This window comes from Nostoc sp. (assembly GCF_036917095.1).
Lineage (GTDB): Bacteria > Cyanobacteriota > Cyanobacteriia > Cyanobacteriales > Nostocaceae > Nostoc.
The window spans coordinates 1-42341 of record NZ_JBALFH010000013.1; the positions used below are offsets into that span (position 1 = coordinate 1).

Sequence of the window (42341 nt, forward strand, 5' to 3'; positions counted from 1 at the left end):
CCTCCAGTAATAACTCCCGTTGAGCCTCCAGTAATAACTCCGGTAACCCCTCCAGTAATAACTCCCGTTGAGCCTCCAGTAATAACTCCGGTAACCCCTCCAGTAATAACTCCCGTTGAGCCTCCAGTAATAACTCCGGTAACTCCTCCGGTAATAACTCCCGTCGAGCCTCCAGTCGTTCGTCCATCTACCTGAAACTCTCCCAGGCTAGGACTTTTAGACTTGTAGCAATATTTTATAAACTTAGTTTTTCCAACGGTGTAGGTGCATATATTTATACTCAGCACCAGAGGCAGAATTATAATCAGTGTTAACTTTTGTCTCTATTGCTGTCATAGCAAATAGTAAGATTCCCTCTTACGAGAGAACATCTGCTAACGCTAGATTAAATCAAGGATAGGATTTATGCAGGGTTCACCGGATATCCTTTATAGTTCAATCACATTCTCTGTGTAAGTTCCCAGGAACTAACTTGTTGCTAAAGAGATACATAAATTTATGACTTTTGACTACGACCTGTTTGTAATTGGTGCGGGTTCTGGAGGTTTGGCAGCTTCCAAACGAGCGGCTAGCTACGGAGCAAAAGTGGCGATCGCTGAAGATGATTTAGTTGGTGGCACCTGTGTGATTCGCGGTTGCGTTCCCAAAAAACTCATGGTTTATGGCTCTCACTTTCCCGCACTATTCAGTGACGCTTCAGGCTATGGCTGGAAAGTAGGTAATGTGGAGTTTGACTGGGAATATTTCATTACATCTATAGATAAGGAAGTTCGGCGACTGTCGCAACTACATATAAGCTTTTTAGAAAAAGCCGGAGTGGAACTAATTCCTAGTCGCGCCACATTGGTAGATTCCCATACCGTAGAAGTTGATGGACGTAAAGTTACAGCAGACAAAATTTTAATTGCTGTTGGAGGGCGTCCTGTCAAGCCAGATTTACCAGGTATGGAACATGGCATTACCTCTAACGAAATCTTTCATCTAAAAGAACAACCGAAACACATCGTTATTATTGGCGCTGGTTATATTGGCACGGAATTTGCCTGTATTATGCGCGGTTTGGGTTCTGAGGTGACACAAATTACTAGAGGTGAAAAGATTTTAAAGGGATTTGATGAGGATGTCCGCATAGAAATCGAAGAGGGGATGACAAACCACGGAATTCGGCTGATTAAGAATAATGTGGTAAAAACAGTTGAAGGTGTCCCAGAAGGGTTGAAACTGACTTTATCAGGGGACGACCAAGAACCACTAATTGCCGACGTGTTTTTAGTAGCGACTGGTCGGATTCCTAATGTAGATGGACTAGGTTTAGAAAATGCTGGGGTTGATGTTGTCGCTAGTTCTCTCGAAGGGCCTGGATATCCAACCACAAGTGCGATCGCAGTCAATGAATATAGTCAAACTAGTCAAGCAAATATATTTGCCGTTGGCGATGTCACCGATCGAATCAATTTAACTCCCGTAGCCATTGGCGAAGGCCGCGCCTTTGCCGATAGTGAATTCGGGAATAACCGCCGCGAATTCAGTCACCAAACTGTACCCACAGCAATATTTTCTAACCCAGAAGCCGCTACAGTCGGGTGGACGGAAACCGAAGCACGGGAGCAACTTGGTGATGCTGTAACAATCTATCGCACTCGCTTCCGCCCCATGTACCATAGTTTAACTGGTAAGCAAGAGAAAATAATGATGAAGTTGGTGGTTGATAGCAACACCGACAAAGTGTTGGGCGCTCACATGGTGGGTGGAAATGCAGCTGAAATCATTCAAGGTGTGGCGATCGCTGTCAAGATGGGCGCAACTAAAAAAGACTTTGACGCCACCGTGGGTATCCATCCCTCAGCCGCAGAGGAATTTGTCACAATGCGGTAATAAAACTTAGGAGTAAGGAGTTGTGAGTTATGAATTATAAGTGAGCCACAAAAAATGATAAATAAAGATTTATCAACACTCAATAATTCTTAACTCCTAACTATTTACAGCCTTGCACTACATATATCTTCACGGCTTTGCTTCCAGCCCTGATTCTGCCAAAGCGCGGTATATAGGCGATCGCTTTGCCCAAATTCAGACAAAGCTAAAAATTCCCGACTTAAATGCTGGTGATTTTTCAAAGTTGACAATCACTCGTCAGCTAACTCAAGTTGCCGCAGAATTTCCTGCTTATCCTATCCCCGTAACGCTCATTGGCTCAAGCTTGGGCGGTTTGACTGCTGCCCACTTGGGACAGCAAAATTTACAAGTGCAATGCTTAGTTTTGCTAGCACCAGCTTTTGGGTTTTTATCCCATTGGTTGCCCAAGCTAGGCGATGAGCAAATACAGCTTTGGCAACAGGAAAAATCTCTGACGATTTACCACTATGGGGAGCGGCGATCGCTTCCTTTAAGTTACGATTTCGTTACAGATGCTGCCCAATACCAAGAAAAGCTTTTGCAACGTCCTATCCCCACGCTGATTTTGCATGGTAAAAAGGATGAAGTCATTCCTATCGAAGCCAGTCGTGACTTTGCAGAATCGCGCCCTTGGGTGGAGTTAATCGAACTCGACAGTGACCACGCCTTAGGTAATGTTATGGAAGAAATTTGGCAGGCAATTCGCCTCTTTTGCCAATTACCTTGAAGCTGTAAAATATTAGACTCTCACATAACTAATGTTATTAGTCATTTGTCCTTTGTTAGTTACCAATGACTAATGACTAATGACCAATGACCAATGACTAAAACTATGCTTCCCTTCATCCGGTCAGATTTAGCACAATTCACCGCGTACAAACCTCACCCCAGTAGCGATACAGCCGCATCTGTCCCCATACAGTTCGATCGGCTCGATACCAATGAAAGTCCCTACGATTTACCACCTGAGTTAAAAGAGAAACTGGCCTGGACGTATCAGCAAGTAATTGAAACAAATCGTTATCCTGATGGCGGACATGAAACACTTAAGGATGCGATCGCTGAGTATGTCAATCAGTCAGCAACCCTATCATCATCCTTGTTGACTGCTGCCAATATTTCTGTTGGCAATGGTTCAGATGAGTTGATCCGCTCTTTATTAATCGCCACCTGTCTAGGAGGAGAAGGTTCAATTCTCGTTGCCAATCCCACTTTCTCTATGTACGGAATTTTGGCACAAACTTTAGGCATTCCTGTAGTGGCGGTGGGTAGAAATGAAACAAATTTTGAAATTGACTTAAAAGCTGCACAGTCCGCCATCGAAAATACTCAAAATCCCCCCATTCGTGTAGTTTTCGTAGTGCATCCCAATTCGCCCACCGCCAATAGCTTAACTGCGGCAGAGTTGGCATGGTTAAGAAGTTTGAGCGAGCATATTTTGGTAGTAATTGATGAAGCTTACTTTGAATTCAGTCAAACTACCCTAGTAGGTGAATTAGAACAACGTCCCAATTGGGTAATATTACGCACTTTTTCTAAAGCCTTCCGATTGGCAGCTCTCCGTGTTGGCTATTGCGTTGCTCATCCCGAAGCGATCGCCATCTTAGAAAAAGTTCGCTTACCCTACAATCTCCCTAGCTTCTCCATTGCAGCAGCATTAGTTGCTTTACAAAATCGCACACTCTTGCTAGAGTCAATTGCCCAAACCCTGAGCGAACGAGCCAAACTCATCGAAATTTTATCCGAGCAACCAGAACTACAAATTACCGCAAGCGCTGCTAACTTTATTTACCTGCGTCTTAAACCAAATGGTTTTAGTTCACAAGATACTGCGTTAAAATCTTTCCACCAGAAACTTAGAACACTCGGCACTCTTGTGCGACACATTAGCGGAGGATTGCGAATTACTGTAGGGACAATAGAGGAAAACGCCCGCACTGTTAATCGAGTAAAAGCTGCTTTAGCAAATTTGGAATTTTAGCAATTCACTCAGTAATTAAATCAGCTATCTACCTCACTGCCCAAACGGCGCACTATCCCCACTGTTTGTGGCAGTACACCTACTAAAAGAGCAAAAGCAATATCCGGCAGAAGAGCCACTATTTCTGGCGGAAAGTATTGTTCAAATTGATCGAGAATTTTTTGAACTCGCTGGCCAGGCGCTGGGTTTTCTGTAATTTGTTTGATCAACCGAATCCACTGTCGCCTAATCAAGTAAGCCTTCTGGCGTTCTTCATTAGATTCAGGAGTTAATAAGGACAGATTACCTATAGGCAATGCCCTTTGGCAATCACAATCGTAATCCCCACCCACAGCAGCCCCAGGTCCAGCAAACTCTGCGTGGTAGCGTTTAAAGAGTATTAATCCATTTCGTCTACGACTATTGACGATGAAAACTTTTCCACTGTGTAAACGTGTAAGGATATCCGAGCTTTCCGATTGCTCAGTTCCATCTGGCATGACAACAGAGTCAAGGAAACTAGTTTCAGGGTAATAAGTTGATAACATAGAGGTCTGATAGCGCCGATGCTGTTCGCTATCCATGTTTTTTAAACTTTCAACGAATTTGGTAGTATTATGCACTTCAAAACAGAACTAGCTGTTATGTCAAATCAGGTTTTTGAATTCTTTTATTATCAAGAGTCTTTTGTCAATTTAACTAAGATAAAAATAAATAGGCATTCTTTACTAATTGAGTGATCACATTTTATGAGATATAGCTAAAATTGTCTTCAAATTCGGAGAAGGTTTTCTTAAAGTTTTTATAAAGATGAATATCTTTATTACAAAGTTATTATGAGGATTGCTGATTTTCTAAAGTAATTGTACAGTTATTTTCAAGATAATTCATTTATTTATATAATAAAAATAGCTTAAATATTATTTTTTAATGGCAAATAAAAGAATAAAATATTTAATCATTATAAGGGAAGTTTTCCAAAGTGATACTTTTATTAATATGATGAATAGGAAGAGCCGTAAAAAATCTAAATAATAAAATTCTGAGGCTAATTCTCGGAAACTTTATGCATCTATCCTAATAGCTAGATTTAGCTAATCTTGGCAGTGTTTTAATTAGATTAGTTTGTGCTTTAATTGTCTATTTTGGTGATATGATAATCCGATTTGATTCCTGAACTTACTTGCGTAGGGAGAACAGGGAACACACATGTAGTGAGTTTATTAAAAAATCAAATACTATTCCTAGAAATTTTTCCCGAAGTAATTACAATATAAAAATTTATAATTGCCAAAATAAAATTCAGATAGTGGAATCAGAATTCAGGTGTTTGTGTAAGAACATCTGGCTTGAGCGTCCTAGTAAAAATGTATTCCAATTCGATTCGACCTTATGCACCCGATATCCCACCTTGAAATAAAGTTGCCTTGCCTGATGATTATTTTCCAAAACGTGGAGATATAAGTCTTGAAATCCCCATTCGCGAGAGACTTTTTCACAGCTACTCAGCAACCCTGAAGCCACACCATGTCTACGGTATTTTGGGTGAACGGCTAAATTAGACAAGTAAGGAAAACCCATACCAACCTGGCTCCACGAATCACTGTAACGTACACCCAGTTCCACACTTCCCACTAAGTTATCAGTCGTACCAGTAGTAGTTTCAAAGGCGACTAAACAAATATGACGCGGTGGAGGTGATGCCATGCGATGCCTTAAGTCTTCGTAAATACCCAAACGTAGCAATGGAAATGCCCATCCCCACATACCCTTTTGCGAGTGAAAGCTTTCAGCAATAATTTGAGCAACACCGATCAAATCAGCAGGTGTAGCTGTACGAATTTGAAATTGGCAGCAAGCTGGATCGATTGGCTCTTGCTGGTATGGATGAAAAAACCGATATTTCAAGGCTAGTTTAGTATTGATTTTATTCAACGAAAATTTTCTCAAATATCCTCAGACACCATTTAAACTGAATAAAAACTTCATATATGCCCAAGAGATTAAACTGACCCAAGATTGCTAATGTGCTTTTGGTTGTAGAGGATACAAAGTTTTACACTTTAGTTTGGGGCTTTGTAGCCTGCATTTTTGAAAGAGTCTTAGAAGTTACAGCTTCATAAATCTACAATCTTAAGTTCAGTAGGTTCTGGCGCATCCCTTGCTTTAGGTAGGAAGGATATTAGTCTGTTTCTCACAAAAACATCTGTAAAGTCGTACAGGTTTAAGTGAATGGGTAGATAAATAGCATAACCTGTCCGTAGGCATAACCGACAAAATTGTTAAGTAAGTACACTAGCGACAAACTCAGGTTGCGAACCACCTTTGGTTACAGTACTGAATTTGTTTATGCAATTGCTGCCTACACTAACAGAATTTTGCTACTAGGTCATAGGAACAGGCTTTACAGATACTGGGGAAGAATCTGCAAGGTTCGTAATTTCTAACTTATTAACCCCTACCACTTGTCTTAATGACAGTTCTGATTGCTAAATTAGAAAGAGGTATTTGTCTAATAGTATACTTTGACTTTAAATCTTATTGTTTTAATATTGCTGACTCTACCATGACTACCATAAATAAAATTTACCTGCAAGTGTTAGTACAACTGCTGCGGAGGGAAAACTTAATATGCAGCTTCATCTGGATTTTTCAGCTAGCTATGAGCGCTGTATGTATTATCAGGCATTGCTCACAGATCGTGAAGGAAAATTTGGCAAGCAAGCATCGACTCTGTAACACTAAAACTGACTATGAAAGCAATTACACTGCACCAAAGCAAACGGTAATCGGCACAAGCCATTGAGACGAATTACTGTGAGTAAACGCTCCTACACTCAGCAGTCATGTAGCCAAACAGCCTTATTGGTCGAAATGCTCTGCTCTCACCTGACTCAGAAAAATCCTTACCTGATCAGATTATTCTTTATCCGACTGCCGTTGCAGCAGGAAAGCGGTGCATGAAATCCCAAGCAAACAGTAAGCCTAAAATTTTGGTTGTCGATGATGAACCAGACAACCTTGACTTGCTTTACCGCACTTTCTATCGCGACTATAAGGTGCTAAGGGCAAACTCTGGCCCTGCGGCCCTCGATCTGCTGGCTCAAGAGGGAGAGATCGCGGTGATCATCTCCGATCAGCGGATGCCGATGATGAGCGGTACAGAATTTTTGAGCCTGACAGCAACTCAATATCCAGATATTATCCGGATTATTTTAACTGGCTACACCGATGTCGAAGACTTGGTGGAAGCAATTAATGCTGGTAAGGTATTCAAATATGTCACTAAACCGTGGGAAGCTGAGGAACTCAAAGCAGTGGTACGCCAAGCTTTGGATACCCATAATGTCCTCAAAGCCCGTACCCGCGAACTTACCCGCACACTCCGACAAGAATCGCTGCTGAATACCGTCACAAATACGATTCGCAGTGCTTTAGACTATCGCCAAATTTTGCAGGCAATTGTAGATACAGTGGGTCATATGTTGGAGGTGGATGTCTGTCTGTTGCGTCCCTTCCAAGATGAGCAGCTAGCGGATAAAGGATTCATTTATCAGAAGCCTCTTTCTGAAGAAGCTCTTGAGCAGGGGAGCACAGGGGAAGTTGCAGTAAATTCCCCTCTTTCTCCAAAGGGGGATCTGAGTCCAACCATCCCCAGCCCTCTGCCTCTTTTGGCTCAGACGGTGTGGGAAACCCGCGAAGTCCAGGTAATTCACGATGTGATAGATGATGAGCGCATTCACGGTAATACTCCTGAACTGCGCCAGCGTGAGGCAGCTTTTGCTGCCGCTAACATTTGCTCTAGTTTAGTTGTGCCATTGATCTGCCAACAAGAACTGATGGCAGTGCTGGCACTGCATCAGTGTTCTCTGCCTCGCTTCTGGGAGGAGGATGAGGTGCAGCTAGTGTTGATGGTAGCGGATCAGGCAGCTTTAGCTTTGGCTCAAGCTTATGCTTACGAACAAGTACGTGCCCTTGCCAAACGAGAAGCGCTAATTAATACGATTACTAGCGCGATTCGCTCTAGCTTAGACCCCCAAGATATTTTTGCGGCTATTACCCAGCAATTAGGACAAGCCTTACAGGTTGATGGCTGTATCCTGTCTTTGTGGACAGAGGAGGATGAGTTTGTCGAGTGTGTGGGCTTGTATGATAGTTTTCAACATTCGGAAAATTTACGTAGGCACAGCCCAACCCAGGCATCGCCAGCCCTAGACAATAATTCAAGTAGCAAGAATCACCTATTACCACCGAGATTGCCTTATTCTGAAGCATCTATACAGGAGAATCCAATCCTTCAACAAATGCTACAGACACATGAACCCGTGGTAATTGGTAATGTGAGCCATTCTCCTTCAGATGTGCAGGGTTTTGACTTGCCTTTAAAAATGCCAGCGCGATCGCTAATGTTTGTACCATTATTAGCTGATGGTAAATGTATCGGTAGTATTACGTTACATGAAGGTAAAAAAGTACGCCAATGGCTGTCATCTGATATCGATTTGGCGAAAGCAGTAGCAGCTCAAGCAGCGATCGCTGTCCAGCAGTCACACTTGTATCATAAAACTCGCCAACAAGCTGAACGCTTACTGGAATTAGACAAACAAAAAACCGAATTTTTCCAAAATATTTCCCATGAGTTTCGCACACCTATCACCTTGATTCAAGGGCCTTTAGAGTCGGCGGTAGCGGCTGGCGAAGGATTATCATATTCCCAAAGTGCGATCGCCCTGCGTAACTCCCGCCGTCTGCTGCGACTGGTAAATCAACTCCTGGATTTACAACGCCTGAATGCGGGGAGAATGCAGCCTAGCTTCCATCCCTGCGATTTAGTAGAATTTGTCAGCCAAATAGTAGAATCTTTTCGTCCCTACTGTGAGAAAAAGAGACTGCATCTCGTCACCCAGTTAGAGGAATGTTCTACGGTGTACTTGGACATGGAAAAATTTGACAAGGTGGTTTATAACCTCCTGTCAAATGCCATGAAGTTTACTCCCGAAGGTGGCACGATCGGTGTCAGACTAAAATCTGAGCGCGATCGTTGCATCTTGCAAGTCCAAGATACTGGAATTGGTATTGTTAAAGAACAAATTCCCCACCTATTTGAGCGCTTCCGCCAAGCTGAAGGTTCAGCAAACCGCTCATATGAAGGTAGTGGCTTGGGTTTAGCTTTAGTTAAAGAATTGGTCGAATTACATGGTGGTCAAGTCACTGTGGAATCGGTTTACGGACAAGGCACTACCTTTAGTTTATGGCTTGTGACTGGAAATGCTCATTTACCCGCACAGCAAGTACTAGAAACGCCTACCGAACTGAACACGAGCCGCGCTAGCGTAGAATTGGCTGATTTAGAACTGGTAGAGTCAACAACAGACAATATTGAAGATATTACAATAAAATCTCCCCCCAGTATTGATACTCAAGACTCAGCACTTAAGACTCAGCACTCAATTTTAGTTGTAGATGACAACCCGGATTTGCGAACCTATGTATCTGAGATTTTTCGCCGCAATGGCTATCGCGTACAGACGGCTCGTAACGGTTCTGAAGGGCACAGTAGAGCTAAGGAAATTATACCCAGCTTGATTGTGACTGACTTAATGATGCCCTTGGTGAGCGGACTTGAGATGATTCAAATGATCCGTAATGAGGAGAAGTTAAAAGGAATACCAATCATTCTGCTGACAGCAAAAGTTGACGAGGAAACCCGCATCGAAGGTACAGAACATGGTGCGGATGCTTATTTAGCAAAACCATTCAACGATCGGGAACTTTTGGCGGAAGTTCGGAATCTTTTAGCATTGAAAGAAAATGAACGACGAATTGTGGAGTTAAATACTTATCTAACAGAATCGGTGCTAAAGCGCTTTTTACCAGCTGTATTGGTGCAAAAAGCCGCAACCGGAGATTTAACGTTAGATTTGCGCCCAGAACCACGCTTAATCACAGTTTTGTTTAGTGACATCGTGGGTTTTACACAGTTATCAAATACTCTCAGATCCCGACGAGTCGCAGAATTGCTAAATGAATATTTAGAAGCCATGACCAAGGTTGTATTTGGCAATGGTGGCACTGTAGATAAATTTATGGGAGATGCTATCTTAGCTTTATATGGAGCGCCAGAAGAATTAACCCCTAATGAACAAGTGCGTCGTGCCATTAATACAGCAAGAGCAATGCACCGCTCGCTGGCTGAGTTGAACCAGCGCTGGCGAGAGCAAGGTGTATTCGATGGTGACAGGCTTACTAGCGTACAGTTTCGGTGCGGTATCCACCAAGGTACTGCTGTTGTGGGAATGTTTGGTGGCGCTGAACGTGCCGATTATACTGCTATTGGCCCAAGTGTGAATATTGCTGCAAGGTTGCAAGCTGCTGCTGTTCCCGGTACGATCCTGGTTTCTGCTGCTGTGGCAGATTATTTGCAGGAAGAAGAAATTACTAAAGGTAGTCCGCTAGAACTTAAAGGAGTAGATGAAACAGTTTTGACTTTCGCTGTGACACCAGAGGTAATGGTTAATCGCTAAAATTTAGACTGGTATTTTAAAGCATTATCAATGAGTAAGAGTGCCTAATCATATCCAGTTTCTATAATATGACACCATCGGTTGCAGACAAAACTCCAATTCCAGCCAAGGTCTGGAGACGACATACCGATCCACCAGGTTTGTGGATTTCTGTCGTTATAGGTTCAGTCTCTCTGCACTTGCTGGCGTTCTGGCTGATGCGCTCATCTAATGCATTTAGTCTGTGGTTTCCCCAGCAAAGTCAATCTGCTGTTCCTATTGAATTGATAGACATTACTCCTAAAACAAAATCAATAACCAAATCAAAATCAACAGCCAAAACTGTTTCACCAAAGCCGCTATCCTCAACTCAAAAGTCTGTACCAGCACGTTCATCACAAACTGCACAAACTACGCCCAGAAATCAAGATTTGGGCGCAATCAATTCTGCGGATAATCTCCAGCAAAAGAGCCGAATTTACGCTTCTCAACCTAATCGCAAACCCTTTAGGCAACAGAGAGTTCCTACGCCGACGCCAACGCCTACATCTACACCGAAACCTACGCCGACGCCAACGCCTACATCTACACCGAAACCTACGCCGACGCCAACACCTACATCTACACCGAAACCTAGAGCCACACCTACAGTTCCAGTCGGGAATCTACCTTGGAACCGCCGTCAAGAAATCAAACTGGGAGAGGGAAAGCCACTACCAACAGGTATTCCATCAAATCCACCAATTCCGACTAAAGAAACTCCAGCAACTCCAACTAGAGAAACTTCACCAACTTCGACTCAGGGAGCATCACCAACTCCAACTAGAGAAACTTCACCAACTTCGACTCAGGGAGCATCACCAACTCCGACTCAAGGAGCATCACCAACTCCGACTAGAGAAACTTCACCAACTCCGACTCAAGGAGCATCACCAACTTCGACTCAGGGAGGATCGGTAGCAATAGTAGCTCCTTTGCTTAGGGATGAAGTGAGTAAGTTGATACAAACAGGAAGATTACGACAAGATGCTTTACCCGACGTTATCGCTTTATACAAAGGAAGCAACACAAAACAATTAGATTCAAGCTTTCTTGTCCACGATTCTGGACTTGAGCCAGCACATCTCTTGGCTAGCTTGATAATTGATAACAATGGCAACTTTCAACAGGCTGTAGTTCTAGAAATAGAACCAGCAAGACTGCAAAGTGAAAAAAGTACATACGAGCAAGTCCTCAGCGAAGTTTTCAAAACAGAAAACTTTCTTGCTGCTCACAACAACGATGGCACAAAACCAGGTTTGAGCAATCTGTATGTACGAATCAAAATCCAATCTGCCAATTCAAAATAAATACTTGAATTTTTGCAAAAGCTGTGTTATGTTTATAGGGTTGGAAATTCGCGGGCGTAGTTTAGTGGTAAAACTATAGCCTTCCAAGCTATTAATGCGGGTTCGATTCCCGCCGCCCGCTTAGAAGGAAAAACCTAAAATACCGTATTGCAAGAAGCAATTCTGGGTTTGTTAAAATAAGCAGTTAAAAGTTAAGTATTAAATCTTGGAATGCCTACTTATGTAGCGATCGCAAGACCACAAGTACGGAATAAATATCGAGGAGAGCCAACACTAGCACTACGCTATGTGTCGCTCTGTTGTACAGTGTGTCCAGTTAATGCAATTCTGATGTTAAACAGCTTAATTATTGCTTTTCTTGACCCAGACAGGCATTATCGATCAAAGCGATGCCTGCGGCGGGCTACACCTACGCTAAGGTTAGCGAACAAATAAAAAAACTAGAGGAATATCGCACAGCTTCAATTTCCGAGTATCCCTCATTGTTTTTACATCAATCAACAAGGTAAAATATTTATCCAAATCTGCCGCTAACGTAATCTCGGGTGTCTTGCTGCTTAGGATTGTTGAAAATTACTTCTGTTGCGTCGTACTCTACCATGTAGCCGTTACGACCACCTGTCTCTGTAGTCCGAACATTAAAAAAGGCTGTCTTATCAGAAACCCGCGCTGCTTGCTGCATGTTATGGGTAACGATAACGATGGTATATTGCTCTTTAAGTTGGTGAATTAGTTCTTCAACCCGCAAGGTGGAAATAGGGTCGAGGGCGGAACAAGGTTCATCCATCAATATAACTTCAGGTTGTACTGCGATCGCTCGAGCAATACATAACCGCTGTTGTTGTCCACCAGATAAAGACGAGCCACTTTGTCGCAATTTATCTTTGACTTCATCCCACAAAGCCGCTTGGCGCAAACTCCGTTCCACCAATTCATCCATATTACCTTTGTAACCGTTGATTTTGGCTCCAAAAGCAATGTTGTCATAAATTGATTTTGGAAATGGGTTTGGTCTTTGAAACACCATCCCAATCCGACGACGGACTTCTACAGGATCGATGTCAGATGCATACAAGTTTTTATCGTAAAAAAGTATTTTACCTTCTGCCCGAAATGACTCAATCAGATCGTTGAGGCGGTTATAGCATCGCAACAACGTACTTTTACCACAGCCAGAAGGGCCGATAAAGGCTGTAACCTGATTTTTCGGTATATCTAGCCAAATATTCTGTAAGGCTAAAAACTTGCCGTAGTAAACGTTGAGATTTTCGGTGTGTAAAACTGTTTCAGTACCATTCACTGTGCTAATATTAGTAGCCATAAATTAAGTTTAGTGTTCGTTTAAGCGATTGGGATCTGCACTGTGGATGTTTGTTTACTAAGCTTTTTGACGAGTTGCCCAGCGAGCGATGATACTTGTGATTAAAACCATTAATACCAAAATCAAAGATGCTGCCCAAGCTAGTGATTGCCAATTTTTAAATGGAGAGATGGCATATTTGTAAACCAAAACAGCAAGGGAAGCTGTTGGTTGGAATAAGCTATCGGGCCAAAAGTTGGAAAACAGAGCAGTAAATAGTAAAGGTGCGGTTTCTCCAGAGGCTCTAGCGATCGCTAGCGTTGCTCCAGTTACAATTGCTGGTAAAGCTGCTGGTAAGACTACTTGACTCACTGTTTGAAAGTTAGTCGCTCCCAACCCTACAGATGCTTGTCGCAAATCTTGCGATACTAACTGCAAAGCTTCATCAGTCGTTCGCAGAATAATTGGCAACATCAAAATTGCCAGTGCAAACCCTCCAGCTAGAGCTGAATACGATCCTAAGTTCAACTTTACCATTGTTAAAACTACAATCCCATAAGCAAATACCCCAGCAATAATTGAGGGGACTCCACTCAGGACGTTAGCTGCAAAACGCACCCATCTAGCCACTTTCGCCGAACTAAATTCTGTGATGTAAATCGCCCCTAAAACTCCAAAGGGGATACTAATCAAGGCAGCAATTCCTACCATCAGCAGCGTGCCTAAAATGGCATTACCAAAGCCTCCTCCTTTTTGGAGAGCTTTGGGTGGCAATTCCACAAACACGGCCAAATTCAGACTGCTAAAGCCTTTAATAATCACATAAGAAAGTACTGCTAGCAAAGGAACAAGTGCCAATACTCCGCAGGTAAAAGCGATTACGGTCATCACTGTATTAAACAGTGTTCTTTGAGACGTGGCGGAGCGAGTTAAACTGCGCTCTGGAAAATTAGAAGTCATAATTTAACCCAAAACTAAGCTATATTCGCTTGACTCTCAGAACGATCAACTCTGCCAGAATATTGACCACTAGTGTCAAGAAAAATAGAATTAAAGCCGCATACATTAAAGCCGAAACTTGCAAACCACTAGCTTCTGAGAATTGATTTGCCAGTAGAGAAGAAATCGTATTGGCTGGTGCAAAAAGAGAGAGACTGATGTTGTTGGAGTTGCCAATTAACATCGTTACAGCCATTGTTTCTCCCATTGCGCGGCCAAGTCCCAACATCACAGCACTAACTATCCCCGAAAAGGCTGCTGGGATAAGAACTTGTAAAATCGTTTCCCAGCGGGTTGCTCCCAGCCCTATAGAGGCTTGGCGCAAGCTGGGGGGTACAGAAATCAAGGCATCGCGGGATAAAGCTGTGATGATAGGCAAAGTCATAATCGCTAATATGACTCCTGCTGGCAACATTCCTGGCCCTGTAGGAGAAGTGCTAAAAAATGGCAGCCAGCCAAAGTAACCATTGATCCATTTTCCCAGGCTGGTTAATATTGGCACCAAAACGAAAATACCCCACACGCCATAGACAACGCTGGGAATAGCTGCGAGTAGTTCTACCGCAAAAACCAGTACCAGTTTCACTTTTGCAGGTAAAAAATCCTCGCTCAATACAATCGCAGTACCAACACCAATTGGGACTGCTATCAGCAGACCAATAAAAGAACTCACGAGAGTTCCATAAATTTGAGGTAGCACCCCATAGGTATCATTAACCGGATTCCAAGTAGTATTGACTAAAAAGCCAGCACCAAACTTTTGGATAGCAGGCCAAGAGGCAATTGCAACTTGCGACCCGATCCATAATAAAGTCCCAGCAACCCCAAAAGCAAAAATTTTAGTCAGCCAAATAAAACCCAAATCTAAGGATTTTTCTGCGCTAGAGCGATTTTTCATCGCTGATGACAGATTTTGAGAATTTGTAGTCATGAATACCGACTTTCAGAGTTAAATCAGAGAAAAATGTGGGAGGCAAACAGATTTAGTAAAATTGTCGCCTCATCATCTATTTAAACTAAATACAATAGTAACTCCGTATTCAAAGTTACTACTTGACATCTGTGTGTAATTGCTTACTTGCTAGCGCTACTACCACTGGCGACAGAAATTTTATACTCTGGACTAATTTGGTCAGCCGCCGCAGCTACCTTTGTAATGACGTTGGCAGGTAGAGGAACATACCCTAATGCACTAGCCTGTTTCTGACCATCAGTTAAAGCGTATTCGATCGCAGCTTCAATCGCCTTGGCTTTTGCCGCATTGGGATATTTCTTGTAAGCCAAAATCCAGGTGTAAGTGACGATGGGATAGGAATCAGCTCCTTCGGGATCGGAAATGAAAGAGCGGAGATTTGCGGGTAGAGGTACTGATTCGAGAGTTTTAGAGGCTGACTCTTCACTAGCTACAACAAACTTACTGCTTTTGTTTTCCAAAGCAGCAAACTTGAGACTATTTTGTTTGGCATAGCCATACTCGACATAGCCAATGGAACCTTGAGTTTGTTGGATTTGGGCAGTAACACCCTCGTTACCTTTAGCACCTACTCCCTTAGGCCAGTTGACGGTTTTGCCTTCACCAACTTTACTCTTCCACTCAGGGCTGATAGCGCTGAGGTGTTTTGTAAACACACCCGTAGTTCCGCTACCATCAGAACGATAAACAACCGTTATTGCTTCTTTAGGAAGCTTTACACCTGGGTTAGCCTTGGCAATTTGGGCATCATCCCAAGATGTGATTTTGCCTAGTAGAATATCAGCGTAAACGGCTCGTGGGAGCTTGAGTTCTGGAACATCAGGCAAGTTGTAAGCCAACACGATGCTACCAGCAGTCACAGGCAGTAAAATAACACCCCTATCTGCTGGTACTTTTTGGATTTCTTCATCCTTCATAGCAACATCACTGGCACCAAAGTCTACAGTGCCTTTGATAAATTGCTCAACTCCAGAACCGCTACCAACAGATGCATAGTCAACTTGCAAATTTGGATATTTTTTGTTTAAATCTGTGAACCAGGTATCATACAGTGGAGCTGGAAAAGACGCACCAGCGCCGCTTAACTTTACGGTTCCGCCAAGGTCTAATTTAGCTGGGCTAGAGGCAGTAGTATCTGTAGCAGTGCCAGAAGACGTATCCTTGGTGGCTGTATCTTGGCTTTGCTGTCCGCCACAAGCTGCTAGGCTGATTGTCAGTGCTAACACTGAAATTGAACCTGTGAGGCGATGAGTTTTTATTGCACTAAGACGTGAGAGCATCGCTATCAATTTTTTAGTAACTTTTCAGGTGAGCGTTTCTAAGATACTTCTAAAGGACAACAATAAAGATTAACAATAGGTTAATAAAGTAAAAAAGATGCTTGTTTTTTTGATGAAGAGCAAACCCTTATTTCGGGTTTTGCTTGATATATTTTATACTTTTGCTTTAGTTTTAAGATGCAAATAGCACTATACTACGTTGTTTGTACTTATTTACAAAACTTTATTGATAGTGTAATTCCCTTGGTCAATTCATGAAAAAAGGATGTAAATATAAGCACTTTATAGCCAATGAATTTAGGCAATGCTTTGAAATATTAGTACAAATACTAAGCTCAATGATGTTGATTTTACTATATTTTAGGTCAAATACTAGAATCCAGAACGCCCTTCAGTCAATCAAATCAGACAATAGACACCTCAGTGGCAATTTGCAAAACTGAAAAATTATATAACGAAAAGGCAAAAGAAAATATGCTAGTTCTTAAGATATCAGCACATTCATTTCAATAATGAATATACTGTTTGCTGTTGGTTTTCCCTTTTGCTTTTCTTTAGTTGCCTGATAAATGTTTGCTGCTTCCAATCAATTACTATGGTCTATGATTGGCTTACTCCTGACAATGGGTGGCACCTTCTTAGAAGCTTATGGCATCACCTTACCTTGGACTTGGAGTAAGCACGGAATTCAGACTTTTTCTTTAGGTGTCACTTTTCAAATTGGCGCAGTATTGTTGGTGGGTTGTTTAGGGGGCAAAAATGCCGGTGCGCTCTCGCAAATTGCCTATTTAGTGATGGGGTTAACCTTATTACCTGTATTTGCCGATGGCGGCGGCATTGGTTATGTTAAGCTATCTCAGTTTGGATATCTACTAGGCTTTATTCCTGGAGCTTGGATTTGTGGGTTGTTCGCTTTTAAAGCTAGACCTCGACTAGAAACTCTCGCCTTTAGTTGTATCTGTGGCTTGTTAACTCTCCACCTATGCGGCATTACTTATTTGATTATTAGCTATATTTTTCACTGGAAAGGTACAGAAAATCTACCCTTGATGCAAGCAATCCTCAGATATTCCTGGTTTGCACTACCAGGGCAACTAACTGTGCTCTGTGCCGTTACTGTAATAGCATATGTATTGCGTCACTTAATGTTTTATTAGTTCATTGTCTTTCGTCCTTTGTCATTTGTCAAAAGCTCATGACCAATGACCAATGACCAATGACCAATGACCAACGACCAATGACTAATTCGCCATGCGTTTAAAAAATCGCCTTTTCTGGATTTCTGCCTTCATAGCTTTTTTCTTAGACCAAATAACAAAATACTGGGTGGTGCAAACCTTTAGCTTGGGGCAGACACTACCACTCTTACCTGGAATATTTCACTTTACCTACGTCACTAACACTGGTGCCGCTTTTAGTCTGTTAAGTGGGAAAGTAGAGTGGTTGCGCTGGCTATCTTTAGGAGTGAGTTTAGTATTAGTAGCATTAGCCTTGTTGGGGCCAACGTTAAATTTGTGGGATCAGTTGGGCTATGGCTTGATTTTAGGTGGAGCTATGGGCAACGGGATCGATCGCTTTGTTTTAGGCTACGTCGTTGATTTTCTTGATTTTCGCCTGATTAACTTTGCTGTATTTAATGTGGCAGATTCATTTATTAGTATCGGTATTGTTTGCCTGTTAATTGCTTCCTTGCAAAAAACACCGACTTCAACTGGCAGATCGCATTAAACTATTAAGCCTGGGATGATTAATCCCAGGCTATTGATTACTCCAACCCTTGCTCAGTCCTATATAGGAAGACTCGATCTATAGGTTTCAGCAGTTTTGGTTTGTCATCTTAAACTAGTTGCATAACTAGTGCAAGAGGTCAAGATGCACTAGCGATCGCTGATAGCAAACTAGTATTCAGATTATGCCTCAGCTTTTAATTTAATTACCTGTGGTAGGAGTTTTTGGCGTACTTGGAGTACTTGGAGTACTACCTGGTTCGGTAGTGCTGCCAGGAGTGCCAGACTCAGGTGAAGTTGAGCTACCTGGTTCGGTAGTGCTGCCAGGAGTGCCAGAATCGGGTGAAGTTGAGCTACCTGGTCCTGGAGTTAGGTTGCTAGGTGCGCCAGGTGCGCCAGGTTCGGATGGGGTAATGGTTCCTGGTCCTGGAGTTAAGTTGCTAGGTGCGCCAGGTGCACCAGGTTCAGATGGGGTAATGGTTCCTGGTCCTGGAGTTAAATTGCTAGGAGCGCCAGGTGCGCCAGGTTCGGATGGGGTAACGGTTCCTGGTGCTGGGGTGCCTTCGGGAGTGCCAGATCCAGGTGTTGTTGTGCTATCTGGTGCAGTTATACTATCTGGTGTTGTTGTGCCAGGTGTTGTCGTGCTATCTGGTGTTGTTGTGCTGGGCGTGGTTTCTGCTGGTACCGTGGTGCCACCAGGAGCGCTAGGTGTGGCAGCTGTGCCGCCGGGACAGCGGGAGTTTAGCGGAAAATACTCGCACAGAATTTTCATCCCTTCTGGCGACATCTTGATTTCCGTTGGTGCACTAGTGGAGTCGCTACTGGATTGGGCTATGGGGGATTTACTGGATTCGGCTACAGCAATGTTAGCACTGAGCGCCAAAGATAGAGCTGTACCAATCATGGTCAGAGATTTTCCCATCATTCTGAAATTAACCTCAACGGAACACTCGCCCCATTAAAACAGACAATAAGATTTAGAAAATCTTCCTAAATGAAGATATTTAGGTTTATTTCAGAATGTGTGGATATGTAAATTGGTAAAAATTAAATCTGTTCTTTATTCACTACTAGTGCTTAAAACTACAAATTTAAAATTCATGTTTGTAGTTATTGAACTAATAACAGTAGATATAATAAGCCTTTTAGAATGGAAAAAAATTTGTACCTCAGAATATAAGTGACTAAATTAACAAAATGATTCTAGTTGTAAGCCAGGATAAAGTATAAATTAGTCCAAAAAGTTCAGTATAGTTAATTTATGCTTTGGCTTATGAGTAAAATGATGAAAGACTAACATCTAAAATTGTAATTCGCCCGATTCTTCACTAAAAAGTGTGATGTGAATAGCCGATGAGTTCTCCCCAACCCCCTCACAAGCCACAAACGTTACTAGGTCAACTGACTCAAGCGGTACATACTATTCAAGCTAGGGTCGATTTTTCTAAATTGGCGCTCAAGCCTAATGCCAAGGTACCAGAACTCTGGGTGCAGGATGCGGGGGCGGATAAAGCAGAGGTATATCCACTGTTGGGCGATCGCTATATTCTAGGTCGTAGCTCCAAATCCAGCGATATCGTCATCCGTAACCCTGTTGTCAGCCAAATTCACCTGTCGCTATCCCGGAATTCTACTCAACGCACACCAGTTTTCGTCATCAAAGACGAAAATTCCACTAATGGCATTTATCGTGGCAAGCGTCGGGTTAGTTCCCTGGAACTGCGTCACGGCGATATTCTGACTCTGGGGCCCCCAGAACTCGCCGCTTCTGTACGGTTGCAATACGTCGATCCACCAGCCTGGTATGTTAAAGCTGCAAGTTGGACAGCTTATGGTGTCGGTGGTGCCAGTGCCCTGTTCGCGTTAGTGATTGGTGTCGAATGGTTAAAATTTTCAGTTAAACCTCTACCTACAGCTACACGCGCCCCAGTAGTTGTTTACGCCCGTGATGGAGCCACCCCGCTGAGAGAGCCTCGGACTACCTCTCATGTAGACATGAAGCGTTTAGAGGAATTTGGGCCTTATTTGCCTGCTGCTGTAGTGGCTTCAGAGGATAGTCGTTATTACTGGCACTTTGGGGTCGATCCTCTGGGAATTTTACGAGCGGTGTTAATCAATAGCCGCAGCGGAGATGTGCAACAAGGAGCCAGTACTGTTACCCAGCAAGTTGCCCGCAGTTTGTTCCGCGAGTATGTAGGCAGACAGGATACTCTTGGACGCAAATTGCGGGAGGCAGTTGTCGCCCTGAAGCTGGAAACTTTCTACAGCAAAGACGATATTTTGCTGATGTATTTAAATCGGGTTTTTTTGGGGGGAGATACCTCTGGCTTTGAGGATGCAGCCCGATATTACTTTGAGAAGTCGGCTAAGGAATTAACTTTAGCAGAAGCAGCAACGTTGGTAGGAATTTTACCTGCTCCCAACGCTTTTGATTTCTGTGGGGATGGGCCAAATAAGCTAGAAGCAGCTGAATACCGGAATCGCGTTATTAAGCGGTTGCTGGAGATGGGCAAAATTAAAGCAGAGGATGCGAACCGAGCTAGACGCTCCACTGTCCAAATTAGTCCTAAAGTCTGCGAACAGCAAGCTAAAACGATCGCACCTTATTTTTACAGTTATGTCTTCTCTGAACTCGAATCAATTTTAGGGGAGGGAGCTGCAAGAGAGGGAAACTATATCATTGAAACCAAGCTCGATCCAGCCATACAGAGGCAAGCAGAAGCAGCATTAAGTAATTCGGTCAACAACTCTGGTAGAACTTTTAATTTTTCTCAAGGAGCAGTAGTCACTCTTGACTCTAGTACAGGCAGTATCCTGGCAATGGTAGGCGGGACTGATTACAAAAAAAGTCAATTCAATCGTGCTGTTCAAGCCAAAAGACAACCAGGTTCCACCTTCAAAATCTTTGCTTACACTGCCGCCATTCAACAGGGAATTTCGCCATCCAACAGTTATTCCTGCGCCCCATTAACTTGGCAAGGCTTTACTTATAAACCTTGTCGTGCTGGTGCTGACACTAGTTTAGATATTGCCACCGGGCTAGCGCTTTCAGAAAATCCCATCGCCTTGCGAGTTGCTAGACAAGTCGGGCTGGATAAAGTTGTGGCAATGGCGCAGCGTTTGGGGATAAAATCAAACCTCGATCCAGTTCCCGGCTTGGTACTTGGTCAAAGCGTAGTCAATGTTTTGGAAATGACTGGTGCTTTTGGCGCTATTGGCAATCGCGGCGTGTTGAATCCTCCCCATGCCATCAGCCGAATTTTAGACAGTGGTGATTGCAGCGATCGCAATGATATCAAAACCTGTCGTGTAATCTACTCCTTCGACCAAGATCCAGGTGCCAACAAACGAGTACTGACAAATGATGTCGCCGATGAAATGACTAGTTTGATGCGCGGTGTAATCGCAAGAGGTACTGGTCGTAGTGCTGCCATTGGGCTGGGAGAAGCGGGTAAAACTGGCACGACTGATAAAAACGTTGACTTATGGTTCATAGGTTTTATCCCCGGTCGGCGGCTTGTAACTGGTGTTTGGCTAGGAAACGACAATAATTCCCCTACATCTGGTAGCAGCGCTCAAGCAGCTCAGTTGTGGGGAAATTATATGAGACGGGTTACAAGGTAATTGGGAATTGGGCATTGGGCATTGGGAATTATCGATCGATACACCATCGATGGACTTTTGTGAGAAGACCTGATTTTGAGGACTTAGAAGTTTATCAACTTGCCCAAAAGCTAGCTAATGAAATTTGGCGTATTGTAAAGGAATGGGACAATTTCACTAAAGATAAGACCTCTTGCATAAATCAAAAATAAAGAACCCCACCCCGCATTTGCTGACGTAAACGCTCCCCTCCCCTTACCCTACGGTGTACATACAAGTCTTGCCGCAGCCATATTTTTATTAATAAATCTCGCACTGCGTTTCTATCCCGCCTCGGAATGAATTCCGAGTCTCATAGCTAAAGTCCACGCAAGCGTGGACTAAATAATCGATTCAGTCCACGCTTGCGTGGACTTGGGCTATCAGCCCAGAACTTCAGTTCTGGGCGGGATATCGGTGAGTGTGACAGTTTCACTCCGACAAAAATGTGGGTAGAGAACGACTTGTGTGTACACCGTAGGTGGGGTGTTAGGGACTTTTGCAACAGGTCTATACACTAGGCAAGCAAATTGTTCGGTCTGCTGATGGTACTTGTGTAAACATTGCAGAAGGTAGAGGTAGGTACAACGACCAAGACAATCGACGTTTTGTCAAGATTGCAAGAGGCTCTTTGTATGAAACTATCAGCTGGTTGAGGTTAGCCTACGCCAGACAGTTATTGACAAATGAACAGGTAAGCAGATTTAAACCAATTCTTGATGAACTATTACCCAAGCTTAATGCTTATCTAAAATCTATAGGGAATAGGGAATAGGGAATAGAGAATTAATTCTCTTCCCATTACCCCATGCCCAATTACTGATATCCCTGCCAAGGAGTGACTTCAAGTTTGCCGTTAGGCTTGAATATCACTTGGAAGTGGGCGAGAGGTTCTTTATCGTTGGGAGCTGCTACATTGGAACCGTAGATATCGTTGAACATCTTGGGAAGGGGTGTTTCCCGAAAATAGTCAAAGGCAACTTGGTTGAGTGGTTCATAGTCAGCAATTACACCATCTTTGTTAACCGCTACCCGGTATTTCAAATCTCGCGTAAAGGTGTGGGTACCAGTCCAGGTTTGGCGAACTGTACTATAAAGCTTTTGGTTTAAACCTTTGACTATATTAGAGTCAGTAATTTTTGCACCGACTACTTGTGGTGTCGTAGCATATCCCCGCCAAGGGCTAACTTCTAGTACACCTTTTGTAGTAAACACTACTCGAAATTGAGCGATCGGTTCATTGGAAATGGGAGCGCGGTTAGCAGGATTGTAAAGTAGGTTAGGCAGAGGAGTTTGCCCCACTCCTAAATTCGCTTCTTTATTCACCGCTTTATAACCAACGATCGCTCCATCCGCAGCTACACCCAAACGATAGATCAAATCCTGTTGCAATCCTGAGCGATTAGCCCAAGCTGGATGAACTTGGTTATAAACTTGACGATTTAATGCACGTAACTGGGATGGATCGGTAATTTCTGGAACTGTATTTAAAAGTGCTTCTAAATCTTTAACTACTGGCTTTGTATTAGCTGTGGGCGTTGGTGTGGGGGTTGCAGCAGCGATGGGAGTTGCAGCAGCTGATGCTGGAGGAGCGATATTGTTTGTTGTAGAGCTAGTTTGCTCATCTGTTTTAGGCTGCGGTGGACGCATTTGGGGAGGTGGAATCAAGTTAAAGGCGATCGCTGCTACTGCTAAACTTGACACACCTACAGCAGCAGGAACAGCCTGCCTGATTACAGCCTGACTAGCACCGCCATAGCGTCTGGTAACTGGTTGTAGTTCTAAGGAAAGTTCTGGTAAAGTTTGGGTATCAGCAAAAAACTGATCCACTGCTTCCACTAAATCAAACAACTGCACCGTATTCAAATCTATTTCAATAGGCGGACGTTTAGAATTGTTAGAGCGATCGAACCCCTCTGGAGTCCCCTCTGAATGGATAATTAACCTGTGTCGGTTGCTATCAACCTTCTGAAACTCTACTAGCTCCGATTCTTGGTTGTGTGCTTGCGGATTGGGTACAGTACTTAAAAATTCTTGGGCATAGCCACTAACAGCCCTCACCAAACTTTCAAAAAATTCCCGCCCACCCGTTAGGGGTTGATTATAACCAGATAAATAGCATTCTGCATTTACCAATATTGATAATTCTGGGCGCATTTCCTGAAAATGTGCCGCCCTAGTAACATCACTTAGACCTTCTAAAAGCAGTGTACAATTAGGTAGACTGTACTTACGTTGAATATTCATTCCACTTCACCGTCAAAAAGACTAATCCAGAATCGCTGCATTCCAGCTGTACCAGTACAAAATAGTAATTGTCCTAACAAATTTATCGCTAGCTCATCTAATTTTTCATCAGAAGTTAATGCTAGTACACCAGAACGTCGAGCATTCATCCGGCTCTTAAAATGCGCTCTAAACCGCTCTAGATAATTAGATAGACGCAAATTCTGTTCTAATGGAATCTGCTTTTCTTCCATTTGTTGACATATCATTAGTAACTGACGGATGACAACAGTTAAACGTCGTGCTATATAGCAAGCAATAACCACCAGAGCTTTTGCTTCCATAATAGTTAAGGGACGGCGCATGTGCGCTCTTCGTAGCGGGTTAGAGCTACGCATTCGCCATAAATTCACTCTGTCTTTAACAATTCCTTTTAAATCCAACTCTTGAGCAAAAGCCAGGATTGCTTCCGAACCACCAAGCTCTAAAGCTTCAATTGCTAATAAAATCAGGTCAATTTGCAACCGGGTTCTTCGAGGACACGTCTTGGAAGCGATCGCAGGATCTGGTAAAGTGTCCAGAATCATCGGCACTGACTCTTGGGTTGGACTGTTGAACGGCGTTAAACTTGCTGAGACATTCATTCTATAAATACCTTGTGCGGTTCCAACAGACTAGATAAAACAAATTTAAGATCGGTAGCCAAGACTTGAGCATTAGACTTGTAGCAGAGCATGACTACCTGATATATACATTACTTAACTCTTTATACTCAAAGTTTTCCCTATATTGAAATCAAAGTTTTAAAACATAAGTTAATTCACCTGATTTATTAGTGCAATACCTTTTCTAGCTTGGTTTAGATTCTAATTATCGTCAATGAAGAGCGAAGCTTCAGCCTCGACCCCCAGCGTATGACATTATAGTGTACGATTTTTCAGGTATCTGAAATTGGGGAATGAAGACTGGGGGCTGGGATAGCTATGAATTTAAATTAATAACTCCTCACTCTTCACTCTTCACTTTCCCTAATCTTTACTCCTTATTTTCTGTTTTATGGATTTGAAGTCTCTCGTTCGTGACATCCCAGATTTCCCCAAACCCGGAATTTTATTTCGGGATATAACTACCCTGCTGCGCGATCCAGAGGGACTGCGCTATACTATTGACTTTTTAACACAAAAATGCAACGAAGCTGGGATAACGATAGATTATGTCATCGGTATAGAGTCGAGGGGATTCATTTTTGGTTCACCTCTGGCTTATAAATTAGGAGTTGGTTTTATTCCCGTCCGTAAAAAAGGTAAGTTACCGGCTGCCGTTCACTCAATTGAATATGAACTAGAGTATGGTATTGACTGCCTAGAAGTGCATCAAGACGCTTTACAGCAAGGTAGCCGAGTCTTGATTGTGGACGATTTGATTGCCACAGGTGGAACTGCCAGTGCAACAGCAAAGTTAGTTCAGAAGATTGGCTGCAAACTAGTAGGGTTTGGGTTTATTATCGAGCTACGGGATTTAGAAGGGCGTAAATATCTCCCAGACGTACCGATTATCTCTCTAATTGAATATTAGTTATTTGTCATTAGTCATTAGCCATTGGTCATTAGCAAAGGACAAATGATTAATGACCAATGACAGATGACAAAGGATAAAGGGCAAAGGATAAATGACATCTACGAGAATTTCCTTGGAGACAGGTCGGGATTGGCTAATCAGGCTAGTCACGAGCGAAACTTTTGTTTATGTGGCAAAACGGATATTGCAGGCACTACTAACTTTATTATTGGCGTCAGCGTTGTCGTTTTTCATTATTCAACTCGCTCCGGGTGATTATGTAGATACGCTGCGGCAAAACCCAAAGATATCGCCAGAAAGAATTGAGGAAATCAAGCGGCAGTTTGGTCTGGATAAGTCTTGGCCAGAGCAATTTTGGCTGTGGCTGTGGCGAATCTTGACAAAGGGGGATTTTGGCACGAGTTTTATTTATCAACGTTCAGTAGCGTCGCTGTTGTGGGAACGGGTACCAGCGACTTTGCTATTAGCGATCGCATCTTTAATTGTCACATGGGCGATTGCCATCCCTCTAGGGATCTTTGCTGCCGTTAACCAAAATAAGCTAGCAGACCGGATTTTACAGGTAATTAGCTACGCTGGCCAAGGCTTTCCCAGTTTCATCACCGCCCTAGCGCTGCTGGTTTTAGCCCAAATCACCTCGCCTTTATTCCCAGTGGGTAGTATGACTAGCATTGATCACTCGGAACTGTCGTGGTTTGGCAAAATCTTAGATATCGGCTGGCACATGATTTTACCCACGATCGCCCTCTCAATTACTAGTTTTGCTGGTTTACAACGCATCACTCGCGGCGAATTATTGGATGTTCTGCGTCAAGATTATATCCAAACGGCTCGTGCCAAAGGACTGCCAGAAAACCGTGTGATCTACGTTCATGCTCTCCGCAATGCGATAAATCCCTTGATTACCTTATTGGGTTTTGAATTAGCTGGTTTATTAAACGGTGCCTTCATTGCGGAATTCTTCTTCAACTGGCCCGGTTTAGGGAGGTTGACTCTACAGGCTTTACAAGCTCAAGATTTATATTTATTAATGGCAAGCTTGGTAATGGGCGCAGTCTTGCTGATTGCTGGTAACTTAATCGCCGATTTAATGTTAAAAGCCGCCGATCCACGCATTCGTCTAGAAAATCTCAATTAGTCATTAGTCATTAGTCATTAGTCATTAGTCATTTGTCATTGGTTATTAATTCTTCTCCCCTTGCTCCCCCTGCCTCCCCTGCTCCCCCACCCTCCCCATCTTCATCTCCATGCTGTCCGAAGTCTATTACTTGGTGCGCTCAAAAACTGACGGGAATTATCTCATCGCTCGTCCTGACGCCGAAACATCAGGTTATTTATTGCTGTTTCAGGAGAACTTTGATGCCCTTAGCTATCTCAACACCCACGCAGCAGAAGTGGCAAATCGCTTTACTGTGGAATCTATTGCGCGTACACAGTTAGGAAACTTGCTCAAACGCTGGGGTTTTAGCGGTGTGGGTATTGTGACTGACCCGTTATTGCCCAAAGTTGAGTTTTTGCAGCATAGTTAAATTTATGGATTAGCGTAGACGCAAGGCGAATTGTCGTCAGACAAACTTTAAGTCGGCGTTAGTCCAGCGCACTCTCTCAGATATTGGCTGGTTCATAAACCAATACAGTTCAGTTAAGAAAAATTGTAGGTTGGGTTAAGCAAAGCGCAACCCAACAGAGCTACAGAAATGTTGAATTACCCTGCGGGAAGCCCCAACTCTTGGAGACGCTTCGCGAACGGCTCTACGTTCCTCAAACGCCACTTGCTAAGTAAGCGGGAACGCTAAAAGCGAACAAGTTGGGAAACCGCAAGAACGCAGTGGCTCCCCAACCTACACAGTTTAAGGTTTTTGGCGCTAACTGAACTGTATTGGTTCGCAAACTATCTTTGTTAAAGAATTTTCCTATTTATAGTCTGAGTAAAAATGGGACGTTAAGAAGGAGTTAGGAGTTATTATTCACTCCTTCCTCCTCCTCATCTCTCTAATGGCCCCAGCGTCTACACCACTACCTTTTCTAAACTCAACTTAGAACGCTTCACTTGATCGGGAATCGCTACAGGATAATCTCCAGTAAAGCAGGCAGAGCAGAAACTATTGGTGTCTTCTCGTGTCGCTTCTAGCATTCCCTCCCAACTGAGATAGGCGAGACTGTCTACTTCCAGTTGCTTGGCAATTTCCGCTACTGACTTGGTAGCAGCAATTAACTGATCCTGAGAATCGGTATCGATGCCATAGAAGCAGGGATGAGTTACAGGCGGAGAAGAAATTCGCATATGTACTTCTACTGCACCTGCATCACGCAAGGTTTTGACTAGTTTACGGCTGGTAGTACCCCGCACAATCGAGTCATCAACGATGATTACTCGTTTACCCGCCAGCACATCTTTGAGGGGGTTGAGTTTCATGCGGATACCTGACTCACGCATGGTTTGGGTTGGTTGAATAAAGGTTCGTCCAACATAGCGATTTTTAATCAGTCCTTCAGCGTAAGCTACACCAGAAGCTTGAGAAAATCCGATCGCAGCAGGGATACCAGAATCAGGAACACCAAAAACAATATCGGCATCTACAGAAGATTCTTTAGCTAGTTGGTGTCCTAACCGCATCCGGTAGCTATACAAACTCTCGTTGTGCATGATGCTATCAGGGCGGGCAAAGTAAATCATCTCAAAGATACACAATTTCCGCTGAGGCTGTTGGCTCCAATGATAGGAAGCTAAACCTTCTTCAGTAATCCAAACTAATTCGCCTGGTTCTACATCTCGTAGGTATTCGGCTCCAATAATGTCTAAACCACAAGTCTCGGAAGCCAAAACGTAACGGACTGGATTACCAGCCAAAATGCCAATTACTAAAGGGCGAATACCATTGGTGTCACGGACACCCATAACGCCGTTAGGAGTGCCAATAACTAAACTAAAGGCTCCTTGACAACGGTGAAATGCCTGAATAGCACCTTCTAGCCAATCTGCGCCAGCGTTGATGGCTTCTGCGATCGCAAATACGATCATTTCTGAGTCTGTTGTCGTAACTAAGTTATATTTTTTCTCAAGCAACTCTTGACGTAATTGCACTGTATTGACTAAATTGCCATTATGTGCAAGGGCTAATGGACCTAAACGGGTTTCCAGCACTGCGGGTTGGGCATTAACTTTGCGACTAGAACCTGTGGTGGAATAACGAGTGTGACCAACAGCAAGGCTACCAGGCAACTGATCCAAGATGGATTCATTAAAGACTTGAGACACCAAGCCCATATCTTTGTGGAGGTGTACTTGTGTACCCTCAAAGGTGGCAATACCAGCTGATTCTTGACCCCGATGCTGGAGGGCATACAATCCAAAGTAGGTCAGTTTAGCAACGTTTTCTCCTGGTGCGTAGATGCCAAAAACACCACAAGCTTCTTCTGGCTTGTCAGGCTGATTTTCATGACTATTGATTGGGTTGTCGATCTGGTCGGGGTATTCATCCGAAGTGACAGAATGAATCGAAATCATGCTAGCTTTGCTCCTGGTGGGGGGGGGTCAAGTCACTGGGATTATGTAGATGGTTGAGGAGTTCTTAATAAATCTTTAACCATCCATTAAAACAGTACCGTAATTACGATCGGGGATGTTAATAGTTCTGAGTAATTAGTGCTGAGTTTTCAGGGAAGCCTGAATACCCAAGACCGATCGCTCAGGACTTAGGTAGTGGTATGGATGGCGAGACGCCTAGCGATCGCGTGGGAATAGCGATCGTTCATATCTTCGATCCTAACTTTGATTAAGGCTTGGTTATCAGTGGTGAAAACCCCCAAACCCGTCTCGAAATTATTAACCGTACCCAGTTTTTGCCACTTTTGACCCAGATGTTCCTGTAAGTATGATTCCCAAATTTCTTGCTGTGCTGATGCTACAGAAACTAAAATCCTGGCACCGCCTTCGGCAAACAGCACCTCATCCAGGCGAGGTAGTGTCTGGGTTGGTGCTATTTCTAAATTGATTTCGGCACCAAGGTTGCCAGCAATACAACATTCTGCTATGGCGATCGCCACTCCCCCCTCAGCAGAATCATGGGCTGAACGTACCCAACCATTACGAATTCCTTCACGACAAACTTTCTGGACGCGGCGTTCCAAGTCAAAATCTACTCGTGGCGGTTTTCCGGCAACAGTACCGTGGATAGTGGCTAAATATTCCGATGCTCCCAAACTGATTTGGGATGCTAGAGGCAATCCCAGAAGATAAATCACATCGCCGGATGCTTGCCAACCTTGACCACAAATTTTGGTGATATCGGGAATCAAGCCCACCATACCTACTACTGGGGTGGGATAAATAGGTTGTGGGATACCCTCAGTATCAAGAGTTTCATTGTATAAAGAAACGTTTCCGCCCGTGACGGGTGTTGCCAATTCTCGACAAGCTTCTGCCAAACCGCGACAAGCTTCTGCCAATTGCCAGTAACCAATGGGTTTTTCTGGAGAGCCAAAATTCAGGTTATCCGTCACTGCCAGAGGTTCTGCGCCCACACAGCTAAGATTACGTGCAGCTTCTGCCACCACTGCCTTAGCTCCCTCGTAGGGGTCAAGATAAACATAACGAGGATTGCAATCTACCGTTGCCGCCACTCCTAATTTTAGATTGGGGATTTTAGATTTTAGATTGGGGATTTCTTCAAGCGGACGTAACCGCACCACAGCCGCATCTGCACCACCTGGCAGTAATACTGTATTATTTTGTACTTGATGGTCATACTGACGATATACCCAGTTTTTAGAAGCGATCGTGGGTGTATCGAGCAAAGTTAACAAAATATCATTCCAACTTTGCACGCCTCCTGCGAGTTCTATTCCAGCAGTTGTGCAAGCAGGTAAGGAATCAGGTGTCCATTCCCAAGCTTGACGTGCATATTCTGGCGGTTCTGTCAATAATTCCCGCTCGTATAGTGGGGTATTCTCCGCCAAAGCCTCAGCGGGAATTTCTGCTGCAACTTCACCCTGAAAGAGAATCCGCACGATGGGTTCAGCGATGACAGTACCAGCGACAACAGCTTGAAGTCCCCAACGGTGGAAAATATCGATTAACTCCTGCTCGCGCCCCTTGTGGGCAACAAACAGCATTCGTTCTTGAGATTCCGAAAGTAGATATTCATAAGGAACCATCCCCCTTTCTCTTGCGGGAATCTTATCTAAATCTAGTTCGATTCCCACACCGCCTTTTGCCGCCATCTCAGAGGTAGAACAGGTGATACCAGCTGCTCCCATATCCTGGGCGGCGACAACTGCACCTGTCTTAAACGCCTCCAGACAAGCTTCAATTAACGACTTTTCTAAAAAGGGGTCGCCCACTTGTACAGCAGGGCGATCGTCTATTGACCGATCGCTCAATTCTGCACTAGCAAAACTTGCGCCTCCCATGCCATCGCGCCCGGTAGTAGAACCAACATAAAGCACGGGGTTGCCTAAGCCAGATGCTCCAGATTTGACGATTTCTGGTGTTTCCATCAACCCTAGTGCCATAACGTTCACCAGAGGATTACCAGAGTAAGCAGAGTCAAAGTAAACTTCGCCGCCAACGGTGGGTACTCCCACACAATTACCATAATGGGCAATTCCCGCCACTACGCCTTGGAACAGCCTTTGAGTTTTAGCATCTTCTAGGGAACCGAAGCGCAGGGAATTTAATAGAGCAATGGGACGCGCACCCATTGTAAAAATATCTCTGAGAATACCCCCTACTCCCGTTGCTGCACCTTGAAATGGTTCTACAGCTGATGGGTGGTTGTGGGATTCAATCTTAAAAGCTAGTTGGAGTCCGTCACCCAAATCTACAACACCAGCATTTTCACCAGGCCCCACGAGGATACGGGGCCCCTCAGTGGGAAATTGTTTGAGTAGAGGTCGAGAATTTTTGTAACAGCAATGCTCTGACCACATCACGCCAAACATTCCCAGTTCAGCTTTGTTTGGATGACGTCCTAACCGACGGACAATTTCTGCGTATTCTTCTGGTTTAAGACCTTCAGCAGCGATTTCTTGCGGGGAAAAGAAAGCAGGAGATGTGGCGGTCATGGAAATAATGCACCAATTGTACAGAGAATTATTCTACCGATTTACTTGCCCTGTAGGTGCAGTTATAGGATGGTTCATGGCTAGATGCTAAAGATTAACTAAATAAATAGAATAAATAGATTTACTCAATAACTATTTCTAATACGTCTAAAAGATAAATTGTATTAAATCCTGAAATAGTGGTAATTGTACTGAGTATAAAGTAATAAAAATTTTATTTTGTTGTAAGGGGCATAGATAATTTGCAGGTTATGGAAATAGCTATCAGCCTGTCAGACGAGCCATTATTCTGAACGCAGAAAAAATTCATAGGATGCGATCGCAAGCAAGTTTTAATCCCCTGGAATCTGAATTAATTCGTTGAAACTTCATTGGACTGAAGTGACTCCTACAACAGCGGACTCAATCACTGAATGGCTTTTGGAGAAAGGATTCCGGGAATCTTTTGATAAACGCTTATCCGAATGAGCAGACCGACCGTACTAACCTAATGTAGAGGATTTTGATCGTGCCTAGACTTACCGTTCCACCCAATTTCATCGGCACCCCTGGTTCCGATAGTTTAGTTGGGAAAGAGTTAAATGCATCTGTGGCAATTGGTATTGATATTTTAACTGGAGGTTTTATTGATACACACTCAGGGAATGACACCATTGAAGGCACGGGCGCTGGCAGCATCGGCGACGATGGTGACGATGGTGGTACTGGAACAGGGATCAGCAACAGTGGCAGTCTGAATACAAGGGACAGAAACGACACGATTATCGGCATCGGTACTGGGGGCAATGGGGGTAGCGTCGGAAGTGAGATCCCTGGCGACGGTGGAACTGGGACAGGCATTAGTAACAGTGGCAGTCTGAATGCAGGGAATGGAAAAGACGCGATCAACGGTACTGGTACTGGTGGCACTGGGGGTAGCAGTGGAGGTGGAAGTAGTGATAACGACACGATCCAGATCGGTGGAGATGGGACAGGCATTAGTAACAGTGGCAGTTTGAATGCAGGGGATGGAAAAGACACAATCGTCGGTACAGGGAAGGGCGGCAACGGTGGCAATATCTACAGTGGTGGCGGTGATGGTGGTACAGGGACAGGCATCGCTAACAGTGGCAGTTTAAATGCAGGGGATGGAAAAGACACAATCGTCGGTACAGGGAAGGGCGGCAACGGCGGCTATGGCCATGACAGCGCCGGTGATGGTGGTACTGGGACAGGTATCGCCAACAGTGGCAGTCTAAATGCCGGGGACGGAAAAGACACTATTACTGGTACAGGGAAGGGCGGCAACGGTGGCAGCTCCTCCTCGGGCGGGGGCGGCGGAAATGGGACAGGCATCGACAACAGTTACTGTCTGAATACAGGGGACGGAGAAGGCAATATCATTGGCATTGGTACTGGTGGCAACAGCGGCAATGGCGACGTTAGCAACGGTGGGAATGGGACAGGTATCGCCAACAGTTGCAGTCTGAATGCAGGGGACGGAAAAGACACTATTACCGGTACAGGGAAGGGCGGCAACGGTGGCAGCGCCGCCTTAAGCGGCAATGGCGGTACTGGGACTGGCATCAGCAACAATGACAAACTGAATACCAAAGATGGGGAAGACACTATCACTGGCAGCGGTACTGGTGGCATCGGCGGCGAGAGCTTCTTTAGAAGCAGCGATGGCGGGAATGGGACAGGCATCGCCAATAGTGGCAGTCTGAATGCAGGGGATGGAAAAGACAGAATCGTCGGTACTGGTACTGGTGGCAAGGGCGGGGCTAACAGCGATAGCTCCGGTTTCGATGGCGGCAACGGTGGTATTGGAATCGGCATCAGCAACAGTAACAAACTGGATACCGCAAACGGAGAAGACACCATTTTTGGCATCGGTACTGGCGGCAATGGCGGCATTGGTCTCGACGGCATCGGCGATGTCGGTGCTGGAATCGGCATCCAAAACATTAAGGACGCCACCATCACTACAGGATTGGGCAAAGACACAATTACAGGTTATGGGAACAGTTCGGGAACAAACGCCACCGCCTATGGCATCTTCAACGACGGAATTATTGATAGCGATAAAGACTGTGACATCCTTACCGGACAGGCTACGGCAACAATTGGTGGTACTGCCTATGGCATTTATGGACAAGGAATCATTAAGACTGGCGATGGCAATGACGAAATTATCGCCACCAGCACCTTAGATGGAGTTCAACAGAAAGTCTCTATCGGTGGTGGGATCGACATTGCTCTGGGCACTGGGGATGACTACTTGAAAGGATTTGGGGAAGCGACTGTTGATGGCGGGGACAATTTTGACACCCTCGATCTCAGAGCTTTCAATCGCTCTGAACTCATCGTATCTGGTATTATTTCTGGCAATACCCTTAACTCTGCCAACATCACTTTCAATAACAATGGAAACTCCATTAGCTTTTCTACGACTGGCTTTGAAAAATTTATCTTTGCAGATAGCTCTTTCTCTTACAGCACTTTGGTAAATGGGGCATAGTTTGTTAATTCCTCTATCTCGTGTTTTTACCCCTGAGTGTCTAATTGGTGTTGTTTGCTCTTAAGCTGAAAAAGGATCTACTAGTACATATACTCTTAGCTACTAACTTGCATAGATTTACTGAAACTCAGAAATTATTCGGGTATATGCAGTTTAGATGTAACTATCGTGTGACGAGAATCACACCTATCTATGATTAGGATCGTCTCCCTGCGATCGCCAGCTAGGCATAATTAATGACAACTGAACTCTAGCCGAGTCATTAATAGGGAACACACTTAATTGCCGACAGCCTTAATCAAGGACTGTCGGTTTTTTATGTCCGTATGTCCTTCATCTTTTGAGAAATGCCCCATCCCCGAATAAAATTTCCCCACAATTGGTTGGTAACTTGACAGAGATTATGCCAGAGCCACTACCAATTGTGGGGAAGGTTACAATCAAATTGGGTATCTTATGCCTATCGAGCGCTAATATATTGCACTCACTCTAGTAGACCCGAAGTATACTCGTAGAACCAGCACACACTTTGTATTAAGACATCGCTTGAATGATGTAATCAAAGTAGGGTGCTGCTTCGGCAGCGTCTTCTGCACTCAGTAAGCTAAGAGAGGCTGTTTTGAGGGAAGCGATCGCTTCCACCATTCCAGGCACGGGAACGCCCAATGAGTTGTACATTTCCCGCACACCAATCAAACCAATTTTTTCAATTGGCTCTTTGTCGCCGGCAAGCACACCATAAGTAATTAGACGTAAGTACCAGCCAAAATCACGGATACATAGAGAGCGTTGGCGTTCTCCGTAAGCATTACCTCCGGGGGAGATAAAGTCAGGACGCTTCTGCCAAAGTTGTTTGGTTGCTTCTTGAACTATCTTTTTTTCGTTTTCGGCTAAGGTAGCCGCAATCCGCGTCCGTTGTACGCCGGTTTCCAAAAAGTCTTTGATGTTTTTAAGTTCGCCACTGCTGGGATAACGCAGTTCGTCGTCGGCTTTGAGAATAACTTGGCTAATTACAGTCATGATTATTGAAATCACCTGAAATATTATCTGTTAGTTTAGCGAGTTGGAGGTACACAAGTGAAGGGATAGGAGCTACTTATGTATTGAATTTATCTATTTGGGGAGTGGGGAGCAGGGGGAGCAGGGGGAGCAGGGGGAGCAGGGGAAGCAGGGGAAGTAGGGGAAGTAGGGAGGAGAAAGAATAACTAATGCCCAATACCTAATGCCCCATGCCCAATCAAAAATGACTAATGCCCAATCAAAAATGACTAATGACTAATGACTAATGACTAATGACTAATGACTAAAATGATTTGGCAACAGGGTGAATTAATTGAAGTGACAATCGCTAACCTGAGTGATACAGGCGATGGTGTGGGACGCGCTGATGAGCGTGTAGTGTTTGTCCCAGATACCGTACCAGGCGATCGCGCCATTGTCCGCTTGGTTCATGTTAAACCAAAATACGCCCACGGGAAGCTCCAGGAGCTATTGGAACCATCTCCTCACCGAATCCGACCTAGTTGTATTGTGGCGGATAAGTGCGGTGGTTGCCAGTGGCAGCATGTTAATTATGATTACCAGCTAGTAGCCAAACAAAATCAAGTAATTCAAGCTTTGGAGCGCATTGGCGGTTTTGTCCAACCACCAGTAGATCCGGTACTCGCCGCCGCTTCTGCTTTAGGCTACCGTAATAAATCTACATATCCTTTAGGCATATCCACAACAGGACAGGTACAAGCTGGTTATTACCAAAAAGGTAGTCACCAATTAATTAATTTAAATCAATGTCCAGTCCAAGATTCACGATTAAATCCCTTGCTTGCGGAAGTTAAGCAGGATATTCAACAACAAGGTTGGCAAATCTATGACGAACAGCGCCATCTTGGACAAATTCGCCATCTTGGTTTACGCATTGGCCGACACACAGGGGAAATGTTGCTGACTTTGGTGGTAAAGGACTGGAATTTATCAGGAATTGAAACCCAAGCCCAGAAATGGTTAAAGCGCTATCCGCAGTTAGTGGGAGTGTCGCTCAACCGCAATAGCGATCGCACAAATGCTATCTTTGGATCGGAAACCCGTTGCATCGCTGGAGTCCCTCACCTGCGTGAAAATTTTGCTGGACTGGAATTTCAAGTGCGCCCAGATACATTTTTCCAAGTGTATACAGAAACAGCAGAAGCACTATTGCAGGTAATTCAATCAGAACTCAATCTTCAAGGGCATGAGTTGCTAGTTGATGCCTACTGTGGTATTGGGACTTTAACTTTACCCCTCGCCAAAAAAGTACGGATTGCTACAGGATTAGAAGTGCAACCAGCAGCAGTGGAACAAGCTATTTTGAATGCCCACCGCAACGGAATTGAGAATGTGACTTTCCTTGTCGGGGCAGTAGAGAAATTGCTTCCCAAAATGGGCACAATACCAGAAGTAGTAATACTCGATCCACCACGTAAGGGGTGCGATCGGGCTGTCATCGAAACTTTACGGCAATTGAAACCATCTCGGATAGTTTACGTCAGCTGTAAAGTAGCCACCCTTGCCCGCGACCTGAAATTACTTTGTCAAGATGGGCAATATACTCTCGCACGGGTACAACCTGCTGATTTTTTCCCTCAAACGGCTCATGTTGAAGCTGCCGCCTTTCTTGTGCTATCACATTTGGATAAGGATAGTAATTCCTTTACAAAAACTGAAATTTGAAATTTTTAGTCTAGTGCATACTAAAGATGCTAAAATTGAATTAAGGCAAAAATAGAAATTCATTTTGTTTAAATAAATTCAAGTTGCATAGCCTCTTAAAAATATGAATTGGATTGTGTAAATTCAAATCGGCGATTAACTAGAGTATGCCAATACTCTGTCAAATTACTAGCATCTTTTTCAGTTGCTAAATTCATTATCAAAACTACTCCAGCCGTTATATATCCAAACAATCCCAACTCATACTATAAAGCCAATGCTCCCTAGCATTTTCAAAATTTAGTTTTAAAGACGCAAGTTTGAAGGCAGCATGACCACCTCAAGTTTTATCAGGGTGCCTGTAATAGCAAACTGATGTCTAGCTAACTGAAAGCTATGGGGTTTCTCTTGTGATTACTATTTCACTCCGTCCAGTTGGACGTTATTGGGGCACTATTAGTTTTGCCTCAACCCTCTACCTTTGTCCCATATTAGACTTATTGTTGGCAGAAATTCCAGCAATATTACAAGCAGAACTGCGGCTAGGACTTCAAGAAGCTCTAGTCAACGCAGCTAAACATGGTAATAATCTCGATCCGAGTAAAACAGTCGTAGTTCGTTTTTCCGTAATAGATAATCAATATTGGTGGATAATATCAGACCAGGGTAGTGGCTTTACTCCTTCATCTATTAGTGATGAAGAACCAACAGACTATCTTCCACCAGATGAGTCAGAAAATGGTCGTGGTTTATGCCTTCTACATCAAATTTTTGATCGGGTGGAGTGGAACCGCAAAGGCACAGAATTGAGGCTTTGTAAACAAATGGAAAATCGTCCCCGTTTATCTCTGCGACGATAAGAGGCGAGTGGGGAATGGTAAGGGGGAGTAGGAAAAGTTATTAGTTGATTGTTTTTGACTAACTATTCTCTACTCCCTATTCCCTATTTCTTATTTTCCATGACTTGGACAGGGAGGGGCAGAAATAGAGCGATCTAACCAACCAATTGCCTGTTCTAATCTCGCTTGGGCTTCTTGTGGCTGATTCTTTAAAAGATACACAATAGCTGCTGCCACTTGTTCATTAGCGCGGGAATTGCGGTTAGACTTGAGGCGATGCCAATCGTTAGGGGAAATGCTCAGTCTTTCCATCAGGGCTTGAGCAAGTTCTAGAGTACTAAGTTCATTCAGTTGACTGGTTTTCGGCAGCTGGGTAGATTGGGACATAACTATTGGCACATTTGCATTTACTTCTAATGTACTACTTGTAAATGAAGCCGCCAAAACAATCACAGCCGTCAGCAGAAAATCCCGAACCAGATTTTGAACAAGAACTAGAGGAAGTAGAGCGATCGCTCCTATTCTTAAAAGAACGTTACGATCAAGTGCAACGCGATCGCCAGCAACAGGCAGAATGGCAACAGCGCCGCGATCGACTAAAGCACAATAAATCTCAGACACCAGAAATCAAAGCAGAGTTACGGCACATTCAACAGCAGTTGGAAAGGCTAGAACTAAACTTAGAAAGCCAGTTATTTTCTTGGCGTAGCCTCAAAAAACCTTTCTGGCAAGTCGTCCGCTTTGGTGGAATGGGCGTTATCATAGGCTGGATATTAAAGTCTTATGCTGGGTAAATATGGTAAATCGACGGATTGCAGAAATATTGCGAAGTGGCCAACCCGATGAGTCCCTCCAAGTGCAAGGCTGGGTGCGGACGAAGCGCGAGTCCAAAGGGTTTGCTTTTATTGAAGTCAATGACGGCTCATCACTAGCTAATTTGCAAGTCGTCATTAATCAGGATTTGCCAGATTACGAAGCTATATTGAAAAAACTGAATACGGGTGCTGCTGTTGAGGCTACAGGGGTACTAGTGGCTTCCCTTGGTAAAGGACAGCGAATTGAATTGAAAGCCGAGTCCGTGAAAGTTTACGGAGAAGCCGATCCCGATACATATCCCCTGCAAAAGAAACGCCATTCCTTTGAGTTTCTGCGAACCATTGGACATTTGCGATCGCGGACTAATTCTTTTGGTGCAGTTTTCCGCGTCAGAAATGCTTGTTCGACAGCAATTCACCAATTTTTTCAACAAAGAGGTTTTTTGTGGGTACACACACCCATCATCACCGCTAGCGACTGCGAAGGCGCGGGTGAACTGTTTAGCGTTACCAGTTTAGATTTAAAGAATATCCCCCGCACAGAAAACCAAGCAGTAGATTACAGCCAAGACTTTTTTGCTAAACCCACATATTTAACAGTTAGCGGCCAGTTGGAAGCAGAAGTTATGGCGATGGCGTTTAGTAACGTCTACACCTTCGGCCCTACCTTCCGTGCCGAAAATTCCAATACTTCCCGCCACCTAGCAGAATTTTGGATGGTTGAGCCAGAAATGGCTTTTTGCGATCTAGAAGGCGATATGGATTTGGCTGAAGCGTTTCTCAAACACATTTTTAAATATGTGTTGGAAACTTGCCCCGAAGATATGGAGTTTTTCAATGAACGCATTGATAAATCTGTGTTGGCAACAGCCGAAAATATTATTAATAATCAGTTTGAACGATTAACTTATACAGAAGCCATCAAACTTTTAGAAAAAGCTGATGTTAAATTTGAATATCCTGTGAGTTGGGGTTTAGATTTACAATCAGAACACGAACGCTATCTGGCTGAACAACAGTTTAAAAAGCCAGTAATTGTCACAGATTACCCAGCGCAAATCAAAGCCTTTTATATGCGCTTGAACGACGATGAAAAAACCGTCCGCGCAATGGATATTCTCGCACCGAAAATTGGCGAAATTGTCGGTGGTTCCCAGCGCGAAGAACGCCTAGAAGTTCTAGAACGCCGTGTGTTAGCGCAAGGATTAAACCCAGAAGACTTGTGGTGGTATCTGGATTTGCGTCGTTATGGTACTGTTCCACACGCTGGTTTTGGGTTGGGTTTTGAACGACTCGTGCAATTTATAACGGGTATGGGAAATATTCGTGATGTGATTCCCTTCCCGCGTACACCGCAAAGTGCTGAGTTTTAGTTTGATTAAATAATTAAGGCGATTTTTAATCGCGTCTACAAAAACCAAGTCCGTCTGCGCTGACTCATAAAAACTTCAAAACCCGCGTTAGCGGGTTTTGCTTGTATAGGCACGTATTTTCTAAAGCGATTAATTAAAATTAAGAATTTTGAATCTCCTCTTGTAAAACTTGAACTTGCTCAATAGATAATTCAGTAACTTGAGCAATTTGTTCTAAACTCATTCCAATTCGCAACAAATTTAAAGCCAACTTTCTTGTTGTTTCTGCTTTACCTTTGGCTTCGCCTTTAGCTTCGCCTTTAGCTTCGCCTTCTTCTAGGATTTCTTGATAAATGACTGATTCGCGCATAATCTCACTCCTGAAAATCTTCTTAATTACATCTTTCTTTAACACCAGACCTGCTAAAATGCCACTGGCAGCAGCTATATTTCTTTGCAGATGGCGATCGCTAATTGCTTCAACTACTTTAGCTACTTGGGTTAATACCATTGTAGGATCGTTTGTTTGACTTAGCACGGCAAAGGGTAATAGCCCTGGAATACTCATAAACCTGTTTGTCGGTTCTTCCCACAGGCGTATTACCTCAAACTGATGGTAATGTTTAATCTAAAACTGTTTTCACGGACTAATTCTGAACTTGTTTTTCTCAAATAGATTACTATTTGGCGCATTTCTTTGTTAGGAAAGCGGCGATAAACCCTAACCCGATAATCTAACATCCGAAAGGGGATATCTTCATCAGGGTCGGTTTGAAATTCGGTATGTAGAACTAAATCATCAGATTGCAATAAAATTAATGAATCGGCGCGAATTGGTTCGCTTGATAATTCAGTAGGGCTAAGTTCTGTTAATTTAACCGGTGAACCTAGTAACCAAGTTGCTAAATCATCTTTGAAGTTTTCGGCAATGAATTTACAGATATTGTCATACATGGCAGCCTTAAAGGAAGGGTATAAGGTATTGTTGATAAAAGTTAAATTTGTTGGTGTTGGGTTGACGCAAGGAAACCCAACCTACTGTTACTACATCACTGTTTTAAACAGCATCAATTACCAAGTAATTCCCGTCTACGTCGCTCCTGTTCCTGCTTCTCAACTCGTTGGACTGCTTCCCTATATTTTTTTACGGCTGAACCAGATTCATTTTTTATTAAAAGCCTTAAATTGTAAGCTTTACTATTATCTGCTAAAATAGATAATATTTCTCTTCTTTTGGCTTGATCAAGTTTAAGAAACCATTTAATAAAAGCTTGTAAAATTTCTAGTTGTGAACCTGATACTTCATCATGAGCAACAACACAAGAAGGACAAACATGAACCTCATATAATCCTAATACTTGGTGACTTCTTGAATCCAGACATCTATCAAAACATCTCAATTCCTGATCATAACCCATAAAATTTTTTGTCAGAGAGCATTGTTGACTAGCAGCATTCTGACTACTAATGCAATCTAGGACAGAAGTTGGAGTTTTTCCTTGCAACCAAAATACTAGAGAACCGACAGCAACAGATCCAAGATATCCAGGCATTATTTGTCCACTTGAACTAAGCCAAGGGAATTTAGATACAACTAAAGAGTAGTGATATCTGTAATTTATACAGTTTCTAATTAATTCAATTTTTTCGTTTTGAATATAATTAATAGTATTTATATCAATACCAATACCCATTTTTTGGTAGTATTTAATAGAAGGCGCCTCTTTCTGACAGCTTTTTGCCACTTGAATCAGTCTGTTCATATTAACCTGTGCATCACTTTTCATAGGTATTAATAATAAAACGGAGCTAATTACTACCAAAGTAATTAAGCTTTTAGCTGTGGATTTTATCATTGATTCCCTTCTCTTATTACTTGTTCTAATTCATCAGGCGCTTTGGGGATGGGATATGTAGATTCCCAAGGTTTAGGGATATTAACCCTATCATTATTTGTATTTAATACATTTTTTAGCTGTTTTATTGGAACTTGTTGTTTAGGTGGTAATTGCCGTTTATTTGAGGTAGTTGGAGTTTTTTTTGGTGGCTGATTAATTTGCAAAGAAGCCTTTTTATCATTTTCAATTTTAATTTTTGCCTGTCTTTGTTTATCGGCTTGTTGCCTTTTTTGGGCTACTAAAGTATCTTGATGTTTATTTTCCCTTATCACAGCTTCTAATTGCTCTATTTCTGTTCTAACAGCAGCTTCTTTTCTAATAACTGCTTGTCTCTCTTGCTCCGCTTTTAAAGCGGCCTGAAGTTTTTGTTTTTCTATCTCCTCTATTTGAGCTTTTTGGATTTCTACATTGTCAGATTTAGGTAAAGCTGAAGGACTTGTTGTAGGTTGAGAGTTAACAGTTAATGGGATTTCAGGAATTTGGGTAACTGGACTAGGAATAGCTATCGGAACATTTTCTACAGGAGAAGCAAAAACCGGATTTTTGGTGTTTGGTTGATTCATAGCCGCAATCACACCAGCAAAACATCCCAGTCCTAAACCGATGAGAACTTGCCAAAGTTTTTGGTTTTTCTGAGTCTGACTAGAAGACACATTGACAGTAAACCAAAAAGTTTTTCTCCAAAGAGCGATCGCTAAAACATTGGTAGTTTATAATACTAGTAAATACGTAATCCTCTAACCAGCAGACAGA

Annotated in this window: 32 protein-coding genes, 1 tRNA gene and 2 pseudogenes; 19 read left to right on the forward strand and 16 right to left on the reverse strand. The window is 43.4% G+C overall.

All coding sequences use genetic code 11. The annotated features are described in order from the left end of the window. Positions 1-187 (reverse strand): hypothetical protein (locus V7L01_RS02740; protein WP_335031702.1); only part of this gene is annotated, 187 nt, incomplete at its 3' end. A 311-nt stretch (positions 188-498) separates the two neighbouring features. Here V7L01_RS02740 and gor point away from each other — a divergent pair. The 3 genes from gor to V7L01_RS02755 all read left to right on the forward strand — a co-directional run bounded on the left by gor (position 499) and on the right by V7L01_RS02755 (position 3877). Further along, complete coding sequence (gor, locus tag V7L01_RS02745; protein WP_335031704.1) at positions 499-1875, forward strand: glutathione-disulfide reductase; 1377 nt, start codon at positions 499-501, stop codon at positions 1873-1875. A 112-nt stretch (positions 1876-1987) separates the two neighbouring features. Beyond that, positions 1988-2623 carry a YqiA/YcfP family alpha/beta fold hydrolase gene (locus tag V7L01_RS02750; RefSeq protein ID WP_335031705.1) on the forward strand — a complete coding sequence of 212 codons (636 nt, stop codon included), beginning with the start codon at positions 1988-1990 and terminating at the stop codon, positions 2621-2623. A gap of 105 nt (positions 2624-2728) precedes the next feature. Then, a complete protein-coding gene (locus V7L01_RS02755) occupies positions 2729-3877 on the forward strand; it encodes a histidinol-phosphate transaminase (protein ID WP_335031758.1) in 1149 nt (382 codons plus the stop codon). Between the two features lie 20 nt (positions 3878-3897). Here the strand turns inward: V7L01_RS02755 and V7L01_RS02760 are convergent, their stop codons facing one another. Both V7L01_RS02760 and V7L01_RS02765 read right to left on the reverse strand, forming a co-directional pair. Then, positions 3898-4440 carry a hypothetical protein gene (locus V7L01_RS02760; protein WP_335031707.1) on the reverse strand — a complete coding sequence of 181 codons (543 nt, stop codon included), beginning with the start codon at positions 4438-4440 and terminating at the stop codon, positions 3898-3900. A gap of 718 nt (positions 4441-5158) precedes the next feature. Then, positions 5159-5791: a GNAT family N-acetyltransferase gene (locus tag V7L01_RS02765; protein ID WP_335031709.1), complete on the reverse strand. Its 633-nt coding sequence runs from the start codon at positions 5789-5791 to the stop codon at positions 5159-5161. A gap of 1025 nt (positions 5792-6816) precedes the next feature. On the opposite strand from V7L01_RS02765, the gene V7L01_RS02770 reads away from it, so the two are divergent. The 3 genes from V7L01_RS02770 to V7L01_RS02780 all read left to right on the forward strand — a co-directional run bounded on the left by V7L01_RS02770 (position 6817) and on the right by V7L01_RS02780 (position 11829). After that, positions 6817-10380 (forward strand): response regulator, encoded by a 3564-nt coding sequence (locus tag V7L01_RS02770; RefSeq protein ID WP_335031710.1) that lies wholly within the window; start codon positions 6817-6819, stop codon positions 10378-10380. Between the two features lie 68 nt (positions 10381-10448). After that, positions 10449-11708, forward strand: coding sequence for a hypothetical protein (locus V7L01_RS02775; protein WP_335031712.1), 1260 nt, complete (start codon positions 10449-10451; stop codon positions 11706-11708). A gap of 50 nt (positions 11709-11758) precedes the next feature. Continuing rightward, a tRNA-Gly gene (locus V7L01_RS02780) sits at positions 11759-11829 on the forward strand. A 393-nt stretch (positions 11830-12222) separates the two neighbouring features. On the opposite strand, the gene pstB is transcribed toward V7L01_RS02780, so the two are convergent. From pstB to pstS, 4 genes are all read right to left on the reverse strand, one after another. Next, on the reverse strand, positions 12223-13029 hold the full coding sequence (gene pstB / locus V7L01_RS02785; protein WP_335031713.1) for a phosphate ABC transporter ATP-binding protein PstB: 807 nt from the start codon (positions 13027-13029) through the stop codon (positions 12223-12225). A 57-nt stretch (positions 13030-13086) separates the two neighbouring features. Beyond that, positions 13087-13968 (reverse strand): phosphate ABC transporter permease PstA, encoded by an 882-nt coding sequence (gene pstA / locus V7L01_RS02790; RefSeq protein WP_335031715.1) that lies wholly within the window; start codon positions 13966-13968, stop codon positions 13087-13089. 19 nt (positions 13969-13987) lie between these two features. Further along, complete coding sequence (gene pstC / locus V7L01_RS02795; protein WP_335031717.1) at positions 13988-14938, reverse strand: phosphate ABC transporter permease subunit PstC; 951 nt, start codon at positions 14936-14938, stop codon at positions 13988-13990. Between the two features lie 143 nt (positions 14939-15081). Further along, entirely contained in the window at positions 15082-16260 is a 1179-nt protein-coding gene (gene pstS / locus V7L01_RS02800; RefSeq protein WP_335031719.1) for a phosphate ABC transporter substrate-binding protein PstS, read from the reverse strand. Positions 16261-16829: 569 nt separating this feature from the next. Here pstS and V7L01_RS02805 point away from each other — a divergent pair. The 5 genes and pseudogenes from V7L01_RS02805 to V7L01_RS02825 all read left to right on the forward strand — a co-directional run. Then, positions 16830-17417 (forward strand): biotin transporter BioY, encoded by a 588-nt coding sequence (locus V7L01_RS02805; RefSeq protein WP_335031721.1) that lies wholly within the window; start codon positions 16830-16832, stop codon positions 17415-17417. A 94-nt stretch (positions 17418-17511) separates the two neighbouring features. Beyond that, entirely contained in the window at positions 17512-17988 is a 477-nt protein-coding gene (gene lspA / locus V7L01_RS02810; protein WP_335031723.1) for a signal peptidase II, read from the forward strand. 211 nt (positions 17989-18199) lie between these two features. After that, on the forward strand, positions 18200-18949 hold the full coding sequence (locus tag V7L01_RS02815) for a hypothetical protein (protein WP_335031725.1): 750 nt from the start codon (positions 18200-18202) through the stop codon (positions 18947-18949). 391 nt (positions 18950-19340) lie between these two features. Then, positions 19341-21611 (forward strand): transglycosylase domain-containing protein, encoded by a 2271-nt coding sequence (locus tag V7L01_RS02820; RefSeq protein WP_335031727.1) that lies wholly within the window; start codon positions 19341-19343, stop codon positions 21609-21611. A 532-nt stretch (positions 21612-22143) separates the two neighbouring features. Further along, positions 22144-22404: pseudogene (locus V7L01_RS02825) on the forward strand (four helix bundle protein); the annotation flags it as partial. A 41-nt stretch (positions 22405-22445) separates the two neighbouring features. Here the strand turns inward: V7L01_RS02825 and V7L01_RS02830 are convergent. Together V7L01_RS02830 and V7L01_RS02835 are read right to left on the reverse strand one after the other, a co-directional pair. Next, positions 22446-23876 carry a DUF4335 domain-containing protein gene (locus V7L01_RS02830; protein WP_335031729.1) on the reverse strand — a complete coding sequence of 477 codons (1431 nt, stop codon included), beginning with the start codon at positions 23874-23876 and terminating at the stop codon, positions 22446-22448. Beyond that, entirely contained in the window at positions 23873-24499 is a 627-nt protein-coding gene (locus V7L01_RS02835; RefSeq protein WP_335031731.1) for a DUF3038 domain-containing protein, read from the reverse strand. The genes V7L01_RS02830 and V7L01_RS02835 overlap by 4 nt, the downstream gene beginning before the upstream one ends. Before the next feature lie 412 nt (positions 24500-24911). Here V7L01_RS02835 and V7L01_RS02840 point away from each other — a divergent pair, with 412 nt between their 5' ends. The 3 genes from V7L01_RS02840 (at position 24912) to V7L01_RS02850 (ending at position 26962) form a co-directional block, all read left to right on the forward strand. Then, positions 24912-25430, forward strand: a complete 519-nt coding sequence (locus V7L01_RS02840) for an adenine phosphoribosyltransferase (protein ID WP_335031732.1) — start codon at positions 24912-24914, stop codon at positions 25428-25430. A 94-nt stretch (positions 25431-25524) separates the two neighbouring features. Further along, entirely contained in the window at positions 25525-26571 is a 1047-nt protein-coding gene (locus V7L01_RS02845; RefSeq protein WP_335031734.1) for an ABC transporter permease, read from the forward strand. 109 nt (positions 26572-26680) lie between these two features. Beyond that, complete coding sequence (locus tag V7L01_RS02850; RefSeq protein WP_094339700.1) at positions 26681-26962, forward strand: hypothetical protein; 282 nt, start codon at positions 26681-26683, stop codon at positions 26960-26962. A 479-nt stretch (positions 26963-27441) separates the two neighbouring features. Here V7L01_RS02850 and purF read toward each other — a convergent pair whose 3' ends face one another. Beyond that, on the reverse strand, positions 27442-28941 hold the full coding sequence (gene purF / locus V7L01_RS02855; RefSeq protein ID WP_335031736.1) for an amidophosphoribosyltransferase: 1500 nt from the start codon (positions 28939-28941) through the stop codon (positions 27442-27444). Positions 28942-29129: 188 nt separating this feature from the next. After that, a complete protein-coding gene (purL, locus tag V7L01_RS02860) occupies positions 29130-31499 on the reverse strand; it encodes a phosphoribosylformylglycinamidine synthase subunit PurL (protein ID WP_335031738.1) in 2370 nt (789 codons plus the stop codon). 508 nt (positions 31500-32007) lie between these two features. On the opposite strand from purL, the gene V7L01_RS02865 reads away from it, so the two are divergent. After that, positions 32008-33999 (forward strand): beta strand repeat-containing protein, encoded by a 1992-nt coding sequence (locus V7L01_RS02865; RefSeq protein ID WP_335031740.1) that lies wholly within the window; start codon positions 32008-32010, stop codon positions 33997-33999. 534 nt (positions 34000-34533) lie between these two features. Here the strand turns inward: V7L01_RS02865 and V7L01_RS02870 are convergent. After that, positions 34534-35019: an allophycocyanin subunit alpha-B gene (locus tag V7L01_RS02870; protein ID WP_335031742.1), complete on the reverse strand. Its 486-nt coding sequence runs from the start codon at positions 35017-35019 to the stop codon at positions 34534-34536. 279 nt (positions 35020-35298) lie between these two features. On the opposite strand from V7L01_RS02870, the gene rlmD reads away from it, so the two are divergent. Together rlmD and V7L01_RS02880 are read left to right on the forward strand one after the other, a co-directional pair. Next, complete coding sequence (gene rlmD, locus V7L01_RS02875) at positions 35299-36705, forward strand: 23S rRNA (uracil(1939)-C(5))-methyltransferase RlmD (RefSeq protein ID WP_335031744.1); 1407 nt, start codon at positions 35299-35301, stop codon at positions 36703-36705. A 389-nt stretch (positions 36706-37094) separates the two neighbouring features. Continuing rightward, positions 37095-37544, forward strand: a complete 450-nt coding sequence (locus tag V7L01_RS02880; RefSeq protein ID WP_335031746.1) for an ATP-binding protein — start codon at positions 37095-37097, stop codon at positions 37542-37544. A 90-nt stretch (positions 37545-37634) separates the two neighbouring features. Here the strand turns inward: V7L01_RS02880 and V7L01_RS02885 are convergent, their stop codons facing one another. Beyond that, positions 37635-37910 (reverse strand): DUF6439 family protein, encoded by a 276-nt coding sequence (locus tag V7L01_RS02885; RefSeq protein WP_335031748.1) that lies wholly within the window; start codon positions 37908-37910, stop codon positions 37635-37637. A gap of 44 nt (positions 37911-37954) precedes the next feature. Here V7L01_RS02885 and V7L01_RS02890 point away from each other — a divergent pair, with 44 nt between their 5' ends. Together V7L01_RS02890 and asnS are read left to right on the forward strand one after the other, a co-directional pair. Further along, the gene (locus tag V7L01_RS02890; protein ID WP_335031750.1) at positions 37955-38317 is read left to right on the forward strand and encodes a hypothetical protein; all 363 of its coding nucleotides are present in this window, start codon (positions 37955-37957) and stop codon (positions 38315-38317) included. A gap of 2 nt (positions 38318-38319) precedes the next feature. After that, entirely contained in the window at positions 38320-39711 is a 1392-nt protein-coding gene (asnS, locus tag V7L01_RS02895; RefSeq protein ID WP_335031752.1) for an asparagine--tRNA ligase, read from the forward strand. Between the two features lie 139 nt (positions 39712-39850). On the opposite strand, the pseudogene V7L01_RS02900 reads toward asnS, so the two are convergent. From V7L01_RS02900 to V7L01_RS02910, 3 genes and pseudogenes are all read right to left on the reverse strand, one after another. Continuing rightward, a pseudogene (locus V7L01_RS02900) lies at positions 39851-40644 on the reverse strand (Rpn family recombination-promoting nuclease/putative transposase). Positions 40645-40757: 113 nt separating this feature from the next. Next, positions 40758-41546 carry a hypothetical protein gene (locus V7L01_RS02905; protein WP_335031754.1) on the reverse strand — a complete coding sequence of 263 codons (789 nt, stop codon included), beginning with the start codon at positions 41544-41546 and terminating at the stop codon, positions 40758-40760. Next, a complete protein-coding gene (locus tag V7L01_RS02910; protein ID WP_335031756.1) occupies positions 41543-42241 on the reverse strand; it encodes a hypothetical protein in 699 nt (232 codons plus the stop codon). Before V7L01_RS02910 ends, V7L01_RS02905 begins: the two co-directional genes overlap by 4 nt. Positions 42242-42341 lie beyond the last annotated feature (100 nt).

Excerpts from the sequence above, each read along its gene's own strand:
- pstA (WP_335031715.1), bottom strand. The coding sequence starts at position 13,968 with ATGACTTCTAATTTTCCAGAGCGCAGTTTAACTCGCTCCGCCACGTCT.
- V7L01_RS02805 (WP_335031721.1), top strand. The coding sequence starts at position 16,830 with ATGTTTGCTGCTTCCAATCAATTACTATGGTCTATGATTGGCTTACTC.
- V7L01_RS02850 (WP_094339700.1), top strand. The coding sequence starts at position 26,681 with ATGCTGTCCGAAGTCTATTACTTGGTGCGCTCAAAAACTGACGGGAAT.
- asnS (WP_335031752.1), top strand. The coding sequence starts at position 38,320 with ATGGTAAATCGACGGATTGCAGAAATATTGCGAAGTGGCCAACCCGAT.
- gor (WP_335031704.1), top strand. The coding sequence starts at position 499 with ATGACTTTTGACTACGACCTGTTTGTAATTGGTGCGGGTTCTGGAGGT.
- V7L01_RS02760 (WP_335031707.1), bottom strand. The coding sequence starts at position 4,440 with ATGGATAGCGAACAGCATCGGCGCTATCAGACCTCTATGTTATCAACT.
- V7L01_RS02770 (WP_335031710.1), top strand. The coding sequence starts at position 6,817 with ATGAAATCCCAAGCAAACAGTAAGCCTAAAATTTTGGTTGTCGATGAT.
- purF (WP_335031736.1), bottom strand. The coding sequence starts at position 28,941 with ATGATTTCGATTCATTCTGTCACTTCGGATGAATACCCCGACCAGATC.
- V7L01_RS02820 (WP_335031727.1), top strand. The coding sequence starts at position 19,341 with ATGAGTTCTCCCCAACCCCCTCACAAGCCACAAACGTTACTAGGTCAA.
- purL (WP_335031738.1), bottom strand. The coding sequence starts at position 31,499 with ATGACCGCCACATCTCCTGCTTTCTTTTCCCCGCAAGAAATCGCTGCT.
- V7L01_RS02905 (WP_335031754.1), bottom strand. The coding sequence starts at position 41,546 with ATGATAAAATCCACAGCTAAAAGCTTAATTACTTTGGTAGTAATTAGC.
- V7L01_RS02885 (WP_335031748.1), bottom strand. The coding sequence starts at position 37,910 with ATGTCCCAATCTACCCAGCTGCCGAAAACCAGTCAACTGAATGAACTT.
- pstB (WP_335031713.1), bottom strand. The coding sequence starts at position 13,029 with ATGGCTACTAATATTAGCACAGTGAATGGTACTGAAACAGTTTTACAC.
- V7L01_RS02830 (WP_335031729.1), bottom strand. The coding sequence starts at position 23,876 with ATGAATATTCAACGTAAGTACAGTCTACCTAATTGTACACTGCTTTTA.
- V7L01_RS02755 (WP_335031758.1), top strand. The coding sequence starts at position 2,729 with ATGCTTCCCTTCATCCGGTCAGATTTAGCACAATTCACCGCGTACAAA.
- V7L01_RS02845 (WP_335031734.1), top strand. The coding sequence starts at position 25,525 with ATGACATCTACGAGAATTTCCTTGGAGACAGGTCGGGATTGGCTAATC.
- V7L01_RS02890 (WP_335031750.1), top strand. The coding sequence starts at position 37,955 with ATGAAGCCGCCAAAACAATCACAGCCGTCAGCAGAAAATCCCGAACCA.
- pstC (WP_335031717.1), bottom strand. The coding sequence starts at position 14,938 with ATGACTACAAATTCTCAAAATCTGTCATCAGCGATGAAAAATCGCTCT.
- V7L01_RS02835 (WP_335031731.1), bottom strand. The coding sequence starts at position 24,499 with ATGAATGTCTCAGCAAGTTTAACGCCGTTCAACAGTCCAACCCAAGAG.
- V7L01_RS02775 (WP_335031712.1), top strand. The coding sequence starts at position 10,449 with ATGACACCATCGGTTGCAGACAAAACTCCAATTCCAGCCAAGGTCTGG.
- pstS (WP_335031719.1), bottom strand. The coding sequence starts at position 16,260 with ATGCTCTCACGTCTTAGTGCAATAAAAACTCATCGCCTCACAGGTTCA.
- rlmD (WP_335031744.1), top strand. The coding sequence starts at position 35,299 with ATGACTAAAATGATTTGGCAACAGGGTGAATTAATTGAAGTGACAATC.
- V7L01_RS02870 (WP_335031742.1), bottom strand. The coding sequence starts at position 35,019 with ATGACTGTAATTAGCCAAGTTATTCTCAAAGCCGACGACGAACTGCGT.
- lspA (WP_335031723.1), top strand. The coding sequence starts at position 17,512 with ATGCGTTTAAAAAATCGCCTTTTCTGGATTTCTGCCTTCATAGCTTTT.
- V7L01_RS02840 (WP_335031732.1), top strand. The coding sequence starts at position 24,912 with ATGGATTTGAAGTCTCTCGTTCGTGACATCCCAGATTTCCCCAAACCC.